We start from the raw sequence: 57671 nt of genomic DNA on the forward strand, positions 1-57671 counted from the left end.
AGCGCCGATTGAAGTCTTGAAGCAGTATATTAAGAATCAAAGCCGCCCTCCGCTTCGCTCTCATGGCGGGGCTTGAATCCCACTCTTTTGGTCAAAATAAAAAATTCATATTAAGCAACTGACCCTTTTTTACTACTTCTGTGAAATCCTATAATAAGCAGGACTTTTGGCAGAGGGATTTGAGGATGGCTCTGACTCAAGGCGGACGGGCAAATAAGTCTGGGAATATTTTAGAAGGAAATGTAGAAGCAATCTTAAATGGGCATAATTATTTCCAAGTCGGGAACTATGTCCCAAAAGAATTTATACTGAATGCTGCTTTATTACCAAAACGTTATGGAAAAGAAGTTTATATTGGGACTGGAATTTATCATACCGATTTGAAGGTTGATTTTTATGTTGTTGGCTCATCGGCTATGCCATCTGGTTTAATTTTTGAGTGTAAATGGCAAGAAAGCCCAGGTTCTGTTGATGAAAAATTTCCTTACTTGAACATGAACATCCAAAACTATTACCCTGCACCAACTATCGTCATTTTAGGCGGGGAAGGTATGCGGGAAGGCGCAAGCAAATGGCTAAAAGCAAGAGTTAATGATAACCATAATTTATTAGCAGTTTACAGCTTAGACAGATTTATTGCTTGGGCAAATAAAAATCTTTAAAAGGATGTAATTAATAGTTCGTCAATCATCCCTCTATTTTTTATATTGGAGTTAATCGAGCGGGCTGCTTTTTACTTGCGATTTAACTGAAAATAATCGTGACTAAATAAAGCCAATATAACCGACAAGCTATATTTTATATTAGCTGGCTAATTTTCCGGCTGCATAGATTACAATTAAGTGGATAAAGCATATCAAAACAAACGTAAGTATATAACAAGGCAGTTTACATTCAGATGTTTGACGGATTTTGGGATAACGTTTTTCGCTACCCCCGGTACTTAATTAGTATCGTCTTAGGACTGTTTCTGAACACCTTTGCGCCGTTAGTGCCATTGTTGAAGCGCCCAGTCACTTTGATCGCTATCTTAGGTTTATTTGTGAGCAGCCTAGTCTTCCTTACTTTCACTTTACGGGCAATGCTCGGTTTAAGTACAATCTAAACTAGCGCTATATCCGGGTTATGCCCCACAGACGGTTGCTCTTGGCGTTACTTCCGCTAAGTACTGTCTACACAACTTGCATCTATTTTTGTCGTACAACCTCTGTCAGGAGGCAAAATTTTTATGGCTACAAATCGCCGGGTTTCCCGCGTTGCTGAATTGATCAAACGGGAAGTTAGCCAAATGCTGCTCAACGGCATTAAGGATGACCGTGTGGGTACAGGAATGGTAAGTGTTACTGATGTTGATGTTTCTGGCGATCTCCAACACGCCAAAATCTACGTCAGTATCTATGGTACAGATGAAGCTAAGGTAGAAACAATGGCAGGCTTAAAGTCAGCCACAGGTTATGTCCGCAGCGAACTTGGGGCGCGGGTAAGGCTACGTCGCACACCAGAAGTCATTTTTCTCGAAGATCGTTCCATAGAACGCGGTAACAAGGTACTGGCACTACTAAGCCAACTCAATCACGATCGTCCGCCAGAAAATCTGCTCCCAGGAGAAGACAGCACCGATCAAAATGATCGGGAATTCTCCGAATAAGTAACTAAAACAACAATGTAACTTCAGAACAATTAATCTCAGCAAATCCGCCAAACAGTTTACAGACGTGACTAGATCGCGTCTGTTTTAATGTAACCATAACCTACTTCAGCGATCGGTAGTTGCATCTATAGCGGTTCTCAGTTGAGTGAGGTACAAAAACCCCACCCCCAACCCCCCTCCCCGCAAGCGAGCAGGGGACTATGATGTACCTTGTATGATTAGTAAACGCTATATATGCTTTTTGTTCGCCTTGGTCAATGCTAAGGAGCAAGGGTTTAAAGACCTCCACCGAATTCTTGTACCTTGCCAGAAGCTAACACAACAGTGGCTTCAAATCAGTGGTAACAGAGCTTTAGCTTTGTCGTTCGCATAGCGTCCCGCAGGGAAGTGTAGGAGTCAAATTTCAACTCGTTTCCTCTAAAGATGTTTTTCAAAAGAAACCTGTGTAATATTAGTGCTGAAAATAACTAAGCAAATGCGACCTTACTTAAGAAATTGTTAACAGATGCCAGAATAAAAGCTTTCGTAGTGTACTTTAGCCGTTATGTTTTGCAACAGTTTATACCCTACTGTCTGACAAATATTCTTGTGTTGTTTACCCTTAGATAAATAGCAGCAGTTCTAGATTCGGTTTTAAGGTGATTATTTGATATGTAAAGGATGCCTGCGGCGGGCTACGCCTACGTAATATGAATTCTTCCCATCCACAAAATATTGCCTAAATACAGTAATGGCAGGACTTTCAGACTTGTTTCATAAAAATCATACAGCCGCCATAGCAGGTTAAGTTAACTACTCGGAATTTTTTTTGTAAAGCGGATTTTTGACAAATGTCAGAATTTGTTGACTTTCTTAACATTTCTTGAGATAATTTCAGGATATGTAGCGTCAAAATAAAAATAGTTCCGTATAGCAAACTACAAAATCCTAGCCACAAGTCTAATTTCTGTAATGTTTGTTCCTAATTATTAACGGGAACACTATCGTAAGTGTTAATTTGTGAGTAAAAAACATGAGTGTGAATACGGTGCCTTCTATCAATTACTACTCTCTCGATCTGATTCAAGACGAAGCACGCCGACTTGTGCAAAAGGGAATGGTTAGCCGACAACAGCCAATATATAGCCTTTGCCAATATATTCCAGCCAGAGAGTGGGTTTGCGTTGAATGTGAATTAGAGAAATGTGACTTTTTGTTACGCGATCGCATTGGCGACCTAATTGGTCGCGAACAGTGGGACAACGACTAAATCCATGTTTGATTTAGGGTTTGGGATTGGGAGTTTATTTTCGATGTGTGGATGTCACAGTCAACTATCCTACGCCCAATCTGGGGGATAATCTCTGATTTTTGATCGGCATTGCCCCATATAGAATCTTGCGTCTTTCATTAACACAAAAGTATTGGAGTCTGAATTTAGACAAATTCTCAAGTTAAAGAAGGCATCAGAAGCATTTTTTCTGTACATCTTCTAGTGCTAAAGCTTGAGTCTGGTGTGTAAATTCGGTGAAGCTCCTACATTGATCTGTCTAATATAAGTGTAGGAACTTCACTTTTGACTCGCAATTCACAGCATCGCCTGCTTCTCAAAGCCAAAACCCGTTTTGAAAAGTTTGCTAAGTCGGGCTAACCGACACCAGTTGCGACAATAAAGGAAATTTTCGCAAAATCCCAAATTTGTATAAGATTATTTGTTAAAAAATCTCGAAAAGCATAGGAAAATTATTGAACTATTATCCAACTTGCTCTAAGTATTGATTAATGTCTTCAATAATACGAGTAAGTTCAGCTTCAGTAGTCAAGCGAATGTTGATGTTGCGGACAGTCAGCAAAACTTTGGCTGCAAAAGGCGTTGGCCAAATATTAGGATTACAGAAAATCTCTAAAAATACTTCACCCGTATAACGATATTCCAGTGGAGGCTGGGGAGTGACTCTACCGCCGCCAGGAGTGGGTTTTGCGGCGACAGCTTTCAGGCGATCCATTAGTTGATCTGTCGCTGTCTTTAATTCTCGTGCTGCTTGAGGTGAAAAACTGAAGGAGACAGAACCTTCAATTAGGTTCAATGTTAGAGGAATTGAAGACATAAGTTTTTTATTAAAGCTTATTGATAAGTACTAATCTTACCGGAAGAAGAGACGAAGCCGCCGAGATCGACGGCGGCGAAGCCCAATTTTTTGAGGATGCACCCCCACTGATATCGTCGCCAGACAGATTTACACGATCGGATTTTTCTTGGTTCTGCTGTATCAGGCTGAAAAGCCACCATCAATCTTCAGGCTTGCACCGGTAATGAAACCAGCTTCTGCACTAGCGAGATAGGAAACCATATCGGCAACTTCTTCGCTTCGTCCATAGCGTTGGAGGGCAATCATACTTTTCATAGTCTCGGCAAAAGGGCCTTCCGCCGGGTTCATGTCGGTGTCTACCGGGCCGGGTTGGATATTGTTCACAGTGATGCCACGAGGGCCGAGATCGCGAGCAAGACCCCGTGTGAAACTGGCGATCGCCCCTTTGGTCAAAGCATAAACAGAGCCGCCAGCAAAAGGCATGATATCACTGTTGACGCTGCCAATCATAACGATCCGTCCGCCTTCATCCATGTGGCGGACAGCCTCCTGAGTTGCCACAAAGACACCCTTAACGTTAACTGCGATCAACCGATCAAAATCATCCATCGAGAATTGGTCAATTGGGGCCAAAGTGGCGACCCCCGCATTGTTCACGAGGATGTCAATACGACCAAAGACTTTGACTGTCTCGGCAACAGCGTTTTTCACCGCTTCAACATCGGCACTATCGGCGCGGATTGCCAAGGCTTTGCCACCTGCTGTTTCAATGGCAAGCACCACCTCGTCGGCTTTTTGTGGCGAGCTAGTGTAGGTGAGGGCGACGGCTGCACCATCGTTTGCGAGACGTTTGGCGATCGCTGCTCCTAGACCGCGTGAGCCGCCTGTTACCAATGCCACCTTACCTGTAAGTTTTTTAGTATTCATAGTTGAAACTTGTCGTCTTAGGAAAATTGACCTTTGGAATTATATTGCTCAAGTTCTTACTCAAACTCATAAGAGTATCAAATGTTCACCCATTCTCTGGCTTGTGAATTTACTTTTAGAAGCAGAAGGTGAAAACTTACCTATAGATTTACTAATTATTTCAAAACCTGTAAGTGTTTTTTGATTTCGCTGCTCAAATCTTGACAATTTGAGCGATGAAGCGTACAGTCCATCATTTTTATAAGGTAGTAAATAAAACTTACTAAGCTCGTAATTTATCCTGAGTCAGTACAGAGTGCTAATGGTCGTCATAATATCTTTGAATACAATTCGGTTTGGACTGGCTGGATGTATGAATAACAAAATTAATTAAAATATTTCTGGAATTAATGATAAAAATATGCTGCTATCTGTAAAGGCATTACTAATAGCTTATAAAGCTTGTAGCTGTTATTAGTTATAAATAATCTCAATAAAACAGTATAAAACATAGATCCTATAGAGAGACTTAATTCTTACTGCGTAAGACTTTGATACATTTCATTTGTGTTTATTGATGTTTTAAGTTTTACATTAGAAGTCATAGAACTTGATGTGATAAATTATCTATGATTTACGATAACCGCGCCGAAGTGCGAAAGGTTTTAATTATTACCTTACTTCTCAACCTGTTCGTATTGGGATTGAAAGCAGTTGTGGGCTACTGGACAGGTTCTTTGAGTTTGCTAGCTGATGCCTTGCATAGTGTGACAGATAGCGCCAACAACGTTTTAGGATTAGTTGCGAGTAGATTTTCTTCTCCACAACCCGATCGCGAGCATCCTTACGGACACGGCAAGTTTGAAGCTGTGGGAGCTTTAGGAATTGCCTCATTTTTAGGAATAGCCTGTTTTGAAATTTTGCAAGGAGCAATCGAGCGAATTCTCAAAGGCGGTGGTGAACCTGTGAGAATATCGCCACCTGAGTTGTGGTTATTACTAATTGTGCTGGGCGTGAATATTTTTGTGGCGTTTTACGAACGTGCTGTAGGTAGACGGGTGGGTAGCTCAATTCTGATCGCTGATGCAACCCATACGATGAGCGACATTTGGGTGACAATTTCTGTAATCGCTGGCTTAATCGGAGTTTGGCTAGGTTATCAATGGATGGATTTAGTGTTAGCTTTTCCTGTCGCCTTGTTGGTATTTTGGAGTGGCTGGTCAGTTTTAAAAGAGAATTTGCCTTGGCTTGTAGATCAAATGGCGATCGCACCAGAAGCAATCCATGCGATCGCAACTTCTGTTCCAGGTGTAATTAACTGTCATGATATTGCTTCTCGCGGTGTTCTTGGTCGTCAAGTGTTCATTGAAATGCATTTAATAGTAGATGCACCAGACGTAGAAACCGCTCACCACATTACCGAAGAAGTAGAAAGCCGATTAGAAGAAAAGTTCCGTCCAGTGAGGATTTTAATTCACGTTGAGCCACCAGCATATAAGTCTGAGCAAATTAGCTTTGAAACTGGAGCAAAGTAGTCTCAGCAATTCTAAATCACGCCCTATTCATTTAATGACCCCAAATGAAATGACTGCATCTTTGCTTTAATTCTTATAAGAAGCAACCAAATCAGCTACGATCGCAACCAATTCTCCTGGATCGACTGGTTTAGGCACATGAGTTTGAAAGCCAGCTTCTAGCGCACGGCTACGATACTCACTATCGCCATAAGCAGTTAAGGCGATCGCAGGGAGTTTTTCCCAAATATCAGGTTTCAACGCCCGGATCTTGCGGATAAAGGTGTAGCCATCTTCACCAGGCATAGCAATATCACAAATCAATATATCTGGCTGCAACTCAGGTAGTACTTTCAATGCTACCGCCGCCGATGGAACTGCCGTAACGGTGGCTCCATCAGCTTCTAACACGGTAGTAATGTAAAAACGGCTATCGTCATCATCATCAACAACGAGGATGTTTAAGCCAGCAAGGGGGAGAGGAGGTTCCATAACATCTCCATAAATGTTTATCAAATGAAAGTTATTTCTAATGAGCTGCTTGCTTTTTCTCTATAACCAGACCATTGGTAATTCTACTGCGATCACGCCTATTTTCCTAGACAATAAATCAATTCGTTTAGCCATCATGCAATTTGCGGCTAATTGTTCGCTGGCATTTATAATTATTGCCTGGATAAAATTCATGAGATGTCTATTGCGTCGTAATTATAAAAGCGCGTGCCGGAGGTAATAAGCTGTTCCACATTTAACTTACATAATTAGGATGGGGAAGATACCATTGGTGTCAACTTAAGCTGGAACCCTTTTCAAATCTCGTTTACAGCCAGAAATCGGGAAATGCTACTCCTAGTGGCTCTGCTGCCAGTGTTGAGGCGGCAGCCCCAACGACGAACATTCCCAGTCTCCGACTGGGAACGAGACAATATCTAAAAGCTTGTTATAGGCTTGCTTTCACGTTAAGTTTACACCAATGGGAAAATGCCCACTCCACAAAGGTTATGTTTTATGTTTAATTCGGTTATGCAAATTAGATGTTTTTCAGATTGCCAATTTCCAAGGCTTGAATGGTATCTTTACTTCCGCCACGCTTCACTAATTTAGGGATTTCTCAGACTTTCTGTATTATCGGCAGTACGATCTGTATTAGCTGCGGTGCGAAATGCCACCAGCAAACCTTCTAACCCAACTCTCATAAATATTAGGTACAACAAGAAAACTAGCGGCGCAAGCAATAAGCTCACAATCCCAGGGAAAAATCCTTGATTAAAACCGCCTAAAATAATGCCCAATACTCCCAAGCCAGCAAAAAACATACCAATACCGTAAAGAATACCAATGATGCTTGGGGTAATAAATTCCGAAAACGAGAAGTCGAAAAGTACCGCGAAAAATCCTCTAGATCTAGCCATACTACACCTATCTCTTAGAATCTTATAATCCTTAAGTTATACTAAATCCGTACCAGAATCATAAATTATTCGTATTTATACTCATCATAAAATTAGTATCATAGCAGTTGCCAGTTCTAAGCTTTCTGTCTCTCGCTATAATTAACATTATTTTTTGTTAATTGTCTGCAAAAAACAGAGAATGCCGACGTTGAAAATGATTCAGGTCGGCATTGCCATTTTGAGATATGTGAATTTAAACTACTGCAAGTATTCCAGAACCACAAAAGAGACTCAAAACTTGATTACTCCCATTCAATGGTTCCAGGCGGCTTAGAGGTGATGTCATAAACCACTCGGTTCACCCCTTTCACCTCATTCACAATTCGCGTGGAAATCACTTCCAGGACATCGTAAGGGACTCTAGCCCAATCAGCAGTCATGCCATCTTCACTAGTAACAATTCGCAACACGATGGGGTAGGCGTAAGTACGTTGATCGCCCATAACACCAACACTACGAATCGGCAGCAATACAGCAAATGCTTGCCAGAAATCATGATACATACCGCGTTGGTTAATTTCTTGCCGCACAATCAAATCAGCATCGCGCAAAATATTTAACCGTTCAGATGTAACTTCCCCCAGAATGCGAATTGCCAAACCAGGCCCAGGAAAAGGTTGTCGTTGGACAATTTCTTCTGGTAAACCAATGGAACGCCCAACTTTGCGGACTTCATCTTTAAATAGTTTCCGCAGTGGTTCCACCAATTTAAATCTTAGGTCTTTGGGCAAACCGCCAACATTGTGATGACTCTTAATTTTCACCGCTACCCGCTCACCAGTTTGGGGATCAGCGTTGGTGTCAGCAGATTCGATCACATCTGGATAAAGAGTTCCTTGAGCTAGATAGTCAAAGTGACCAAGGCGTTTGGATGTTTCTTCAAATACAGCAATAAATTCGTGTCCGATGCGGCGGCGTTTTTCTTCAGGATCTGTAACACCATCAACTTTAGCTAAGAAGCGATCGCGGGCATTCACATACTCTACAGGAATATGAAACTGCTCTTGAAACAGCTTTACTAATCGCTCCGGCTCATACTTTCGCATAAAACCTTGATCGATAAATACGCAAGTTAGTTGCTCACCAATGGCTTTATACAGCAAGAACGCCAGGGTAGAAGAATCAACTCCCCCAGATAGCGCCAACAGCACCCGCTTCTCGCCAACTCTGCTGCGAATTTCTCGAATTGCTTCTTCAACAAAAGCCGCAGTTGTCCAAGTTGGTTCGCAATCGCAGATATGGTAGACAAAATTACGGATTAATGCTATGCCACCAAGAGAATGCACTACCTCTGGATGGAATTGAACACCGTAAAGTTTCTTTTCGTGGTCGGCGATCGCAGCACAGGGTGTATTTTCTGTATGTGCCAACAATTCAAACCCTGATGGCATTTGGGTAACTGAGTCTCCGTGACTCATCCACATCGTAGTACCATCTTCGACGTTAGTAAGCAAATCTGTGGGATCGTCAATGTATAATGATGCTTTGCCGTACTCACCTCGTTCAGCCTTTGCTACTTCCCCACCGAGTTGGTTTACCATTAGCTGCATCCCATAGCAAACACCCAAGATGGGTATTCCCAAATTCCAGATTTCTGGATCGCAATGGGGAGCCTTCTCACCATAAACCGAACTCGGCCCACCGGAGAGGATGATTCCCTTGGGATTAAGTTGGCGCAATTGTTCAGAAGTAGTGCGATAGGATAAAACTTCAGAGTATACTTGAGTCTCGCGGATGCGACGGGCAATCAACTCAGAATATTGAGAGCCGAAGTCTAGAATTACAATCAATTGGCGATCAAGCCGCCCAACACTTTCCAATGTTTGGGGCGCTTGTTCTGTCGGTAGAGTCACCACTGTATTCATGACGGGAGTGTTATGTCTGTTAAGGGTAGATGCTTTGTGGTCTATAGTGATGCTATTATTCAACCTGGGTAGGTTGATAATGGGATAAAAGCCCTAGACAAACGCGAGGTTATGTGCGTTTGTCTAGTCCGGGAGTCGGAGATGGTATTAGAACGATAAACTTACCCTAGAGTGGTTACTTAAAAGATTGTTTATTTGAATTGTTTACGATTATTCATAATAAATTAACATAATTTTTCCATCAACAGAGCAGCAGTTTTACTCTTCACGATAATTTTGCGATCGCGATCAAACATAACCGAGCCACAGATTGTAACTGCTGTGCCCTTTTCGCTATGGCTTTGGATGTATTCTTGCGAACGAATATCGATGGTTTCGGCGATCGCACTGTAAACTTGATTTACCCAATCACTACCAGTTTTCGCATCTAGCGATTTGAGATATGTTAATGCTGCTTCGGCAGTCGCAGCGTTAAACACAGCTTGGATATCTGCTGATTTTAAACCTGCGATCGCACAGTGGGCTGTCAAAATTTCTCGCCGTCCATCAGCTAAGTAGTGATGAGTGTGAAAAATTCCCCCCGCCAGTTTCATCAGTTTCCCGTGATAGCCAAATAATAAGATTTCTTTCACACCTAGCACATCCGCTTCTACCAACATTGGGCCAATCCAGTTAGCAGTTTTGACCAATTGTTCGGGATTAATTCCTAGTTTACGCGCTAAATCTAGACCATTCTCCCCGATACAAAATACTAAAGTCTCAAAACGACTGGCTTTATTTTGTAATTCTGCCCGAAAAACTGCAAGCTGATCTGGTGTACTTAAAGGTTGAGAAATACCAGTTGTGCCTAAAAGCGAAAGTCCTTCAACCACACCAAAGGCAGAATTTGAAGTCCGAACAGCTAGCGATCGCCCTTCAGGTAGAATAATCGTCACCGTGATTTTTTCTCCCGGTGCTAGCATTCGTTGCAAATTCTCTTTTAAAAGCCTTTGAGCATAAGCGTAAATAGCCGGCTTATCATCAGCATTCGCCTGTTTGCCAATACCTTCCCCGCCTTTAATAATTACTGTCTCCTCATCTTCCCCTCCCCACTCCACCAATGCCCAAATCGGTGTATCTTTAGTCAAATCGAGATTATCACCAGGATCGCTACGGGTAATTGCCAAAGCTGTATTGTCAGATAATCCTGCTACCTGTACAATGGGGATTTCGGCGATTTGAGACGGTTCAATCAAATCTACAGAGGCAAAAGTTAGGGGTTTGCGATCGCGTAACCAATGTAAAGCTGCAACAGCAGCAGCACAGGCAAAGACGGGGAGTGTGTATCCAGAACGGGACATTTTTTAAATTTAAAAGTCAAAATAATTCTTCAACTGCGATCGCGCAGCGTCACCAAGCTTCGCTACCTATCAATGTACATGCGCCACTTATCGGGCATACGCTGCTCCAGCAAACTGAGATGAGCGCCAAACCCAACGAATGGACTATCGGACACCACATCGTAAAGCCGTTTGCCCCAGTCTTGAATATCTCTCTCCTCGTAACGAGCAATAAGAATCTGCATGTCGAAAACTAAAATACCAGTGATACCAAGCCAACGATAAAGAGCATAAACGACTGTTGCAATGGCAGGCAACTGAATCGGACGAGCGCCTGCTGCTCCCACCGCAGTTCTGAAATTAATTTCGTATCTGAAGTTTTCAAAATCAAGTTTGCCCTCGTTCTCGAAACCCTCAACTTTACCAAAGGAGAACTCCATGCTCAAGAATCTGTCAAACCAATGGTCAGTGTCACCTAAATACGGAGCCAAAGAGCAACCCAGGCACTCGTTAATATCTTTAGCTGTTTGAGCCAAATCTTGCGGATAGTTGAATAAGTAGCCTATCTTGTAGCTCATATTTCCTATTCTATCTGTTCCACCCAAGCCACGCGCGACGGCATAACTATTGATTATAGGCAATACTTTCTATATGAGTCCCATATTGGGCAACTATACAGAATTTTTCTACATAACACTATAAATAACCAGTCTGTCTTAAATGCGATCGCCTGACCAACACATCGAGTCAATAATCCATGAAATAATGCGATCGCACAAATTTTTGTCTACAAGCAATTTCACACAGATACCACAAATAACTTGTTCTTGCGATCGGCAGCAAAACCAAGACACGCTTTTATGTCTTCGGAAGTTAATTCCGAAAAATCCTCTAGGATTATCACAGATTACTCTTAGTCAGTCGGCTCTAACGAATTATTAGCCTGCTGACTACTGCTTCTTGCTGCTTCTAGCTTTTGGCGAATCGCTGCTTGAACCTTCTCATCAAAATCGGGATCATCGGGGCTTGCAACAATCCTACGCGGACGCTGATTAAGCCTGTCTAAGTATGCTTGAAAAGCAGCGCGATCGCCGCGATGCTTGAGAAAATACTGTTTCAATTCAACATCAGACATTAAATCGTAATTAATTCGGCTCATCAGACAACTCTCCATTGGGTAAAATTTGGAATTCAATCTCTTCGTCATACCCAGCAAGGATGTATACATTACGAGTCCGATTATCAACACAAATGAGGTATATGGGCTGAAGCATGATATACGTCAGTTGATAACTAATACGATACAAACTTGCGACTTGAGCAGCAGTAGGCATTTTAGTTAATTACACCAAAATTACGAATTATGAATTACGAATTACGAATTAGTAATTAGTCAAACACCTACTTCTAATAATAGAGCTTCCATAGCTTCCCAAGAGAGCCCTTGCTGAATATAACGGGGTGCTTCAGGATTATAAGGACTGGCTACTCGGTCAATATTGAAGATAATCGCCCCATCTGGCAAAACTGGTACATCTGCATCAAATGCCGTTGGACGCATCAAAGAACTAGAAAAGCCTTTGAAAATAGCAATTGTATCTTGCTCATCGGCAATTTCCACCGTTACAATTAGGACTTCTTTGGGGCGTTTAGCGGTGTATTGTTCCAGTCGCTTACCAATGGAATTCATTTTTTTAAAAGTATGGGTGTGATTGCATAGCGACAGTTATTGTGGTGAGGCTGAACGTCCCTGCTTGCCCAGCTTAATCAGAACAAAATAGCTTAAGTAAACCACATAAATTACTAAACTAGTTATGCCAAGAAAACCTAAAAATTCAGCTTTGCTATTAGCATGAAAATATTCTTTAAATAACAACGGAACCTCGAACCAGACGCGACAATAGGCAGTCTTCATCATATTGCCAGAAAAAGCACAACCCAAAAATGGGATAAACGCTAGTGTACCCAAAAAACAATAAACAGTTGTAGCCCACCGCCAAGAGGTAAAAATAAATTTCAAAGCGCCACTGGTTTGATACTCAATTTCATCGTTGATATCTACCCAGAACCACAGCGAAACTACGATCAAAATCTGAGCCATCAATCCAGAGATAAAACTAACTGGATACTGGGCAATCATTAAGTAAATCGTGATTGCCACTAGGCTTGATACTCGCCAGTATATAGTCAATAAGCGTTGTATGCCTTCTACTTTTTGCACAAATGCCCAAATCAGAAGAACTAGCGGAATAATTACCAGAAATAATACTGCCAGTCGGTAATCAATCCAGACGAAAGGGCGAAACCAAATATCATAGTCCATAGTTTTTCTCAAACGATAAATAAAACATTTCTAACTAAAAGCAAGTATCCATAACTGACAAAACTGTAAGCTATTAGCTAGCTAGTAGTCTATCTATATTACAAACAGTTTAATCAAAGCACAAAACCTCGCCTCAAGACTGCGCTCTAATCTCTTGGTGGAAGCAAGTGGCTAACCAATTTATACCATTTCACACAATTTATGCTATAAACACGTTTGTAGGGGCATACAGATGTACGCCCCTACAGCCAACTCATTTGTTGCAAAGATTTTTGGAAAAGGTATTACATGGTAAATTTTTTAATTTACTTTCCTAAATCTCTCTATTTGGCAAAAAACAAGCAACTCAAAGATCCTCAACTTAGATTTTGCACCTACTTGTAGTAGCATCAGGGAGTCTATTAAAAACCCACCCAGCAGCTATATACTTGATCCTCGCGGACAAAACCCCAATTTTCTCGGATGTAAAGGTTTGTTTTTTAAGATAAAAATTCTCAAAGTTTAAACCTGATACATCCGTAACTCCAGATATTTCACCAAATTTTTCCCCGTTGGAGAAAATTATGAAAGAGGGAGAGTACGGTTTTAGGCGGAAGTAGCGTAAAAGTGCGAAATTTCAGTAAGTAAATCCTGGTTGCTTGGCGACAAACGAACAGAAAATTAACTTATTTAAATTTCTAGTCGTCATAAACCCGGCATTCAATTGCATCTGGGTTGTCATCACAATACTGTTCTAGAGAATTTTTTGGCTTGCTTTGGCGCTTGTGGGAAGCTTCGGCTTGCAATTCTTCTACTGCATCCCAAGCAGCAGCACACTCTGGTGAACCGCTACCGCTAATGTCACAGACAGTACGCGCTTGTTCTACTTCTTCTTGGATTTGGTCTTGGATGTCGCTCTTTGCTGTTTCTTGGATGTTAGTCATTGATTTAGTCTCGTTGTGTGTTGTTAATACTAGTATAGAAAAATTTCAGAAATGGCAGATTTTAGCTTGATTACTAACCATTCTAACTATTCAGTTTATAAGTTAGTATTTTAGCCTATTGATTTATAACCAATACACTAAACTGCCATGTCTATAGTGCATTCATCTTTATTTTTTAAGATTATGTGGAATTAGTACCATAGATAAACAATCATACAATATATCTAGATGCATCTATTAGGGAATGACAACCCCAGCCTCTTGGGATGGAGGAGGCAAAAGACTAGCACTAATTTTTGTAGGATGCAATTGTTCCCAAAATATAAAGCTCAAAACCTACTAGCCCAAAAAGAGAAAGAAGCTCAAAACTCATGGCAGACCAAATGCAGTGGGCAAACGCCCTATCAACCCGTCATTCTTTAGAAGCCGCCGTTACTGATGTGGTGGAACGAGCTGTCTCATCGTTAACAGCACCTGCGGATCTAGGACTGGTATTCATTTCGTCTGCTTTTACGAGTGAGTATTCCCGATTGTTACCCTTGTTAGCTGAGAAGCTTTCTGTACCAGTGCTTATTGGCTGTAGTGGTGGAGGTGTAATTGGGACGACAGTTGGCGGAGAAACCCAAGAATTGGAAGCCGAACCAGCTATTAGCTTGACTTTAGCACATCTTCCAGGGGTGAAGGTTCAAGTTTTCCATGTTGTTGCTGAAGAATTACCTGACTTAGATAGTTCTCCAGATGCTTGGGTTGATTTGATTGGTGTGCCAGCATCACCGACACCCCAGTTTATTTTGCTGTCTAGTTCTTTCGCCTCTGGAATTAACGATTTGTTGCAGGGGTTGGATTTTGCTTATCCAGGATCGGCGATTGTGGGAGGACAGGCTAGTGGTGGAGGTATGGGTGGCCGTGTTGCCCTTTTTTGTAATGAGACTGATGGCGAGGAATGCCAAAGCCTTTATCGTGAGGGCACTCTTGGGATAGCATTGACTGGCAATATTGTTTTGGAAACAATTGTTGCTCAAGGATGCCGACCGATTGGCAAACCATTGCAAGTTACCAAAGCCGATCGCAACATCATTTTAGAGTTAGATGAGCAAGTGCCTCTAGTGGTGTTGCGAGATTTGATTGCTAGTTTGAGCGAACACGAACGAACTTTAGCACAGCACTCTCTGTTTGTTGGCGTGGCGATGGATGAGTTTAAGCTGGCTTTGCAACAGGGAGACTTTTTAATTCGTGGTATTCTTGGGGTCGATCCAACAGTTGGAGCGATCGCAATTGGCGATCGCGTCCGTCCTGGTCAAAGGCTGCAATTCCACCTGCGCGATGCCCAAGCCTCTGCTGAAGACCTAGAATTACTCCTCCAAAGTTATCAAACCCAACGAGAATCTGAACCCTCTGCCGTCGCTGCTTTAATGTTTGCCTGTCTGGGGCGAGGTGAAGGGCTATATGGTAAACCCAACTTTGATTCGGAACTATTTTGCCGCTACCTTAACGATATTCCGGTAGGCGGCTTTTTCTGTGGTGGTGAAATTGGCCCTGTTGGTGGCAGAACCTTCTTACATGCCTACACTTCCGCATTTGGGATTTGTCGCCAAAATCAGTTATGAGTTATGAATTAGACTCATGACTCCTCACACTCTAGCAATCTTATCTGATTTGTGAAACCCCCGACTTCTTTAAGAAGTTGGGGATTTAACTTTTTACGGATGACATCATGTCCGCTAAATTACCCATAAAAAAGAACCTCATCCCCCAATACGGTTCGGTTAAGGTTTTTTGATGAAAATTCTAGGTCATAAAGACGCGATAAATTGCGTCTCCCGTCTTAGGGACTTCCAAGAAATAAATTACTCAAATAAACGAACCACAGAGACACAGAGAGCACCTGGCGCAACACAGAGAAATGAGGAGAAGCGAGTTTTTTCACCAGTTTTTGGGTATTTTTTTATTTGGAAGTCCCTTAACCGAACATTATTGCCTCATCCCCGACCCCTGGAGGGGAAACAAAGCACAGCTTTGGGGGGGTGGGGTTCTTCGGGTTTAATAAGCAATCAAGCGGACATAATATGATTTATATGTCTTTCTATATTTGTAGATATATATCAAGATAAACGCTCTGAAGACTTATCTATATAGACCAATATATTTCTTGTATAGCCTAGTTTAAATATTAATTTATACCTTGTATTATCTAACAAAAAGCTCGATGATTGATTGAGAAAGGACATAGTTATAGGTTAGCTAATAATAATGTCAATATAACTCATTATTTTTTCTGATTCATCCCAAGAAAATATCTGATATTCCTCTGAAATTTATTCATGTCGGAGTTTAAATAATCCAATGCTACAAGGATGGATTCAAATTGCATTAACGCTACTAATTATAGTAGCAATCACTCCATTTTTTGGGCGCTACATGGCGCGTGTCTACTTAGAAGAAAGGACTTTTCTCGACCCAATTTTGAATCCGGTTGAGCGACTGCTTTACGCCTTGGTTGGCGTTACAAGCAAACAAAATATGACGGGCTGGCAGTATGGGCGGGCAATCATATACAGCAACGTAGTAATGGCGTTGCTGCTTTTCTTTATCATTATGAATCAGGGATGGTTGCCCCTCAATCCCACGGGAATAAATGCCCCAACTTGGGATACAGCACTGCATACTACCATTTCCTTTATTACTAATACCAACCAACAGCATTATTCTGGTGAAACCTACATGAGCTATGCCAGCCAAATGTGGGGACTGGGTTATCACATGTTCACCTCTGCTGGTACTGGTTTGGCGGTAGGAATTGCTTTTATTCGGGGCTTGACTGGTAGATCATTAGGCAACTTCTATGTAGATCTAATTCGCTCAATTACCCGAATTTTGCTGCCTATTTGTATTGTTGGCGGCATTGTGTTGATAGCTGCTGGTGTTCCCGAAACCCTGGCGGGTGTAGCTGTATTCCCTACCTTAGAAGATCCGAATATTAGTCAGGCGATCGCTCGTGGCCCTGTTGCTCACTATGAAATTATCAAGCAATTAGGCGAAAACGGCGGCGGCTTTTTCGCTATTAACTCAGCCCACCCCTTTGAAAATCCCAGCGCATTTACTAATTTAATTCAGATCGTGGCAATGCTTTCGATTCCCACGTCTCTGATCTACACTTATGGTTTGTTTGCCAATAACACCAAACAAGCGTTGTTACTCTACGGTATGGTCGGTGTTATTTTTCTCGGATTTCTGATTGTGACTGCGATTGGAGAATACAACGGTAATCCGGCTGTGAATGCACTGCTGGGTAGTCAGCAACCGAACTTAGAGGGGAAAGAAGTCCGGTTTGGTTGGGCAGAATCGGCATTATTTGCGGTAAGTACAACCGGTACCATGTGCGGCGCAGTCAACAGTTTACACGACTCCTTTATGCCCGCCGGCGGTTTTATCTTTCTCTCTAATATGTTCTTGCAAATTATGTGGGGTGGACAGGGTACAGGAACAGCTTACTTGTTTGCCTACAGTATTTTGGCGGTATTCGTCACAGGTTTGATGGTGGGACGCACGCCAGAATTTTTGGGACGCAAGATTGAAAAGCGGGAAGTCGTACTTGCTAGCTTCTTGATTTTGCTAGTTCACCCGATCGCTATTTTAATTCCGGGGGGAATCGCCTTAGCTTTTCCTGACCAATTGGCAGGGATTAGTAATCCTGGCTTCCACGGTTTTTCTCAGGTGATTTACGAATATGCCTCAGCTGCTGCGAACAACGGTTCTGGCTTTGAAGGTTTAGGCGATTCACAACCTTCACCGTTAGCGATCGCTACAGGGACAAAAACAACGGCAACCGCTTTGTGGTGGAACTTGAGTACCTGCTTCAGTTTACTAGCTGGCCGCTATATCCCAATTTTAGGTTTGCTGTTATTAGCAGATAGTATGTCTCGCAAGCAAGCTGTTCCCTACACCACTGGGACACTGCGAACCGATACTGGACTATTTACAGGCGTTACCGCAGGCGTGATTTTAATCTTGGGCGCACTTACATTCTTCCCAGTGCTGGCATTAGGCCCCATCGCTGAGGCCTTTTTTATCGCCAAAGGTATTGGGTAGAGAGTGGGAAGAGGCGGGAGAGCAGGGAGCAGGGGAAGCAGGGGAGAAAGAACTAATACCCAATCCCCAATCCCCAATCCCCAATCCCCAATCCCCAATCCCCAATTCCCAATTGCCATTCCCAATTACGAATTACGAATTACGAATTAATTTAATGTATGCCAACTACTACTGATTCTCCTTCAACCCGTACTCCATCTGGAACTCGTGACTCGCGCAGGCACACCCCCAAGGCAGATATGCGGGGACTTTACCAGAGAGCAGTTCGGGAGTCATTTATCAAGCTAGATCCTCGAATTACAGTCAAAAACCCAGTGATGTTTGTTGTTTGGGTGGGGACAATTGTCACCTTTTTAGTAACCCTTAACCCAAATCTGTTTGGCACAATCCAGGCAGATACCAATCAACAACGCCTGTTAAATGGGTTGATTACCTTCATTCTCTTTTTCACCCTCGTTTTTGCCAACTTTGCCGAAGCCGTAGCTGAAGGACGCGGTAAAGCACAGGCTGATTCACTGCGATCGACACGATCGGATACGATCGCTAATAAAATCCTCCCTGATGGTTCCATCCAACAAGTCAATTCTACGGAACTGCGGCGGGGCGATTTGGTGAAGGTGAGTGCCAATAATATGATTCCCTCTGACGGGGATGTGATTAAAGGTATCGGCTCAGTGGATGAGTCGGCTATCACTGGGGAATCTGCCCCAGTACTGAAGCAACCAGGTACAGATATTGCTAGTTCAGTCACAGGAGGTACACGCCTCCTCTCAGATGAGTTGACAATTCGGATTAGTGCCGATCCTGGTCAAGGCTTTATCGATCGCATGATTTCTCTGGTAGAAGGCGCACAACGCACCAAGACTCCCAACGAAATTGCTTTGACGGTATTGTTGGCAGTGCTAACGCAGGTGTTCTTAATTGTCGTCTCAACCATTCCTCCTTATGTGAGCTACATCGCCAACTTTATCAGCACAGCCTTTGGCCCGGAAGCCGGAAACAGTTTGCGTACTGGTGGTAGCGTTGCCATTCTCATCTCCCTACTAGTAGCTTTGATTCCCACAACCATCGGTGGTTTACTCAGTGCGATCGGTATTGCAGGGATGGATAGGGTTGCCCAGTTTAACGTCATTGCTACCTCTGGTCGAGCAGTAGAAGCTTGCGGTGACATCAATACCTTGGTGTTAGATAAGACAGGCACTATTACCTTGGGAAATCGGATGGCTGATGAGTTTATTCCTTTAGATAATCACTCATTAGAAGATGTGGCGCGAGTCTCCCTAGCTGCTAGCTTGTTTGACGAAACACCAGAAGGCAAATCAATTGTAGTTTTAGCAGAAAAGTCTCAGGTTGCGGTCGATTTTAATATCGACAAAGCCGAAGGTGTGGAATTTTCGGCGAAAACCCGGATGAGTGGCACAAATCTACCCGATGGCAAACAAATTCGTAAAGGTGCGGTAGATGCCATTAAAGGATTTGTCCGTTCTCGTGGCGGCTACGTTCCTGATGATATAGACGCAGCTTATGAGCGAGTTTCGCGGTTAGGCGGTACACCTTTAGCTGTTTGCCAAGATGACAAAATTTATGGTGTTATCTACCTCAAAGATATTGTGAAACCCGGTCTAAGGGAACGATTTGACCAACTACGGCGGATGGGTGTTCGCACCGTCATGCTTACAGGTGACAACCGAATTACTGCTTCGGTAATTGCTGAAGAAGCTGGAGTGGATGATTTCATTGCCGAAGCGACTCCAGAAGACAAAATTGAGGTGATTCGCTCCGAACAATCTCAAGGTAAACTGGTGGCAATGACCGGGGATGGTACTAATGATGCCCCTGCTTTGGCTCAAGCAAATGTGGGTGTGGCAATGAACTCTGGGACGCAAGCTGCCAAAGAAGCTGCTAACATGGTGGACTTGGACTCTGACCCCACGAAGTTAATTGACCTAGTAACCATAGGTAAACAGTTGCTAATTACTCGTGGAGCCTTGACAACATTCTCCATCGCCAACGATATTGCCAAGTATTTTGCCATTATTCCGACTATCTTTGCGGCGGCTGGCATCGGCACACTGAATATTATGGGATTAAAGAGTGTCCAATCTGCGATCGTCTCGGCGCTTATTTACAACGCCTTAATTATTCCGGCACTAATTCCGCTAGCACTCAAAGGGGTGAAATTCTTACCTTTAACAGCAGATCAACTACTACGCCGCAACATCTTCATCTATGGACTTGGTGGCATCGTTGCTCCCTTTATTGCTATCAAACTGATAGATATTATCTTACCTTTGTCTTAATTTACTATGAAACCTGTTCGTATCCGCCGCACTATCCTTGCATCACAAGTACTTGAAGAAATAACTGATATCTGGTGTCAATGGCGCAGACAAAAACTGCCACTGTATTTGTTCTTGGCGATGTGTTTCAACCTAGTGGTTGCACCTCTGGTCTATGCAGCTACAGGTGAAGAACTTTCCCGCAGTCAATCTTGGGGATTGGGACTATTAGGAATGGTGACGCTAGGGCTTTCTATCTATTTATTTTTTGTAATGTTTGTACCGGAGAAATTCTAATGAGTTTTGCACGTGAAGCTAGCAGAGCAGTTCGTTCTACCTTGGTACTCTGGGTAATTGGTGCGATTATTTATCCTTTTGCGATGATTGCTATTGGGCAGATTGCATTTCCGTTTCAGGCAAATGGAAGTTTACTGAAAAATAGCGCCGGTCAAGTTGTGGGTTCTGCTTTGATTGGTCAACCCTTTACTAGCGATCGCTATTTTAACAGCCGTCCCAGTACCACCAGTTACAGTACAGCCGATCCCAAAAAAGATGATGCGGGAGTTTTGAAAACTGGGGTTTCTGGCGCTAGTAACTTGGCTCCTAGTAATCCTGCATTACTAGAACGCATCAAAGGTAAAGATGATCCAGACCCCAGTAAAAAAATTGAAGGCGATTTGACTCGTCTGAAAACAGCAGGAGTGCAGCCCACTGGCGATTTAGTCTACACCTCTGGTTCCAGCCTTGACCCTCATATTACTCCCGAAGCTGCGATCGCGCAAATTGCACGAGTAGCCAAGACGCGAGGATTTCAACCAAATCAACTGAAAACTTTGATTGCTCAAAACACCGATGGCCGCTTTCTCGGCATCTTTGGTGAACCTGGAGTGAATGTGTTGAAGCTGAATTTAGCTCTGGATCGGATTAATGGAAAATAGTAGAGATGCGAAATTGGGCTTCGCTACGCTAACGCATCTCTACTTTTCGGAATATATTATCTAAGCCTCTGATACCCGATTTCTTTTAGGAGTCGGGTATTTATTTGTTTGCGAATGATTAAGTCGGACTATATCTCTCAATATATGCCTATTTAGCTAATCAGTAAACATACATTTACCTTTTCTAATACATTTCGTATATCTGTAAAATATATCTATAAAAAAATATTTATTGGATTAAATAATGCACAATAATATTAGAGTTAAAAAATATTTTGTGTTAAAAAGCAACAAAACTTTAGAGCCAAGCTTGTTTGGTGTTTTAATCCAAACTAATAGTGTTTATCTTGGCATTCATTTAACTGAAATTAAATTGCCCGATCGATGCGCTGTTCTAGGAATTCTAAGAGATAATCAAGTCTTTTCAGCAACAGAGAACCCTTCTGTTTTCGCTGGAGACTACATTTTAGCAATAGCAACTCATCCGATGATGACTCCCGCTCTCAAAGTAACTCTTAAGAAAATTCATTCTGTTTACTATTCTCTAGGACTTACGCATTGACAGAGAAGCCAAAGTAACAGATATAGTTTTCAAGGCTTCTGGCTAGATTTTTCAATGATATTTTAGCGATCACAGCAAATCTTGAGTGATTAATAAAAGCCTGAAACAACGTATTTACGTTGATACACAAGATAGTTATTTTGTACAGTGCGTAAGTCCTATTCTCTTAACAGTTGCTTACTGGAAGCTCGACCAACAGGCTTTGAACATTTTCGGAGATGTCTAGTACTAAAAACGGCTTTACCTATCGCTATAGTAAAGACCCTAAAGTGTTGAAATGGATTACGGTGTAGCCCCCACTCATATTTTTTGGAGCTTCTAGCCAAAGGCTGAGAAAGCCGAAACAGATATTAATCTCGCAAACAAAGCATCAGCAAGACTTTACGATTCTTCATTCGTAAAGTCTTGCGCTCCACACAGCAGTTTGCTTTTTAAGTGAGGTAATAAACGCAGGACTCAAAATCAGATATAAAGAGTTTTACCTCCTGTCTCCTGCAATATCTGCCTCCAAACCCGTAGTTCATGCAAAAAACTGTTGTATATTTCATGCAATCTGATAAAATTGATTTCCAACAAGTAGAATAACTGCCTGTTATCTTTTTCTTGAACCCACTGATATCGGGTCTTTTTTAGGAAAGGAAAATAAAAAAATGTCTCATTTATTGTGGAAAACTCTGGTACTAAGTCCAGTAGTTTTGGGAGTGACGGTGTTGGTTTCCGCTAGAGTTATGGCTGCTGAAGTAGCAGACTATTCTGAAGATATAAAGGCCAAAGCTGCTCAGACAGAAGCGCCAATGGCTTCTAATGCTTCAATATTTATTCAAACAGAGCAACCAAAAGTTAATCAGCAATTGGTTGCCCAAAAGGCTGATGACAATCAGGTATTAGAAGAGGTTAACCGCTACAGCAGCGAAAGCAAGAATCAGAATTCACTGTCTCAAGTCACATCAGTTTCTCAGTTTTCTGATGTACAGCCGACTGACTGGGCGTTCCAAGCTTTGCAATCCCTGGTGGAACGCTACGGTTGTATTGCTGGATACCCAAATTCCACTTATCGAGGCAACCGAGCATTGACTCGTTATGAATTTGCCGCAGGTTTGAATGCTTGTTTAGATCGGGTTAATGAACTGATTGCCACTGCAACTGCTGACTTGGTGAAAAAAGAGGATTTGGCGACTCTCCAGCGTCTGCAAGAGGAATTCTCGGCAGAACTAGCAACTCTGCGTGGTCGAGTAGATGCCGTAGAAGCACGGACTGCTGAACTTGAAGCACATCAGTTTTCTACTACCACAAAATTGGTGGGTGAAGCAGTTTTTGCCGTCACAGATAACTTTGGCAGCAACGACAACAACAACACTGTTTTCCAAGACAGGGTGCGCTTAGATTTGCAAACCAGCTTTACAGGTAAAGACACCTTGCATACTAGGCTTGCAACTGGTAATGCAGTTGGATTGGCTTTACCAGGTGGCACATTTGAAGGGACTCAAACCTTTAACCTATCCCCTTCTACCAACAACAGTGTTTTTATAGACTGGTTGTCTTATTACTTCCCCCTTGGCAACTCCCAAGTTTACGTAGCTGCTACTGGAGGTATTCATAGCGATTACGTCCCTACCGTAAACCCATACTTTGAGGATTATGATGGCGGTAACGGTGCTTTGTCTACTTTTGCCTCCGAAAGCCCAATCTATCGGATTGGCGGCGGTGCGGGTGCCGGCGTTAACTTAGCCTTTGGTAAAGGTGGCGGTGGCTTTGAACCTTCATTAACCTTTGGCTACTTGGCATCTCAAGCGAATAACCCTGGTATAAATACGGGTTTATTAGAGGGTAATTATGCCGCTTTAGGACAGTTGAACTTAAAAGTAGGCGATCGCTTCACCTTAGCTGCTACCTACGTCCACGGTTATCATAATGGTGGCACTGTTTTATTCGATGCAGGCTCTGCTAGTACAACAACTGGTGTAGTCGGTACTGCACAAGCTAACTTTGTCGGTGCTGGCAATCCATATATCAGTAATTCCTACGGACTTGAGGCTGCTTTCAAACCGAGTGACAAACTGTCGATTAGTGGCTTTGCAGTTTACAGCGACATCACAGGACTTGGTGCTAATGATAATAGTCAAGTTTGGAGTTATGGAGCCGGGTTAGCTCTGCCAGACTTCGGTAAGAAGGGCAACGTTTTAGGACTTTTTGCAGGTGTTGAACCTTATGTTGGAGGTAATGCTGGTGATAAGCCTTACCACTTTGAAGGTTTCTATAAGTATCGCGTAACCGACAATATCTCCATCACCCCTGGGGTAATTTGGTTAACAAATCCTGGTCAAATTGCTGGTAACAACGATGATGCAATCATTGGGACGCTGAGAACTACTTTCACCTTCTAAAGGTTTACAGCAATTTGGCAGTAGGGGGCATAGATGTCACTGGTGTCATATTGAAGCGAAAACCACCTTAAAACTTCGTTTCCAGCCACGGTCTGGAAACGAAGTTTTAAACCAATACAGGCTTAACTGAACCGTATTGAGTTTTAAACTACTGGCACGAGTAAAGGAAGTGGAGCCTCAATTAGATATTAAGTTAAAGGTTGGAACTATGACAATGTTAATAACTGTTGACGTTGTTCTTCTGACCGTTACTAACCATCCCTAAGACATTCATCCGAGAAAATTTGAGATGATCTAAAGTTCGCTGGATCGTTGACGAGTCTGTTTTATCAATCTTTACCACTAGCAATATGCCATCAGTATGTGGTGCTAGCAGGCTGGTATCGGCTAATCCTAACATCGGTGGAGTGTCATAAATCACCAAGTCAAAGGTCTTATGGAAATCTATCATTAGTCGCTTCATCTTTTCAGACGAGAGCAACTTTGTGGGATCGGGTGGTATGGGACCAGAAGTTATTACAGATAATTGATTCATTGAGGGTAGTTGCCGGATTACCTCACTCGTTGGCAGGTTTTTCGAGATTAAATTGCTTAATCCCCATAGGTTATTTAAATTTGATAAGGTGTGAATCTTGGGGTGGCGTAAATCAGCATCTACAAGTAGTACTCTTTGTCCCATACCTGTAGCTACTTGAGCTAAATGAAAGGCAATCGTAGACTTACCATCACCAGGCATGGCTGAACTAATAATTATGGAAGCAATGGGGCGATCGGAACTGAGGAATTGGACATTTGTATAAAGTACCCGCAAAGCTTCTAGAAATTTTGTTGCATAGTTGCTATGCTCTCGATCGGCTAAGACAGCTAACCCAGGAATGCTTTGAAGAATAGGAGTTGGTATTCTAATTATGGGAAATTTTAGCGTGGGGGTGTGGTCTTGATTATTTTCGAGTTGCTTTTCAAATGGAATATTTCCCAACAACGGTAGTTTTACCTTCTCTTTCAGTGTCTGAACGCTATGGTAGGTATTATCAAGCTTTTCCAGTAGTAGGGCAACACCGATTCCTAAAGCTAGACTAGCAATCAATCCTGGGATTAAATAACGTTTGATGCTCGAATCAGAGATAGGAAATTGCGGCTTAGTTGGTGCTTCAAGTAACTGCCAACCAAGTTCTGTCTGAGATATCTGAATTTGGAGATTTTCACGAGTAGAAAGAAAACGATTCAGACTCTCGGTCGCCACGTGTAATTTTCGCTGTAATTCAGTATATTGTCGTGCCAAGATTGGCCATTGTTTGCGCTGTAGTTCAATTTTCCGTTCTACTTTAGCAAGTTGTTGGCTTTGCACTTCTAAAGCTTGAAGTTGAGTCGTTACCTCTGCAATTTTCGTACTTAAAAAGCGTTGCTCTTCGTTTTTTAGCAAGGGTACTAAACTTGCCCGTTTCTCTTTCAATGTTTGCATAGTTGGGTTATTATCTTGCAAACGAGTTGACTCTGTAGCAATTTTAAGGTCTATTTGCTGTACTTGACCCAATAGCTGCTGATACAAAGTAGCATCATTAAGAACCGCCAGTTTGCCATTATTTTGTTGCAGAAAAGAGAGATTGGCGCGAGTTTCAGCCATTTTTCGATCGATTAATTGTCGTTGCTCAGACAAGTTAGTGACTTGACTAACAACTTGTCCAGATTGGGCTTCTGGGTCAACAAAGTCGTACTTTTGCCGGAACGTTTGCAGTTCTTTCTGAATCTGATCGACTCGATTTTGGATAAATGGGAGTTGTTGCTCAACGAACTTAATCCCTTGACGTAAGTCGGTTTGCCGCTTTTGCCGACTGTAATCTATATAATCCTTAGAAATTTGGTTGAGTACAACTTGAATCTGATTTGGATCGTGGCTTCGATAACGAACTTCTATAATCTTGGTTTCTGCAAACCGAGAAATTGTCATGTCTGTGATCAGCGAGTTATAGCTAATATCTGGATACTTAGCTTCCAACTGCTTCACAATCTTTCCCATCAATTCAGGACTTTTGAGAACCTGAATTTGACTTTCGTAATCTAGACCAGACTTGCCTACGTTAGGATCTTTGACAATATCCACTACTTTAGTGTCATCGTTGACAGGTTCGACTAACAGACGAAAATTGCCTTCATATACTGGTAGCTCCCGGTTGAGTATCAAGGTAACAAAAACAACTGTCGTGAGAGTAATAGTTACCCCTGCGATCGTTAGCGCTCGTCGCCGTACAACACTTAGAAATTGGGGAAAACTCCAATCACTCTCTTCCCCTTCAGACATCGGGAATGGTTGAGGCTGATGAATAAATGGCGGTACAGAGCTACTACTATGGTTAGAATTTGGGGATTTAGAAGAATGATTCTCCATCTATTTAATCAGATAATACGTATTAATTAAGCTACAAAAAATGAAGAAATGTGTATACCAGTTTTAGTAATCCTACGTAAGCCAGCAGTTCAATAGTGTTTTCTTATTAGCCCCCAGCCAGAGTGGCAAGCTTCTTAGTGCAACAGGTCATCAATGGGAGGTGGAAATCAAAATTCTGGTAATTTGTGGATATTGATTCACCTATCAGACTAATTCTAACTCTCTATTATACTTAAGTATACTTAGTTGTAAGTCTTAAAGTTATAGACTTTTTTGTTTCTTTAAGATTTTAGCTGATTAAGCAACAATAATAACATCTTTGTTTTAAAGTATACATTTATTTAGTTCCATATCATAGGTTAAGTTAAGTTTAACCTCTAATCGCATCGAAGTATGATTTGGATAAAGCAGGTGAGAAATTTATAATATCAATCTAATAACACTGCAAAAATGACCAACTAGACTTAATAAATGTACAAATTTTCAGACATAAAATTTCATGTACAAAACGAGTGTACAAAACGAGTTTCAGGGATTAAGGACTGACAAATTATACAAGAAGTGTAGTACTGAAAATCAGACAAGATAGGCGATCGCTATGCCAACATCTTCTCTGCGTGACGCTCTGCTAACGATCGGCACTAATCATTGGGGGACTGGAAATACGGATAATTTACATCATCTCAGATTCAAGATTCAGATAATTTAATGCATAAGTCCTAAGTAACTCTTTTATGAAGCTTCTGTTTATGGTATTATCAAAAGATGAATTTTTGATGAAATGTAGGAGTAAATTTCAAACACCCTTTTCTCATGGTATTGTGGTAAGTAGTTACATGTAAATTCAATATTTAATATAGTACTATATTAAATATTATATGTAATAAATACTGCTTAAACAAATTTAAAATTAAGTAAATGAAAACATCCGAAATTCAATGGTCATAGGCTCCCGATTACTTAGCAGACATAAGCTTCTAGTAGCTTTTAGTTTATTTTAGGTAAGTATCAAGGAGAATTTATTATAAGCCTGTAAAAAAGGACTATGTATAGGGTAATTTACATTTATGTAATTACCGTAGGCGTTTAGACTGATTGCTTCTTTTTGTGTTCCCATTTCCCAAAATCTCGCGTATACAAACTTAAGCGAGTATAAAGTATTGACCGCTTTAGTTAGCAGATATGTCTGTAAATATAAGGATTGTTTATATATACAATAAATTAATCCTAATCGCTTTGCCTGGAGCAAATTGAAAAAATTTGTTAATTCAGGAAAATAAATGTGTGTAACTATTAATGGCTTGAGCGGTTCAGTAGTATCTTTAACAAGATTCCTACAACAGGGTATAACATGAGACTTAATGAATGGATTAATCAAAAACTTTTACAATCCATTTCTACTCGATTAGATGTTAAAAATGACTATTCTCTAAAAACTCAGCAATCCATCAAATTGTCTGTAATTACCCAGTTTTTCCCGCCGGACTATGCTCCTACAGGACAGTTGATTGAGGAACTGGTAAAACAGTTAGGGCAGCAAGGAGTGGATATTGAGGTTTTTACGAGTCAGCCAGGATATGCGTTTGACTCTCAAACTACTGCTTTAGCAGTTGAACGTATGGGTGGAATCCGAATTCAGCGATCGCGCACAGCCCAACTTTGGCCGGGGCGAATTCGTGGCAAAGCTGTGAATGGTGTCTTATACACCTTGCGGGCTATACTATATATGCTCCGAGCTTGGCGACGCAGCAATGTATTATTAGTGACTACAGCCCCCCCATTTTTACCAATCATCGGATATCTGGCTTATCTGGTGTTCCGACTTCCCTATGTTTGCATCCTCTACGATCTTTATCCCGATATTGCGATCGCACTGGGAGTAGTCTCCAAGCATAGCTGGCTGGCTCGGTTATGGCGTGCTATTAACAAACAGATTTGGCTAAATGCTAAAGGGATTGTGGTTCTTAGTCCAGCCATGAAACAGCAAGTGCTAGCAAATTGTCCGCAAGTAGCCGATAAGATTTCGGTAATTCACAGTTGGGCGAACCCGGAATTGATTGTGCCAATTGCCAAGCAAGAAAACTGGTTTGCTTTGAAGCATAATCTAGTCAACAAATTTACCGTCCTCTACTCCGGGAATATGGGACGCTGCCATGATATGGCAACTATGCTGCAAGCCGCCCAGCTACTTCTAGATGAGCCAGTTCATTTTGTCTGCATTGGTGGTGGAGCGAAAAAGGATGAATTGATTCAAGAAGTGAATCAATTAGGACTCTTGAATTTTACCTTTCTGCCATATCAAGACAAGCAGGTGCTGCCCTATTCTTTAACGGCTTGCGATCTGTCACTAGTGAGTGTAGATGCATCAACCGAGAGTTTAGTCGTTCCTAGCAAGCTTTACTCAGCTTTAGCATCTGGAAGACCGATAGCGGTGATTTGTTCGCAGTACTCATACCTGAGACAACTAATTGCCGAAGCCAATTGTGGTAGCACCTTTGACAATGGAGACAGTCATGCTCTAGCTCAATTTATTCGCTTACTCAGTCGCGATCGGCAATTAGGAGAGCGTATGGGCAAGGCAGGTCGTCAGTATTTGCGATCGCACTTCACACCTAAGATTATCTCTCAACAATACCTTGATGTTTTGCAACGAGCGGTATTACCTGATGGTGTGATATCTATGTCTCAAAGTCATACAAAATAGTTTTTTGAGAAATAATTAGCACAGATTGGTGTAGGTTACAAAGATTTTTAGCCTCATAACCAATTCTCGAAAATACAGCTACTAATCATTCTCCTTTGCTCCTTCCTCCGGCCTCTGCTACCAGTGGAATGGTATCAGCAGGTTCAGCCCATAGAAAATGGGGTATTTAGAGGAAGTATTTGCCATCATCTCTTGAATTTGGCAGTACTTTCTCGATATTGGAGTACAGGCACAATAGACTGTTTTACCAGGGAGATTTACCTTTTTATTGAAGCTAGATTAAAGCCTTGCTTAAATAAAAACTATTACATATTTTTTAATAAAAATTTAGCTTTTGGAGGGGTCTATTAATGCGTAATTGAGGTGGGAAACGATTTTCACAATGGATCGAGAATAATAGCTAGAAGTTAGGCTGATAGATGATAAGTCGCTTGTGAGTCTTACTTTTTGTCATGCATAAACTTCTACAAACGATGCTGAAAATAGTTTTGTGTTCCGATTATGATGAGTTTGATTAAGATAATATAAAGTCACCAGAATATGTTATGCTTTGAGACAGATTGACAGAGATAAATAATTCCCTTAATAGAAAAGTTAGATAATCCTATTGTCTGATAACAAGGTCAAGCTTGTTGCCAAATTTAAAAAATAAATTCCTGATTTGAGAATATTTATCAATCAGCATAGTGTAATTAAATAGTACTTATGTTTTTAACTTTAGGAGATGGGCTTCGATGGTCTTTTTGATCTCAGTCCCTCCAACGTAACCTTCCGAATTTCACTGTTTATTTACTAGAAGTGGGAGGTCGAATTGCAGAGAAGGTGTGACCGAAATCGGAAACGTTCCAAACGACGGGATATCTACTGTCCAAATCATGGCTGCTATCTTGAAAGCAGGAGTCAAAAATATCAATTGTTTGCCGATCGAGCCGGACAGTTGCAGCAACGGGGCATGAGTCGCCGGAGTGCATTGATGTTGGTAGCTAGCCAAACCACAGTTACCATCGGCGGAGAATGGTTGGAAGCCTTTTGGTGCGATCGCTGCCAGCAAACAATCTGGTATCACGTCTGCAAGTCAAACGAACGCACCTATAAAATTTGCGTAGCGCCACAAGAGCTTTGGCAGCAAGTAACAGGAGTAATTAACCCTGAAGGAAACCCTTCTGTGGGAGAATTTACTCGCAAGCAGGCAAAGATGCTTAACTATCAGAACATCAAAGATTTTCAGTTTGTCAATTAATGCTTAAAAGCAGTGGTCTTGAATCAATATTATGAGTAGTAAAGGAATTACCTCAAAGCCAGAGTTGGTAATTGAAGCTGGACGTAGTGAAGAGCAGTATTGGAAAGACCTGTGGCGCTATCGAGAGCTATTTTATTTTCTGGCTTGGCGTGACATTCTAGTACGCTATAAACAAACAATTATTGGTATGCTCTGGGCATTAATTCGACCATTTTTGACAATGATCGTCTTCAGCGTCATCTTCGGAAACTTGGCGAAATTACCTTCGGAGGGAACAGCACCCTATCCAATACTGGTATTTGCTGGCTTGCTACCCTGGCAGTTTTTTTCCAGCGCCCTCAGTGAGTGTAGCAACAGCCTAATTAGTAATGCCAACTTGATTTCTAAAGTCTATTTTCCGCGCTTAATTGTGCCCGCAAGTTCAGTAATTGTAAGCTTTGTAGACTTTCTAGTTTCTGCGATAATTCTTTTAGGGCTGATGGCTTGGTATAGTTATGTTCCAACTTGGCGGATATTATCTTTACCATTATTTATTAGCATTGCCTTTGCTGCTTCGCTGGGAGTAGGGCTGTGGTTGGCAGCTTTGAATGTGGAATATCGAGATTTTCGTTACATTGTGCCGTTTATTGTCCAGTTTGGCCTATATGTCTCACCCGTCGGTTTTAGTAGCAGCATTGTGCCAGAACAATGGCGTTTGCTTTACTATTTGAACCCGATGGTCGGCGTGATTGATGGCTTTCGCTGGGCAATTTTAGGGGGAGATTCCAAACTTTACTGGACTGGATTCACACTATCTCTAGGACTAGTTGCTCTGTTACTAGTAAGTGGCATTTGGTACTTCCGCAAAATGGAGCGGACATTTGCTGACGTAATTTAGCATGGAACTGTGCAGATGTCTAAGAATATGATTAGTGTTGAAAATTTAAGTAAAAAATATATTATTGCTCACCAGCAAGAGCAAGGTAGTGGCTACAAAGCACTGCGGGATGTAATTGCTGATAGTGTCAAGTCTTTGACCAAGGCATTTATCAAACCTAGTGGCAAAAAAATGCCCAACCCAACGCGGGAGGAATTTTGGGCATTAAAAGATGTTTCCTTTGAGATTCAACAAGGTGAAGCCATTGGCGTGATTGGACGCAATGGAGCCGGGAAATCTACCCTTTTAAAAGTTCTGAGCCGGATTACCGAACCGACAAGGGGACGTATCGGTATTAAGGGGCGGGTAGCAAGCTTATTAGAGGTGGGGACGGGATTTCACCCAGAACTTACGGGAAGAGAGAACATTTATCTCAACGGTTCCGTTTTGGGGATGAGTAGAGTTGAAATTAAAAATAAATTTGATGAAATAGTAGCTTTTGCTGAAGTTGAGAAGTTTTTAGATACGCCAGTAAAACGCTATTCATCAGGAATGTACGTCCGCCTTGCTTTTTCTGTTGCAGCCCATTTAGAACCAGAGATTTTAATTGTCGATGAAGTTTTAGCTGTAGGTGATTCGGCATTTCAGAAGAAGTGCTTGGGGAAAATGGGTGATGTAGCCACCAAAGAAGGACGAACAGTTTTATTCGTCAGTCATAGTATGCAAGCTGTTACCCAGCTTACTAAACGTTGCATCCTACTTTCTAAGGGTAGCATTCAGTTTGATGGTCATACTGGCAAAGCAGTGCAATTATATCTGGCTGGCCAGAAAGATGAGTCTGCATCACCAGCATATTACCAAGCTCCAGTTAATAAAACTGGCAATCATGTAGCTTGGGTAAAGGCACACACTTCTGAAGAAGAAGGAATTCATTGTTGGGGAAAACCGATTACTTTTGAGTTTGCTCTACATGTAACTGAACCCCATGAAAGTCTGCGTTTTTCCTTTCAGATAGTAAATTTTTTACAACAACCTATTTGTATCTTCTGGTTTTTTGAGTCTGATGCTCCGTTTTGTCGAGAGCCAGGAATATTTATCCTCAGATGTGAAATTCCCAAATTTAGACTATACATGGGTTCTTACACCTTAACTACATGGTTTTCTAACCGTCGTAGCGATACTCTGCTAGAAAGTCTTAAAGAGATTTGCCCATTTGAAGTAACTATGCATACTTTTGAGCGTCCAGAGTATCAATGGCAAGCTGATGAGTGTCTTTATTTAGAAGATGCTATTTGGCAAACCGTGGAAAAGCATTAATTTGAAGGCAGATTAAGTAATGGCAGTAAATGATGATGTCAAGCTAGGCAAAAACGTAAAGATTTTTCATCCTCATCTTGTAAATCTATACGGTTGCGTTATTGGTGATGATACAAAAGTTGGTACATTTGTGGAGATTCAGAAAGATGTCACGATAGGAAGTCGCTGTAAAATTTCATCCCACAGTTTTCTCTGTGAAGGTGTTGTGTTAGAAGATGAAGTCTTTGTTGGTCATGGAGTCATGTTTACTAATGACCTTTATCCTCGTGCAACCAATGAAGATGGCAGTTTAAAAACTGACGATGATTGGTATACAGTCAAGACTTTAGTGAAGCGCTGTGCCTCTATTGGTAGCAATGCTACTATCCTACCAGGGATAACTATTGGTGAAAAAGCCATCATCGGTTCTGGAGCAACAGTAACTCACGATGTTCCCGATTATGCAATTGTAGTTGGAGTCCCCGCTCGTGTCATCGGGGATGTACGCGATCGCCAAAATGTAGAAATATCAGCTAACAGTTTGTGAGAGCCTTGGTTCTGTATTTATTGAAAACTGAAGCCTTGCAAAGATAAAGTTTTTAAACAAAAAAGCAATTAATTTGCAATTCACCCAGAAACTATTGCCACCTTTTAGTGGCAGTAGTTAATAATCCATAAAAAATAAATTTTAATTAATTAAAAGCAATGGCAAATATCATTAATATCGGTGTTATCGGCTATGGTTATTGGGGCCCGAATCTGGTAAGAAATTTTGTAGAGATGCCAGGAGTTCAGGTTAGAACAGTCAGTGATTTTAACCCAGAACTATTGACAAAAGTGCAATCTAGGTATCCGACAATTCAAGTAACTAAAGATTGTCGAGACATATTTACAGATCCCCAGATTGACGCTGTAGCGATCGCCACACCAGTTTCAACTCACTTTGAATTAGCTTTAGCTGCATTGCAAGCTGGTAAACATGTCCTGGTAGAGAAGCCAATGACAACTACCTCCGAGCAAGCAATGCGGCTGATTGAAGAAGCAGAAAAACGTAACCTAGTCTTAATGGTCGATCACACCTTTGTGTATACAGGTGCTGTCCGCAAAATGCACGACTTGATCGCCACTAATTCCTTGGGTGATATTTACTACTATGATTCTGTCCGCGTCAACCTGGGACTTTTTCAGCATGATGTTAATGTCATCTGGGATTTGGCAGTCCACGACCTCTCAATCATGAACTACTTATTGCCATCCCAGCCTTATGCTGTCTCCGCTACAGGTATCAGTCACGTTCCTGGAGAACCAGAAAATATCGCCTACTTGACCTTATTCTTTGAAAAGAATCTCATTGCTCACATCAATGTCAACTGGTTAGCACCAGTAAAAATCCGCCGCACATTGATTGGTGGTAGTCAACGGATGATTGTTTACGATGACTTAGAACCAAGTGAAAAAGTCAAGATTTACGACAAGGGTATTACAGTCAATGGCAACTCCGAAAGCGTGTACCAAATGATGATTGGTTATCGTACAGGGGATATGTACTCACCCAAGTTAGATATGACAGAGGCATTGAAAACAGAGGGATTGCACTTCATTCATTGTATTGAACAAGGCGATCGCCCAATTACTGATGGAGAAGCAGGACTGCGGGTAGTCAGAATTCTCGAAGCTGCATCCCAGTCTCTCAAGCAGCAAGGCCGATTAATTGAACTGAATGTGGCAGAGGTAGCAGCGTGATTCCATTTGTAGACCTAAAAACTCAATACCTGAGTATTAAAGACGAAATTGATACTGCCGTTTTGAAAGTACTTGCAAGTACGCAATTCGTTTTGGGCAATGAAGTTAAAGCCTTTGAAGAAGAGTTTGCCAGTTACTGCAACGCAGATTATGGCATTGCTGTCAATACAGGTACTAGCGCCCTCCATCTAGCATTACTAGCAGCTGGCATTGGTGCTGGTGACGAAGTGATTACCGTGCCTTTCACCTTCGTTGCGACCACAGCAGCAATTTGCTACACCGGAGCTACCCCTGTTTTTGTAGATATCGATCCTATTTCCTACACAATAGATGTTACCCAAATTGAAAAAGCAATAACCGAACGCACCAAAGCAATTCTACCCGTGCATTTGTACGGTCAACCAGCAGACATGGAGCCAATTTTAGATATTGCTCGTCGTCATGGTTTAGCCGTAATAGAAGATGCCGCCCAAGCTCATGGGGCTGAGTACAAGGGGCAACGGGTAGGTAGTATCGGTGACATTGGTTGTTTTAGCTTTTACCCTGGTAAGAATTTAGGGGCTTACGGTGAGGGAGGTATGGCAGTCACCAATAATCCTGAATATGCCCAGACTATGGGAATGCTGCGCGACTGGGGTCAAGAACGCAGGTATCACCATGTATTGAAGGGTTACAACTATCGCATGGATGGCATCCAGGGAGCGATTTTACGGGTGAAGTTACGCTACATCGAAGCCTGGACAGAAGCCAGAAGAACCCACGCAGCACACTATGACCAACTTTTGGCAGAATCTGGTGTAAGTATACCTGCTGTGATGCCTTATAGCCGTCACGTCTACCATGTCTACGCCGTGCGATCGCTTCAGCGAGATGCCCTACAACAAAGTCTGCAAGAGCAGGAAATTCAGACAGGTATTCATTACCCAATTCCCGTTCATCTCCAGGCAGCATACTCTGACTTGGGTTATAAAACTGGAGATTTTCCGCACTCAGAAGCAGCATCTAGCCAAGTTTTATCCCTGCCTATGTATGCAGAACTCAGCACAGAGTCACAAACTCAGGTTGCCAAAGCCGTAATTAGCTTAACATAACCGATAAATTTGATGTCCGATCCAGGTAAAATTAAGATAGTCACAGCTATCCACGGCTTACAACCAGAAAAGCTAGACCCTGACTTTGAAATTCAACTAGCAGAATATTTAAATACTCAATATGAACAAAAATCATTAATCGAATTATACGCCCGCTTTGCTACAAGTGACGGCGACTTTGACGGGCTAATGCGGCGAGCTATTTGGCGGGCGGTAGCACGCAGATTCGGACATAACATTCGAATTGGTAATGGTGTAGGTTTTAAGCATCTCGAAACCTTTGAAATTGGGAACCAGGTATTTATTGGCTCCCAAAGCTATATTCAGGGAAGATTCGATGGTACTTGCATCATTGGAAACCACGTTTGGATTGGCCCACAGAGTTACTTTGATGCCCGTGATTTAATTATTGAAGATTATGTGGGATGGGGCCCAGGTGCAAAAGTGCTGGGTTCATCACACACTGGATTGCCGGTTGATGTCCCCATCATCCAAACAGACTTAGAAATTAAATCAGTAAAAGTGGAAACAGGTGCCGATATTGGCATGAATGCGGCAATCCTACCTGGGGTAACAATTGGCCGAGGCAGCATTGTTGGCGCTGGTGCAGTTGTCACCAAAGATGTACCACCTTATGCGATCGTCGCTGGTGTCCCTGCTAAGTTTTTACGCTGGCGGGAAGGGTATGAACCATCAAAGGAAGAATATGCAAAATAAACGAATTTTAATTACAGGTGGTGCAGGTTTAGTTGGTTCCCATATTGCCGATTTGTTGGTAAATGAAGGAGTCTCAGAGATTATTGTTCTAGATAACTTCACCCGTGGACAACTGAAAAACCTGGCTTGGGCAAAAGAACATGGCCCTTTGGTAATTGTAGAAGGCGACATCCGAGATCAAAAACTCTTGGGTGAAGTCATGCAAGGTGTAGATATAGTCTTTCATCAAGCAGCAATTCGCATTACCCAATGTGCCGAAGAACCGCGTTTGGCATTAGAAGTTTTGGCAGATGGCACTTTCAACGTTTTGGAAGCAGCAGTGAAAGCTGGGGTAAAAAAGGTAGTCGCTGCCTCATCAGCCTCCATCTACGGCATGGCGGAGGAGTTTCCAACAACTGAATCTCATCACCCCTACAACAACCGCACTCTCTATGGTACAGCAAAGGTTTTTAATGAAGGGTTATTACGCAGTTTCTATGATATGTATGGGCTGGACTATGTAGCATTACGCTATTTCAACGTCTACGGCCCGCGCATGGATATTTACGGTGTATATACTGAAGTATTGATTCGTTGGATGGAGCGTATTGCTACAGGTCAGCCACCACTGATTTTTGGTGATGGCAAACAGACAATGGACTTTGTATATATCGAAGACATTGCCAGAGCGAATATTTTGGCCGCCAAAGCCGATGTAACTGACGATGTATTTAATATTGCCAGCAATGTTGAAAGCAGCCTGAACGACCTAGCTTATAGTTTGGCTAAAGTGATGGGGTCAGATTTACAGCCAGAATATGGCCCAGAACGTAAAGTCAACCCCGTGGCCCGCCGATTAGCAGATGTGAGCAAAGCCAAACAATTGCTAGGTTTTGAGGCGGAGGTATCTCTAGAAGAGGGATTGCGTCGGCTAGTGAGTTGGTGGCGCGAACAGAAATTGGCAAAGGAAGCAAGCAATGTCTGAGAAAACGCAGTCTATCCCAATCGCTAAACCTTGGATGGGTGAAGCTGAGGCGGAAGCAGCTAGCCGAGCGATTATGTCTGGGTGGGTAACACAAGGGCCAGAAGTCGTCGCTTTTGAACAAGAATTTGCCGCTTACGTAGGAGGAGACTACGCCTGTGCTGTCTCCAATTGCACCACAGCATTGCATTTAGCGCTATTAGCTGTAGGCGTGCAACCTGGGGATGAAGTAATTACCGTTAGCCATTCTTATATTGCCACTGCCAACAGTATTCGCTACTGCGGTGCAATACCAGTGTTTGTGGATATTGAACCACAGACATACAACATCAATCCGATGTTAATTGAGGATGTGATTAGCGATCGCACTCGTGCTATCCTGATTGTCCACCAGATCGGGATGCCTTGCGACCTCAAAGCCATCCTGGATATTGCTCACCGCTACGATTTGCCAGTAATTGAAGATGCAGCTTGTGCGATCGGTAGTGAAATTCTCTGGAATGGACATTGGGAGAAAATTGGCAAGCCGCATGGAGACATCGCTTGTTTTTCCTTCCATCCCCGCAAAGTCATAACCACCGGTGACGGTGGGATGCTGACCACAAATAATCCCCAATGGGACAAACAGTTTCGCCTCTGGCGACAACATGGAATGAGCGTCCCCGATACTGTCCGCCACGGTGCGAAACAGGTAATATTTGAGTCATACCCAATGCTGGGCTACAACTACCGCATGACTGATATTCAAGCAGCAGTAGGGCGGGAACAACTCAAACGTCTACCAGAAATTATTGAGCGGCGGCGTTATTTAGCGCAGCAATATCAGGAAAAGCTGGCAGATGTGCCGGGATTAAAGTTACCAACTCAGCCAAATTGGGCAAAGAGTAACTGGCAGAGTTTTTGTGTCCGGCTAACAGAGAAATACGACCAAGTAAAAGTAATGCAGGAAATGCTAGATGCTGGCATTTCCACACGACGCGGAATTATGTGCGCTCACCGTGAAAGTGCTTATCAAAAAGAAGCTTGGTCGTGTGGAGTTGAGCCAAAAGCTTGCGAGTGTGAAATTGGAAAGTGCGATCGGCTTTCTGAGAGCGAGCAAGCACAAGATCGTACTATCTTGCTACCCCTGTTTCATCAGATGACTCAACAGGAACAGGATTATGTCGTAAAGGTTTTAAAAATGGCTTGTCAGATTTAAAGAAAAATTCTCTCTATGAAAATTGCTTCCAGCAGTCCCTCTGCTTTACACAAGAAACTGATACCAATTTGAATAATTTTTGTGACACATTCATTCTTCGTACAGAACATTGCTGTGCGCCTAGCTATCTGTGACATTCTTTTTTCAAATTGGTATGAGAACCTCTTGTCGCAACGTCTTTACCATCGGTAATCATTAAACTTCATAGGAAATAGCTATGACTATCCTTTTTACCAATCAAGTCCCAAGCATTTCAAACTACACCGATAGCGTTCCCTACGAATTAGGGATGAAATTCCACAGCAATACAGGCGGACAAATTAACGCCATTCGCTTCTGGAAAGCCCCTAGCGAAACAGGAACGCATATTGGCAAAATATGGAATGCAACAGGAACGCTTTTGGCAAGCGTCACTTTTTCTAACGAGACGGCTTCTGGCTGGCAGAGTCAGGCTCTGGCCACACCACTTAACATTCAAGCTAATACGACTTATGTGGTCTCTGTCAACGTAAACAGCTATTACGTAGCTACCTATGATGATCTGGGCAACTCCATCGTCAATGGGAATCTTAGCTCAGTAGCAGACGGTAGCAATGGGGTGTTTAATGGGACTCCAGAAGCCTTCCCAAACGGTTCTTACCGGAATACTAACTATTTTCGTGACATCGACTTTGTAGCTGTTTCCTTGCCTACGATTACAAAGACTAGCGGCGACAATCAGACTGGTGCAGCCGGAACTGCATTGCCCAATCCTTTGGTTCTTCAGATCAAAGACGGTGCTGGCAATCCTCAGTCAGGGGTCACGGTGAACTTTGCCGTTACTAGTGGTGGGGGTTCAGTCTCGCCCACAAGTGCAGTAACGAATACTAGCGGTCAGGCTAGTACCATATTAACTTTGGGAGCTGTCCTTGGCTCAACCCTACCAATAACAAATGCTGTAAGCGCTACGGCTGCCGGAGTAGGTAGTGTTAACTTTTCAGCCACTGCTAGCCCCACAGGAAACACCCAAGTTATCCTGACAACTCAAGTGCCAAGCGTTCCAAATGCCACTGATAACGCTTCCTATGAATTAGGTTTGAAATTCCGCAGCACTAAAGGGGGACAAATTTCCGCCATTCGCTTCTGGAAAGCTGCTAGTGAAACAGGAACTCACATTGGCAAAATATGGAATGCAACGGGAACGCTCTTGACAAGCGTCAATTTTTCTAACGAGACAGCTTCTGGTTGGCAGGAGCAGCTTCTAGCAACGCCAGTAAATATTCAAGCTAATACGACTTATGTGGTCTCTGTCAATGCAAACACCTATTACGTAACTACTTATGATGAACTGGTCAGTTCCATAGTTAATGGCGATCTTAGCTCAGTAGCAGATGGCAACAATGGGGTGTATAACACAAACCCGAATTCTTTCCCAACCAGTTCTTATCGGAATAGTAACTACTATCGCGACATTGCCTTTGTCGTCGGCAGTAACTTAGTTAAAGTTAGCGGAGACAATCAGATTGGTGCAACTGGAGCAGCTCTGCCCAACCCCCTAGTAGTGCAAGTCGTAAACGCTCAAAATAATCCTCAGTCAGGGGTCACGGTGAGTTTTGCCGTTACGAATGGCGGAGGATCTGTGTCGCCCACTAGTGTAATAACTAACGCTAGTGGTCAAGCAAGTACAATCTTGATATTGGGATCAGTACCCACTGCCCCTGGAGGGGTGGTAGTTACAGCGACGGTCGCAGGCATCGGTAGTATAGCCTTCTCGGCTTCAGCGACTCCGGCAAACCCTAATCCAATCTATTTGGAAAACCTAAATTCTGGCACAACTAACTGGAAGCTTGATAACATTGGTAGTGGTGAAATCGCTGGCTATGCCTCGGCGACCAGTGTCAATAAAGGGGAATCTCTGGACATTAAGGTTTCTCTTGGACAAGCTGGACAATATACCATCGATGTGTACCGCTTGGGCTACTACGGTGGCACAGGAGGAAGGCTAATAGCAACTAGCGGCCCACTCAATGGCACTACCCAAGCCGCCTGTACCAAAGACCCCGATACTGGACTGCTCGAGTGTAACTGGACAACTTCCTACGTCTTGCAGGTAAGCAATAACTGGACTAGTGGTATTTACGTTGCTAAACTGACTGACCAAGCAACTGGCAAAGTAGCGCATGTGTGGTTTGTCGTCCGCAATGATAGCAGCAATGCTGACATCCTGTTCTCAAGCGCTGTTTCTACTGTTTTAGCCTATAGCTCGACGGGTGGTCAAAGTTTGTACACCATGTACAGCATTGGTGGACAGAGAGCTTTTAAGGTTTCCTACGATGCACCGTTTTCCCAAGCAAGCGATCAACAGTCCACCCAGCCTGACAAACCTCTGCAATGGGAATACAATATGGTGCGCTGGTTAGAATCTCAAGCTTACAACGTTACCTACACCGACAGTATGCAGATTCACACCAACGCACAAAGTTTGCTCAATCACAAAGCATTCTTGTCTGTGGGTCACGATGAGTACTGGTCTAAAGAAATGCGCGATCATGTCGAGGCTGCACGCAATACAGGAATTAATTTGGGATTTTTCTCTGCCAATACTTGTTATTGGCGAGTGAGGTTTGAAAATTCTACCCTCGCTGCTGGGCAAGTAAAGCCCAACCGAGTGATGGCGTGCTACAAACAAGATTGGTCATTAGATCCAGTTGCCCAGCAGCAGGGTTCATCAGCAGCTACTAATAAATTCCGCAGCATCCAAAACCAACGGCCGGAAAACGCCTTGTTGGGAGTCATGTACGGTAGCGACTATAGTAATGTCTACGGTGGTGCTAATTTTGTCGTCAGCAATAGTAGCGATTCTTATTATGCGAATACGGGACTTCAGAATGGGGATCAGCTAACTTTATTAGTGGGCTACGAATGGGATTTTGTCGTTAATAATGGGTCTTCTCCTGCCGGTCTCATCACCTTATCCCAGTCACCAGTCGAACCTTCCAGCTTATTGCCAAACTTCGACGAACCGCCTGGAGAAGAAGCTCTCCCTGCCAACCAAGATTTTACTAAATCCTATTCAGCCCGCTACACAGCTAGTAGTGGGGCTAAAGTCTTTGCCTCCGGCAGCATTCAGTGGGCGTGGGGGTTAGATAGCGACGGTATTAACCCAGCTAGGGAAGATATTCGCGTCAAGCAAATGACTGTCAACATTTTAGCAGATATGGGAGCTAAACCCCAGGCACCAAATGCTAACCTCATTGTTCCTTAAATTATCATACAAGGAGTAAAAAATGACACCACTACAACGTCGCCAATTTGGCAAGCTGGTAGCTGCCAGTTTGACTTCTACTGTTGTTGCCGACATCTCTAGTAAGGCGTTTGCTCAAAAGACCGTATCAAGCAACGAGTCTCTTTATGGAGTAAACGTCCTTAGTACATCCAATACTCGAAACCGAGAAAACCAAACTCCACCAGTGGAACTGAACACTGCCACTCTGCCGATAGGAAAAGTTATCTCTGCTAATCTGCTAGATCAAAAAGTTCTTTCTAAAGTTAATCTGCCAGTTCTGTCCGTTGAGAATCTATCGCCTGTAATAAAAAAACCTCGAGCCTTCTTTTTAGCTGACTCTGATCGGATTACAAAAGCGATAGTACTTGGCGATAAGACTATTGTAATTTCTACAGTTTCTCACACAAGAAATGGTCAGTTCAATCATCTCATCTATTCTGTTGGAAGTGTTATTAATCGTCAATTCAGAGCAAAAAAAGTACTAGACTTCAAGAGTTCCAATCAAACTATTGAAAGTTTACTAAGTCTTCCCAATAATAAACTTCTATGCATAGTGGGAACTGAAGGTGTCCCGCCTTTTACCTTTAGAACGCTCGATTTCACAACTGGTAAAATTCTTTCTGGAGATGATCTATCTCTACCCTCACTGCTGCCCAACCATCGATTTGCTAACCTATGCCAAGATGCCAAGGGAAATATTTTCGCAACCGAGATCGGTTCAGAAGGTATCCCCATTTTAATCTCCATGAACTTGCAGGAGAAAGCCATAATTACTGGCAAGGTAAAAATGAAAAGACTGACTCGACTAACCGTTGAGGGAAAGCCTCTTATCAACGATGTTAAAGATTTGGGCTTTTCTGCTTCTGGCCAACTGTATGCGCTGGCTACTGATAGTAGTAGAAAAAACAATGTTCTATATACAGTAGACGTGAAAACTGGCAAGATGGAACCAGTAAAGAACTTTGCTGTCGAAAAGTTTGTGTTCTCTCTCTAGTACTACAAAGACACAAGACGCGATCGCATGAATCAAAACCGTTATGCGATCGCCCTTGAGGATTTTTTTGTCTTGTTATGTTAAAGAAATTAAACCCTCAATTACCAGCTTATACCTATCACTAATGAGCGGATAATTGAGGATTTAAAAACTCTTTATAATACTTGATATTAATGTTAGCAAAGATTTAGTAAAGGAACTTTATGGAGAATATTGTCAAGCCAAAACTTGTATTTTTTCAATGGAAAAATACAAGTTTATCTCAGTTTATAATTCTGCACAAACAACAGCATGTCAAGTGTCTATCAGAATTTTTTAACGTTATTGTAGTTAACGAAGATTGTGACTATCAGCAGATTTGTGATAATTATCAACCAGAATTGACACTTTTTGAAAGTGGTACCAACTATAAAGGTTGTCAAAAACTCAAAATTAGCAACACTAATGCTTATCCAAAAATACCTAAACTGGGCTTACATAATGGAGATTCATGGTGTGAAGCGCGTGCAGGGTTTCTTTCTGATATGGAAAATTGGGGTATAGAAACTTTCTTTTCTATTGCTATTACTGCTGCTGAACACACACCAGAGATTTCTGATAACTTATTTGTCTGGCCAAATTTTATTGATGTTGAGACATATAGAGATTATGGACAATCAAAAATTATCCCAGTAATGTTTAGTGGCTACATACACAATATGTACCCTTGGCGGCAACGAATTTTTGAAACTATTTCTAAAAATTATCCTTCACTCATTTGCCCTCATCTAGGATATAGTCAGAAGTTATCGTCACGCATGATGTATGGTCAACTTTACGCCCGTACTATCAATGCTTCTTATTTTGTACCAACATGTGGAACAGTAGAGAAAGAACTTGTTCGCAAACATTTAGAAATACCAGCATCTAAATCTTGTCTGATTACAGAAAAAACTGCATCTGTTGAAGCTAGCGGATTTATTGATATGCAAAATTGCTTATTCGCTGATGTTAATGACGTATTAGATAAAATTGATTATCTATTAAATAATCTAGAAAAACTTGAAGAAATTACTAACGCTGGTTATCATCTTGTTCATTCTAGACACACTTTAAAACAACGAGATCAAATATTTCAATGGTTTAATCTTTATAAAAATCTCCAACCAAATCAAAAAATTATTCAAACCAGCCCTTTTGAACCATTGATGATTGTAGATAAATCATCTGGAATTAAAAACTCACATATCATTAGTAATGGATTAATTACAGAACTGATCCACCAAGGAGATGAAAAGCTCCGGCATCATCAATACAAAGAAGCAGAGACTTTATATCTCAAATGCGTCAATTATATAAGTTGGATGCCTGAGCCGAAATTGCGTCTAGCAATATGTAACCTTTACAAAGGGGATGCCAATATGGCACTTTATTGGATTACTCAACCAATCAAATATACACTTGAGGAATACCAAGCCTCAGATCCCGATCCGGTAGAGTGGGCTTATTTCATCATTTCTGTACTTTGTCATGGAGAATTAGATGATGCTATTAAGATTGCTCATCAATTTATATCTCTTTCTCACCCTATTTTAGCTCGTACTCGTAAAATTATTTCCGTATTAGAAAATCAAGATACATTGCATGATATAGCTCAATCTCAGTCTAATTATCGTTATAGTGTTCACCAATTACCCGATCAAAGCTTTTATGATTGGGTTAATCATATATGTATTATGCTTCGCTCATGTAACCAGTTAGAATTAGAAAAAAAATTAAAATCTTTCTTAGGCTCAGAACTACAACTGTCGGATAAAATGAAAGTTTATCATAACTATGATGTACATACTAAATATTATTTTAAGCGATTTCAAAATGATTTAACAAAATCTCTAAGAGCGAAAATAAAAGGATTTTTTGCTCAGAAGTTACATTATTTAGAAACTAAGTTTGGCTATTTCCTGCCTTATAAATTATCAAAAATAAAATACAATGAACTTTTTTGCACTATTAGAGTAATAGCAGAAAATGATCGTGTGAAGTCAGCTTTATTGCTTGGAGCGTCTAACGGAAAAGTAGGAACTGAATCTTTGTTAGCAGGGATACAAAAAAATCCAAATAGACCAACAGTATTTTGCATGAATATTTTAACAACTAGATTTATGCAACTACAAAAACGCTACGATCATAATAATCATATTAGAACGTGTCAGATCACGTCTAACATTAAGGAAATAAGTCACAAAATAAAAACTATTAAGCAGGAAAATAATGGTTTTGATTTGGTATTAATTGATGGCTCAGAATTTAGTTTTAATATTGATTTAGAAGAATTAATAGATTCCAAATACATTATTCTAGAAAATATTAATACATTCTGCAATTATCAATTATACCAGAAGTTAATGTTGAATAAAGAATATGGGTTAGTATTTCATAATATTGCTTTTAGAAATGGATATGCCTTATTTGAAAAAGGTAATAATCACAATCATTATTTATTGGTAGAAAAAAACAACATTAATATATAAGTAAGTGGGCGTAAATAATTGTCGTGAGGGTAAGACAATAGGCAAAAGACAATAAATATAAGGATTTTAGCCTAGTTAATTTATTTACATAATTAATTGGATTTGATTGTACCAAATTACTTAGTGAAATAGGTTAAGCCTTTTGTTACCTGAGTGGTTTAAATTAAATTACTACTCACGTTTCCGCTCTTTTTTCCCATTCTAGTCACTGCAATTATTTTATTCATTCAAATTGATGAAAATTGCCTTTGTTTCTACTAATGGATTTGCCCCTTGGGGAGGAAGTGAAGAACTCTGGTCTCAAACTGCTATACGCATGAGCCAGGAAGGATTTACTGTGGGTGTAAGCATTAAAGGATGGACAAATGAAGCAAAACAAGTATTAGAGATAGAAGCTTCTGGTTGTATAGTTGTACGCCGATGGTACAACAAAAGCCGTATCCAAAGACTGGTATCTAGACTATACAACTCTGATAGTGAGTTTGGATTTCTCGATCAATTTAGACCTGAACTAGTCATCATATCTCAAGGTGATAACACTGACGGACTAAATTGTATGGAAGCCTGCTTAGAGAGAAGTATTCCTTTCGTTGTGATTACTCAAGTTGCGACAGAGAGTATGTGGCCATGTGATGAAGTAGTCATAAGATTAGCGAAAGCTTATACAAAAGCAGAACACTGTTTTTTCGTATCACATGCTAACTTGAAGCTCACACAAAAGCAGTTAGCAGTCAAACTTGAGAATGCAAAAGTTATTAGAAACCCCTTTAAAGTTTCTTATGAGACAAAACTTAGTTGGCCAGCAGAAAACCAAAATTTTAAGTTAGCTTGCGTAGCTCGTTTAGACCCTTTAGCTAAAGGGCAAGACTTGCTATTTGAACTTTTAAAAACAAACAAGTGGAAAACTAGACCTCTTGAAATATCCCTTTTTGGTAATGGCTCCAATTCACAGTCTTTACGTGAATTAAAAATACTTTGGAATTTAGAAAACGTGCATTTTTATGGTTTAGTTAATAATATTGAGTCTATTTGGGAAACGCATCATGCTCTGATATTACCCTCACGTTTTGAGGGTTTACCTCTTGCGGTAGTTGAAGCTATGTTATGTGCGCGTCCCTGCATTGTAACGGATGTAGCTGGTAATAGTGAAGTTATTCAGGATGGAGTTAGTGGATTTATAGCAGCAGCTCCTAAATTAGAGTTTCTAGATGAGGCTTTAGAACGGGCTTGGCAAAAAAGAGATTCTTGGTACGAAATAGGACAAACTGCTGCAATTAAAATTAGAGACTTAATACCAAGAGATCCGATTGGGGTGTTTGTAGATGAATTAAAAATATTAGTAAAATGATGAAAGTATTACAAATTAGTTTGAGCGATCATCTAAATGCGGGTGGTGGCTCAATTGCTATGTATCGTCTTTACAATAGCTTAAAGAATCAAGGTGTTGATGGGAAAATTATGACGGCACAAAAAAGCCTTGAATCTAATGATTCAAAACTAATTAATACAACATCTAAACTAGAGTCATTACTGAGGAAAGTTAGTTCAAAGTTCGGGTTAAATGATATCCATAAAATTAGCTCCTATAATTTAACTAAAGATCCATTTTATTTATGGGCTGATATAATTAACCTCCATGTTATACATAGTGGTTTCTTTAACTATTTAGCAATTCCTGCCCTTACTCAAAGTAAACCAGCAGTTTTCACACTGCATGATATGTGGACATTTACAGGTCATTGCATTTACAGTTATGACTGTAACCGATGGAAGATTGGTTGTGGAAAATGTCCCTATCCAGAAAGCTATCCATCTATAAAAATGGACAATACTGCATTGGAATGGAAGTTAAAAAAATGGACTTATAGCCACTCAAATTTAACTATTGTCACTCCCAGTCGATGGCTTACAAATTTAGCCCAGCAGAGTATACTAAATTGTTTTCCTATTCACCATATTCCTTACGGAATTGATACAGAAGCATATCAACCTCTTGATGCCGAAAAATGTCGTTCTGTTCTGGGAATACCAACTAATAAAAAAGTACTCATGTTTGGAGCCCAATCAGTTAGCGATCGCAGAAAAGGTAGCGATCTATTACTTCAGTCTTTGTCTAAGCTACCGGCCTCTCTTAAAAGTGAAACAGTCGTGTTAATTTTAGGTAATAATGGTGATGTAATAGCAAAAGAAGCAGGAATAGATAGTTTATATTTAGGCTACGTCACTAGCGATCGTTTAAAATCAGTGGCTTATTCTGCTGCTGATTTGTTTATTTTTCCTACACGAGCTGATAATCTCCCTCTAGTTTTACAAGAAAGTATGGCTTGTGGTACACCGATGATATCTTTCAATGTTGGTGGAATTCCAGATTTAGTACGACCTGATATTACCGGTTATCTCGCTGAACCTGAAAAAACTGACAGCTTTTCCGAAGGGATTATTAATTTATTAGAAGATAATAATTTGAGGAGTGAAATGAAGAAAAATTGTCGAGAAATAGCTGTTCAAGAATATGCATTAGATATCCAAGCTAGAAAGTATATAGATATTTATCAATCTCGAATTAGCGCATAAAACTTTAAGGTTACAAATTGCAGCTTTTATATTAAATCTTATGATAAATCCACAAACTTACTTAAATAACCTCAATTTAAAAATATTAGGTGGCGGAGCTGTTGTAACAGAGTACTACTTACCAGCCCTTGACCTTTTAGGTTTAATCTCTAACACTATTGTTACAGACGCTTCTACAAAAACTCTAAGTAAGCTTAAACAACTTTCTCCTAATATTCAATGTGAAGAAGTAGACTTCCGCAATTACCTAAATAATATCTATAGCCAGGGAGAATTTGATGCGGTAGTTATTGCCTTACCAAACCAATTCCATGTTGAAGCTGTTGAACTAGCTTTGATGAAAGGCTTTCATGTTCTCTGCGAGAAACCATTAGCAATGGATGCAGCAAGTTGTTTGAAGTTACATGAACTTGCAGAGAAAGCTGGAAAAGTTTTGGCAGTTGGAATGGTGAGACGACTACTTCCTTCAGTGACAGCCTTGAGGAATGCTCTAAAAAATCAACTCATTGGTTCACTTCAAAGTATTGAAATTGAATGTGGTGGGGCTTATGGATGGCTATCTGAGAGTGGTGCTTTTTTCCGAAAAGAAAATGGCGGTGTCCTCGCAGATATGGGAGTTCATTATCTAGATTTAATTGAAGATTTAGTTGGTTCTTTACAACCAATCGGTTACTATGATGATTGCTTTGGTGGAGTAGAAGCTAATTGTGAATTTCAACTGCTAGCTCAGGATTCTATTCCTGTCAAACTAATACTTTCTCGTACCCACGATTTGAAAAACACAGCTATTTTCAAAGGAGAATTAGGAGAACTCAGTCTAGAACTTAATACCTTTGATACATGCTTTTGGCGCTCCTCTCAATCTGATAAACTTGCAGGCAAGTTATATCCCCATAAATCCTTTGAATCTGGTGATTGGTTGCCAACATTTAATTCTTGCTTTGCAGAACAATTTGTAGAATTTGCCTCAGCAATACATGAGCAAAAAACACCAAGAGTGACAGCAAAACAAGCTGCTAATACTATAGGAATGATTGAGTGGGCTTATACTCAACGTAATTTATTGGTTTCTCCAGCATATTCCCAACAAGCAATTTATCTTCCACCATCAAAAGTAGTCATTACGGGTGGTACAGGTTTTATTGGAGAACATTTAATTGCTAGATTAGTAAACTTAGGATTCTCTGATATTGTTGTTCCTGTTCGCAACTATAAAACTTGTGCCGGTGCAGCTAGATTCCCCATTCAAATGCCGGGAATTGATTTATTAGATTACGAGCAAGTAAAAGCCAGTGTTGCTGGTGCAAAATTTGTATTTCATCTTGCCTATGGACGTGATGGAGGTAATGCTGCACAGGTGACGATTGAAGGCACGAAAAATGTAGTCAATGCAGCAATCGAATCTGGAGTGGAGTGTTTAATTATTCTCAGCACTATGTATGTTTTTGGACATCCTGAGACTAATCAATTAGTTGATGAATCCTGGCCTTATAAGCCTGCTGGCGGTGAGTATGGCATTAGTAAAGCAAAAATGGAACTTTGGTGTCTTGCACGAGCTAAGTCTAGTCCCAATACTAGGATTGTCGTTCTTAACCCATCTTGTGTTTACGGGCCTAGTGGGAAAACCTATACAAAATTACCTATAGATTTGGCTCGCATAGGTAATTTTTGTTGGATTGAAGAAGGAAAGGGAATTGCTAACTACACTTACATAGAAAACTTGATTGATGCAATTCTTTTAGCAGCAAATTGTGAAGCTGCACATGGTGAAAGATTCATTATCAATGATGGTTTTTGTTCTTGGCATGAATTCATTACACCACTGATTGGTAAATTTGCTCATAACTTGCCTTCATACAGCCGTAGCCAGTTAATTAATAAATCCGATCAAACTCCAGCAGGAATGAAAGATTTAGTTCGCCATTTAATCCAAGATTTAGAACTAATTGATATTATCAATAGGATGCCTATACTTGGTAGCATTAAGCGACAAGCATTCAAATTAGTGCCGAAGGTGCATAATAATTTATTACAAGAACAAGCTCAAACCACTTCACCTATAATGCTTGTAAAACCACCATATTTTCAACATCCACCAGTTTGGCTAGCAGATTTATTTTCTTCAACTATCACTCGGTTTTCATCGGAAAAAGCATCTAAAACTTTGGGTTGGAAACCTTTGGTTACTTTAAGTGATGGACAGGAAAAAACAGCATCTTTTTTAAGAAGTATAGGCTATACGGAACTGTTATGATTTTTTCTTCAGTTCAATCTAATCTAAGGTTTGCTTTTAACCATAAAAAAAATAGCTTAGGCTTTTTACGTTTCTTATTTGCTGTTTTAGTCGTTCTACAACATAGCTATATCCTTGGTAATTTCGGCAATGAGCCTTTACTATCTCTAAGTAAAGGACAGCTAAGTTCCGGTTCATTAGCTGTACATGCTTTCTTTATCATTAGTGGATTTTTGATAACTCGTAGTTATATTTCAAATCCCAATATTTTGCGTTATTCATGGCATCGGATCTTACGTATCTTTCCTGGTTTTTGGGTCTGCTTATTGGTTACTTCTTTTGTTATAACTCCCATTGTATATATAAATGTACATGGAAGTATAAGTGGCTATTTCTTAACATCAGATAGTCCATTTAGTTATGTTTTTAGGAATCTATTGTTATCAATTAAGCAACCAGATATAGCTGGGCTGATGGCATCCCATCCAGAAAAATCATTGAATGGTTCTCTATGGACTTTAGAATGGGAATTTTTTCTTTATATCGCTATAGCTATTTTAGGTTCTTTATCCATCCTCACAAAGTTTCGATGGATTGTTTTAGCTATCTTCCTAGTGCTATTATTAACTTACTTGTTAGACTCATGCCACTGCCGAATAATTTTATTATATTGGACTAGTAACAGAGTACCACCATTGTTAGTCTTGTTCTTTTCGGGTGCAGTTTTCTGGCTTTACAGGGAAAAGGTTTATTGGAATTCGATAATTTTCGTTAGTTTCGTGTTGATTACTTTAATGGCAATATATCTTAACTTATATGCCTGGGTAGAGCCATTAACTTTACCATACATTATCTTATGGCTATCTATAAATTTGCCTTTGAGCAATTTCGATAAACATAGTGATTATTCTTATGGAATTTATATCTACTCATTTCCCATACAACAACTTCTTGTTCAATTGAATTTAGACGAGTTTGGTGTTGGTTTTTACTTTATGCTTTCATTATTACTGACAATGCCATTAGCTATTCTTAGCTGGCATTTGTTTGAAAAGCCTGCTTTGCAGTTCAAAAATAAAAATATTAATTCTATTAAGTACTTTGTAAGCAAAATAAAAAAATAGCTTTTTATTGACAATGATAATTTAACAAACAATTGGTGTTAGGACTTAGATGAAAGTCATCCAAACTCTCGGATACTATTTTCCTGAATCTTCTGGAGGTACAGAGGTTTATGTAGATGGATTAGTAAATCAATTAAACTCCCAAGGTATAACAAGTATTGTTGCTGCTCCTCAAAAGGGAACTCAGGAAATAACCTATGAACATGATGGTATTAGCATCTATCGTTATCCTGTTTTTCCCGATCTGACCCTTGAGCAAATCCGTGATGTTACACCGCATGGTGGGTTTGAATATTTTGCTCAGTGGCTCGAACAACAAAAAGCTGATATCTACCATCAACACTCTTGGGCGACTGGTTGCAGCATACATCACATGCGACAGGCGAAACAGCTAGGGATGCCAACAGTATTAACCGCCCATGTCCCTGGATATATCTGTTTGCGTGGCACAATGCTATTAAATGGGCAACAAGTCTGTGACGGAAGGATTGAGCAGGTACGATGTGGTAACTGCTGGGCTATGGCGCGAGGCATACCAGCAAGCCTAGCACCTCTATTGTCTAGAATACCCCTACCCTTAAGTGCGATCGCCTCTTCCTCATTATCTAATAACCGTCTAGCTACCGCTCTAGCTACACCAACTTTAGTTGCTACACATCAAAATCGTTTACTAGAGATGGTAGGTTTGGCCGATCGCATAATAGCTGTCTGTCAATGGCTCTATGATGCATTGCTGCTGAATGGTGTAGCTAAAGAAAAACTCATTTTGTGCAGACAGGGAGTAGATTCAACTAATCTCAAAATTAAACCAAGTTTACAGGATAAGTTAAATACAAAGAAACCTTTGAAAATTGGTTTTTTAGGACGTTGGGATAGGATCAAGGGTATTCATATACTAGTAGAAGCAGTCTGTCGCTTGCCATCTGACTTACAAGTAGAATTAGTTATTCATGGGTTGGTGCAAGGAGAAGAAGCAAAAGCTTATCAACAAGAGGTTTTTGCTCAAGCTGCTGGCGATCGCCGCATTCAGTTTGCCGATCCTGTTGCCCGTGATTTAATCGCCGAAACCCTCGCAAGTTTTGATGTATTAGCAGTTCCTTCCCAATGGTTAGAAACAGGCCCTTTAGTAGTTTTGGAGGCTTATGCAGTGAAAACTCCTATATTAGGTTCTAATATAGGGGGTATTTCTGAATTAGTCAGACATAATATTGATGGTTTGTTAGTTCCCTATCAAGATGTAAAAGCATGGACAGAAGCAATTTCAATACTTGCCCAAAACAAAAACTTGCTATGTAGTTTACAGCAAGGGATTAAATCAGTCAGAACAATGACAGAAGTTGGATTAGATATGAATTCATTGTATCAAGATTTATTGAGAAAATGAATTAATATCAAAACTTATATTAATTGGTTAGGTTATATTTTTTATGGTTAGGGTTTCAGTTGTCATTCCCTGTTACAATGCATATTCTTCTGTTGAAAAAACTATTATAAGTGCATTAGATCAAGTCACTCAACAAGATGAAGTTATTGTCATTGATGACGGTTCTACTGATGATTCTGCCGATATTATTCTTTCATTCGGCAACAAAATTAGAGTTTATTTCGGATCAAATCAGGGCGCGAGTGCAGCACGTAACCGAGGAACAGACATAGCACAAGGTAAATTCATTCAATACCTTGATGCTGATGATTTATTACGAGCTGATGCTTTAGAAAAACGAGTCAATGCTTTAGAAGCCAGTGGTGCTGATGTTGCTTACTCAGATTGGCAAAAGTTGGAGGAAAATGAAACAGGTGAGTTTTTGCCAGGTAACGTCATTGCCAGAAAAATTGAAGACGTTCACCCCGATCCCCAAATTGCCTTGTTCACTAATTTCTGGGCACCACCAGCGGCTCTTCTCTATCGCCGGGAGATTGTAGATGCAATAGGGGGTTGGAATGAGTCATTACCAATTATTCAAGATGCACGTTTTCTCTTGGATGCAGCCTTAGTAGGTGGCAAATTTGTCTATGTCCCAGGGGTAGGAGCCGATTACCGCGTTCATAAAAACAAAAGTTTATCTAGTCGCGATCCTGTAGGTTTTGTAAAAGACTGTTTTCATAATAACTGCCAAATCGAAGAGTTTTGGCGGCATCATGGCGGACTTACTCCAGAACGTTCTTCTGCCTTAGTTAATGGTTATGATTACACTTCTCGTACCCTGTTTATGACAGAAGAAAAACTTTTTCGAGAAAATCTGCACCGTCTTTATCAACTACAACCAGGCTTCAGTCTCAGTTTTCCAAAATTAGTAGGGATGATGTCCACTATCTTAGGTCAACAGATGACACGCTCTGTAATGAAACTTTTAGGAAAATCTCACGTTTCTTAATCCAGAATACTACCTTCAAAACCAAATGAATAAATTAGCTTTTTTCAGTCAGATTGTTAACAAACAACTTAGTGGTCAAAGTCGTCATTGTCCTCATTGTGAAAGTGAAAGAACAATTCTCATCCAGCGAAAAAAAGTTCTTTTAGAACTGCGCCAATGTCAAGAATGTTTTTTGATGTACCGCTATCCAAAAGACGAAATAGCAGACAACATTGATTTTTATCAATCTGAATATCAAGAAGGAATGACCACTGATATGCCAGATGAAGTAGAACTAAAAAAATTGTTGGAATCAGAATTTCGAGGCAGTCAGATTGATTTATCTAATAACATACAAATTGTTAAACAGTATATAAATCATGGCTCTTTACTAGACTATGGCTGCTCTTGGGGGTATGGAGTAAATCAATTTAATCAAGCTGGCTACGATGCTATTGGCTTTGAAATATCAAAATCTAGAGCTGAATATGGACGCGAGAATTTATCAGTAGAAATTCTGGATGAATTGATTGACCTGGAAAAATTTCCAGCCCATTCCTTTGATGTTATTCACACCAGTCACGTTTTAGAACATCTGCCAGAATTAACTCAAGCTTTTTCGCTATTCCAAAGATTAATTAAACCTACTGGATTTTTAACGATCTTTGTTCCTAACGCCGGTGGTCAATCCGCACGCAATCTTGGCGTAGGTTGGGGCCCGATGATTGGAGAAAAACATACTTTAGCACTGGATGCTAGATTTTTTGCTAACAATTTACCTAAGTATGGATTTATCCCTGTTTTTAACAGTCCGCCCTATGATACTGCTCCTGTAGCTTATGAATCAGAAGAGCAAGCAAGTATGGCATTTCCGGGAGATGAATTACTAGTAATTGCTCGTCCTGTCAATAGCTAATTTGCCTATCTTCTATGAAAGTCTTAATCTCTTGCGGTACTAAATTTCATTCAGATCATCTTGCTTATCAGTTGCAGAACAGGAATAGCTTGTACAAGCTAATCACTTCCCATCCATCATTTGCTTATAAGAGAGTGCCGGTAAATCGAGGAAAAATAATATTTTTACCTCCAATATTCACCGTATCCCTGATTCTGGATAAGCTGTTAGGTAAATTTTATTTTTTTAAATCGCCTTTTGAATGGCTGCTGGCTGTAGTTTACGATTGGATGGCTAGTTTGCGTGTAGGAAACCCAGATGTTTCTATATCTTGGGCTTGGGCCAGCCTACAAACCATTAGAGCAGTCAAAACAAAAGGTGGTATTGCCATTCTTGAAGAGTGTGGTTCGTGTAACAAACATCAAGAACAACTATTGTCTGAAGAATATGAACGATTAAATTTAGATTATGAGTCCAAAACATTCAACAAGATAATTACTAGAGAATTACAAGAATGTCATGAGGCAGATTATATATTATGCCCTTCTAAATATGTCGCAGACTCTTTGAATAAATGCGGAATATCAAATCATAAGTTAATAGTCATTCCTTATGGTGTAGAGCTTAATTTATTCAATCGCCAACCAAAAAAAGATGAGATTTTCCGAGTTTTATTTGTAGGAAGTGTCGGAGTTCGTAAAGGGCTAATTTACTTATTTCAAGCTTTAAAGGATTTAAAATTAGATAATTTTGAATGTTTAATTATCGGTTCAGTGGAATCAGCCTTTCAAGATATTTTCGCAGAATATCAGCAATACTTTACTCATATACCAAGAGTAGAACACTCCCAACTCAAAGAGTATTATTCTAATTCCTCAGTATTTGTTTTACCTAGCTTAGATGAGGGAATGGCTTACGTACAGTTAGAAGCTATGGCTTGTGGCTTACCTGTAATTTGTACTCCCAATTCTGGAGGAGATTCTGTAATCAGAGAGGGAGAAGAAGGTTTTATCATCCCCATTAGGGATTCTCAAGCGATTCAAGAAAAAATAGAATATCTCTATAAAAATCCCCAAGAATTGAGCAGAATCGGCGGTAACGCACTCAAAAGAGCTAAGGAATTTACCTGGGATAACTATGGTACTCACCTGGAAACGGCGTTAAAAGAACTGTTAGCAAAAAAGGTATGAGTCGCAAACGGGTTTGTTTGGTCAGTCCGGGTCATGTATCCTGCAATCCTAGATTATTGAAAGAAGCAAATGCTTTACATGATGCGGGTTTTCATGTACGAGTAGTTGCTGGGAATTATTCAGCCGAAGCCCGTCTTTTAGATGAAAGTATTTTGCCCCAAGCGCCCTGGTCATGGACACAAGTCACTCTAGGAGCCAAACCAACCTATTTGATGCGTAGACTCTGGCAAGAATTGGCTCGGAGAGTAGCAACGACAGGTTGGATTCCCCATTTGTCTGTAGCTATTTGGGCACATAGTCTTATGAGTGCCAAGCTTGCCAAAGCAGCCGCGGCTGAATCTGCTGACCTTTACATTGCCCATTGTTTGGCTGCACTTCCAGCAGCGGCTTTTGCCGCTCAAAAACATCATGCCAAACTAGGGTTCGATGCCGAAGACTTTCATATTGGCGAATTAACTGACATTCCAGCCAACCAGACAGAGATTCGGGTGCGCGATCGCATTGAACGTATTTTATTACCTCGTTGTCAACACTTAACTGCTGCTTCACCAGGAATTGCCACCGCCTACGCTAAACGTTACGGGGTAAACATGGAACCGATTTTGAATGTATTTCCTCTAGCAGAAGCACCAGCGACCACAGAGCGACAACAGGGCGATCGCGTTGGTTCAGAACCTTCCCTGTACTGGTTTTCCCAAACTATAGGCCCTGGTAGAGGATTAGAATCAATCCTCCAGGCAATGGGGCAGATGCAAACCTCTGTGCGTTTGCACTTACGAGGTATTCCTATTCCTGGTTATTCAGAACAGCTGATGCAATTAGCCCAAGAGGTGGGAGTAGGCGATCGCCTCCACTTACTTCCCTCTGCACCCCCCGATCAAATGGCTCGGTTAGCAGCTTGTCATGATATTGGGTTATCCCTGGAGCTAATTCAGCCCCTAAATCGAGCGATTTGTCTAACCAATAAAATTTTTGTTTATCTTTTAGCAGGATTGCCGATATTAATGAGCCTTACCCCTGCTCAACAAGAATTTGCCAAACAATTAGGAGAGGTTGCTTTATTAGTAAATATTAATGACTCAGCAGCAGTAGCAGTAGCTTTAGATAGTCTATTATCTAATCCAGCTAAACTGGAATTTGTTCGTAATCAAGCTAGAAAATTAGGTAAAGGAATTTATAACTGGGATCTAGAACAGCAGCATTTTGTCAAACTTGTAGAGGAAGTTTTACAACGAATAAATCACTATTAGTCAAGATATTTAGATTTACTGCAACACTTATTCACGGAGAGCAAATGGTTCTAGATAGATAGCTTTGGCTGAAAATACGGCTACCAAAAGCTGCACTCCTCCATTTGTATGGAAGTCTATAAGCCTAAATATTGCCATAATACATAACACTTTCTTGAGTGATTACACTACTGCAAAAACACTTAAGCCTACATCATTTTTTAACTTAAAATTATGTTTCTACGCAAAAAGATCCGGCAATATTTATCACGTAAATTACAAGCACCAGAAATTACTAATGCCTTGGAGAGGCTTGCTAAACTAGGTTTTAAGCCCACTCAGATTTTTGATATTGGAGCTTATCAAGGTGATTTTACTAACTTATGTATTAAATATTTCCCTAAATCAAGAGTTGCCTGTTTTGAAGTTTTGGAACATAGAGTTCAGCAGTTGAGACAACTAGCATCTCAAAATTCTGTCATCCAGGTATTTCCAGTGTTATTAGGAGCAGAATCACAAGAAAAAGTGCAATTTAATGAAGCTGAAACAGCTTCCTCTATTTTAATTGAGCAAGTTCAACAAAACTTTATGGTAAAGTCATATCCTATGACAACTGTAGATACCATTGTTTACGAACACTTCAACAGTTATGCTCCTGATTTGCTCAAACTAGATGTTCAAGGTTATGAACTAGAAGTCCTAAAAGGAGCAGAAAAATCACTTACTCAAACGCAAGTAATTTTAGCAGAAGTAAACTTACTAGATATCCATAAAAATGTTCCTCTATTAGCGGAAGTCGTGGGCTGGCTAAATGAACGTGATTGGGTTACTTATG

At 40.9% G+C, this 57671-nt stretch carries 51 protein-coding genes (1 of these 51 running past the window's edge); 35 read left to right on the top strand and 16 right to left on the bottom strand.

The window, feature by feature from the left end:
- Positions 1-185: 185 nt before the first annotated feature.
- From V7K55_RS10890 to V7K55_RS10905, 4 genes are all read left to right on the top strand, one after another.
- Positions 186-662: a PD-(D/E)XK nuclease superfamily protein gene (locus V7K55_RS10890; protein WP_094332732.1), complete on the top strand. Its 477-nt coding sequence runs from the start codon at positions 186-188 to the stop codon at positions 660-662.
- Between the two features lie 236 nt (positions 663-898).
- Entirely contained in the window at positions 899-1105 is a 207-nt protein-coding gene (locus tag V7K55_RS10895) for a DUF751 family protein (protein ID WP_334831048.1), read from the top strand.
- 123 nt (positions 1106-1228) lie between these two features.
- Positions 1229-1648: a 30S ribosome-binding factor RbfA gene (gene rbfA, locus V7K55_RS10900; protein WP_094332735.1), complete on the top strand. Its 420-nt coding sequence runs from the start codon at positions 1229-1231 to the stop codon at positions 1646-1648.
- Between the two features lie 1015 nt (positions 1649-2663).
- Positions 2664-2900 carry a DUF4327 family protein gene (locus tag V7K55_RS10905; protein WP_094332736.1) on the top strand — a complete coding sequence of 79 codons (237 nt, stop codon included), beginning with the start codon at positions 2664-2666 and terminating at the stop codon, positions 2898-2900.
- Positions 2901-3384: 484 nt separating this feature from the next.
- Here the strand turns inward: V7K55_RS10905 and V7K55_RS10910 are convergent, their stop codons facing one another.
- From V7K55_RS10910 to V7K55_RS10920, 3 genes are read right to left on the bottom strand one after another with little or no spacing between them, the layout of a single operon-like run.
- On the bottom strand, positions 3385-3738 hold the full coding sequence (locus tag V7K55_RS10910; RefSeq protein WP_334831050.1) for a hypothetical protein: 354 nt from the start codon (positions 3736-3738) through the stop codon (positions 3385-3387).
- Positions 3739-3755: 17 nt separating this feature from the next.
- Positions 3756-3920, bottom strand: a complete 165-nt coding sequence (locus tag V7K55_RS10915; RefSeq protein ID WP_334831052.1) for a hypothetical protein — start codon at positions 3918-3920, stop codon at positions 3756-3758.
- Positions 3901-4647 carry a 3-oxoacyl-ACP reductase family protein gene (locus V7K55_RS10920; protein WP_334831054.1) on the bottom strand — a complete coding sequence of 249 codons (747 nt, stop codon included), beginning with the start codon at positions 4645-4647 and terminating at the stop codon, positions 3901-3903. The genes V7K55_RS10915 and V7K55_RS10920 overlap by 20 nt, the downstream gene beginning before the upstream one ends.
- A 608-nt stretch (positions 4648-5255) precedes the next feature.
- Between V7K55_RS10920 and V7K55_RS10925 the strand changes: the two genes are divergently transcribed.
- Complete coding sequence (locus V7K55_RS10925; RefSeq protein ID WP_334831056.1) at positions 5256-6161, top strand: cation diffusion facilitator family transporter; 906 nt, start codon at positions 5256-5258, stop codon at positions 6159-6161.
- Between the two features lie 66 nt (positions 6162-6227).
- On the opposite strand, the gene V7K55_RS10930 is transcribed toward V7K55_RS10925, so the two are convergent.
- The 12 genes from V7K55_RS10930 to V7K55_RS10985 all read right to left on the bottom strand — a co-directional run bounded on the left by V7K55_RS10930 (position 6228) and on the right by V7K55_RS10985 (position 14024).
- Positions 6228-6632, bottom strand: coding sequence for a response regulator (locus tag V7K55_RS10930; protein WP_094342420.1), 405 nt, complete (start codon positions 6630-6632; stop codon positions 6228-6230).
- 60 nt (positions 6633-6692) lie between these two features.
- A complete protein-coding gene (locus V7K55_RS10935; RefSeq protein ID WP_334831059.1) occupies positions 6693-6827 on the bottom strand; it encodes a hypothetical protein in 135 nt (44 codons plus the stop codon).
- A gap of 413 nt (positions 6828-7240) precedes the next feature.
- A complete protein-coding gene (locus tag V7K55_RS10940; protein ID WP_334831061.1) occupies positions 7241-7552 on the bottom strand; it encodes a DUF4282 domain-containing protein in 312 nt (103 codons plus the stop codon).
- 284 nt (positions 7553-7836) lie between these two features.
- A complete protein-coding gene (gene guaA, locus V7K55_RS10945) occupies positions 7837-9459 on the bottom strand; it encodes a glutamine-hydrolyzing GMP synthase (protein ID WP_334831241.1) in 1623 nt (540 codons plus the stop codon).
- Positions 9460-9683: 224 nt separating this feature from the next.
- A complete protein-coding gene (cbiD, locus tag V7K55_RS10950; protein ID WP_334831063.1) occupies positions 9684-10799 on the bottom strand; it encodes a cobalt-precorrin-5B (C(1))-methyltransferase CbiD in 1116 nt (371 codons plus the stop codon).
- Positions 10800-10861: 62 nt separating this feature from the next.
- The gene (locus V7K55_RS10955) at positions 10862-11356 is read right to left on the bottom strand and encodes a hypothetical protein (RefSeq protein WP_334831065.1); all 495 of its coding nucleotides are present in this window, start codon (positions 11354-11356) and stop codon (positions 10862-10864) included.
- 138 nt (positions 11357-11494) lie between these two features.
- Positions 11495-11632: a hypothetical protein gene (locus tag V7K55_RS10960; RefSeq protein WP_334831067.1), complete on the bottom strand. Its 138-nt coding sequence runs from the start codon at positions 11630-11632 to the stop codon at positions 11495-11497.
- A gap of 59 nt (positions 11633-11691) precedes the next feature.
- Positions 11692-11937 (bottom strand): DUF6887 family protein, encoded by a 246-nt coding sequence (locus V7K55_RS10965; RefSeq protein ID WP_334831069.1) that lies wholly within the window; start codon positions 11935-11937, stop codon positions 11692-11694.
- Positions 11924-12112, bottom strand: a complete 189-nt coding sequence (locus V7K55_RS10970; RefSeq protein ID WP_099099501.1) for a DUF6888 family protein — start codon at positions 12110-12112, stop codon at positions 11924-11926. The genes V7K55_RS10965 and V7K55_RS10970 overlap by 14 nt, the downstream gene beginning before the upstream one ends.
- Before the next feature lie 59 nt (positions 12113-12171).
- Positions 12172-12468 (bottom strand): DUF7734 family protein, encoded by a 297-nt coding sequence (locus V7K55_RS10975; protein ID WP_334831071.1) that lies wholly within the window; start codon positions 12466-12468, stop codon positions 12172-12174.
- A 36-nt stretch (positions 12469-12504) separates the two neighbouring features.
- Complete coding sequence (locus V7K55_RS10980) at positions 12505-13101, bottom strand: DUF3177 family protein (protein ID WP_334831073.1); 597 nt, start codon at positions 13099-13101, stop codon at positions 12505-12507.
- 677 nt (positions 13102-13778) lie between these two features.
- Positions 13779-14024: a Calvin cycle protein CP12 gene (locus tag V7K55_RS10985; RefSeq protein WP_334831075.1), complete on the bottom strand. Its 246-nt coding sequence runs from the start codon at positions 14022-14024 to the stop codon at positions 13779-13781.
- Between the two features lie 371 nt (positions 14025-14395).
- On the opposite strand from V7K55_RS10985, the gene V7K55_RS10990 reads away from it, so the two are divergent.
- From V7K55_RS10990 to V7K55_RS11020, 7 genes are all read left to right on the top strand, one after another.
- Positions 14396-15631 (top strand): FIST signal transduction protein, encoded by a 1236-nt coding sequence (locus V7K55_RS10990; RefSeq protein ID WP_334831077.1) that lies wholly within the window; start codon positions 14396-14398, stop codon positions 15629-15631.
- 736 nt (positions 15632-16367) lie between these two features.
- Complete coding sequence (gene kdpA / locus V7K55_RS10995; protein ID WP_334831079.1) at positions 16368-18113, top strand: potassium-transporting ATPase subunit KdpA; 1746 nt, start codon at positions 16368-16370, stop codon at positions 18111-18113.
- A gap of 158 nt (positions 18114-18271) precedes the next feature.
- Entirely contained in the window at positions 18272-20413 is a 2142-nt protein-coding gene (gene kdpB, locus V7K55_RS11000) for a potassium-transporting ATPase subunit KdpB (protein WP_334831081.1), read from the top strand.
- Between the two features lie 6 nt (positions 20414-20419).
- A complete protein-coding gene (locus V7K55_RS11005; RefSeq protein ID WP_334831083.1) occupies positions 20420-20689 on the top strand; it encodes a potassium-transporting ATPase subunit F in 270 nt (89 codons plus the stop codon).
- Positions 20689-21330 carry a K(+)-transporting ATPase subunit C gene (gene kdpC / locus V7K55_RS11010; RefSeq protein ID WP_334831086.1) on the top strand — a complete coding sequence of 214 codons (642 nt, stop codon included), beginning with the start codon at positions 20689-20691 and terminating at the stop codon, positions 21328-21330. Before V7K55_RS11005 ends, kdpC begins: the two co-directional genes overlap by 1 nt.
- A 244-nt stretch (positions 21331-21574) precedes the next feature.
- Positions 21575-21892, top strand: coding sequence for a TrkA C-terminal domain-containing protein (locus V7K55_RS11015; RefSeq protein WP_334831088.1), 318 nt, complete (start codon positions 21575-21577; stop codon positions 21890-21892).
- A gap of 650 nt (positions 21893-22542) precedes the next feature.
- Entirely contained in the window at positions 22543-24276 is a 1734-nt protein-coding gene (locus tag V7K55_RS11020; RefSeq protein ID WP_334831090.1) for an iron uptake porin, read from the top strand.
- A gap of 217 nt (positions 24277-24493) precedes the next feature.
- Here V7K55_RS11020 and V7K55_RS11025 read toward each other — a convergent pair whose 3' ends face one another.
- Entirely contained in the window at positions 24494-26662 is a 2169-nt protein-coding gene (locus V7K55_RS11025) for a GumC family protein (protein ID WP_334831093.1), read from the bottom strand.
- 1351 nt (positions 26663-28013) lie between these two features.
- Between V7K55_RS11025 and V7K55_RS11030 the strand changes: the two genes are divergently transcribed.
- The 23 genes from V7K55_RS11030 to V7K55_RS11140 form a co-directional block, all read left to right on the top strand.
- Complete coding sequence (locus tag V7K55_RS11030) at positions 28014-29366, top strand: glycosyltransferase family 4 protein (protein WP_334831096.1); 1353 nt, start codon at positions 28014-28016, stop codon at positions 29364-29366.
- 811 nt (positions 29367-30177) lie between these two features.
- Positions 30178-30606, top strand: coding sequence for a hypothetical protein (locus V7K55_RS11035; protein ID WP_334831098.1), 429 nt, complete (start codon positions 30178-30180; stop codon positions 30604-30606).
- A 31-nt stretch (positions 30607-30637) separates the two neighbouring features.
- Positions 30638-31483: an ABC transporter permease gene (locus V7K55_RS11040; protein WP_334831100.1), complete on the top strand. Its 846-nt coding sequence runs from the start codon at positions 30638-30640 to the stop codon at positions 31481-31483.
- Between the two features lie 15 nt (positions 31484-31498).
- Positions 31499-32779, top strand: coding sequence for an ABC transporter ATP-binding protein (locus V7K55_RS11045; RefSeq protein WP_334831102.1), 1281 nt, complete (start codon positions 31499-31501; stop codon positions 32777-32779).
- 19 nt (positions 32780-32798) lie between these two features.
- A complete protein-coding gene (locus V7K55_RS11050; RefSeq protein ID WP_334831104.1) occupies positions 32799-33305 on the top strand; it encodes an acyltransferase in 507 nt (168 codons plus the stop codon).
- Between the two features lie 158 nt (positions 33306-33463).
- Positions 33464-34501, top strand: a complete 1038-nt coding sequence (locus V7K55_RS11055; RefSeq protein ID WP_334831107.1) for a Gfo/Idh/MocA family protein — start codon at positions 33464-33466, stop codon at positions 34499-34501.
- Positions 34498-35592, top strand: coding sequence for a DegT/DnrJ/EryC1/StrS family aminotransferase (locus V7K55_RS11060; RefSeq protein ID WP_334831109.1), 1095 nt, complete (start codon positions 34498-34500; stop codon positions 35590-35592). The genes V7K55_RS11055 and V7K55_RS11060 overlap by 4 nt, the downstream gene beginning before the upstream one ends.
- Positions 35593-35604: 12 nt before the next feature.
- Positions 35605-36309 carry an acyltransferase gene (locus tag V7K55_RS11065; RefSeq protein ID WP_334831243.1) on the top strand — a complete coding sequence of 235 codons (705 nt, stop codon included), beginning with the start codon at positions 35605-35607 and terminating at the stop codon, positions 36307-36309.
- Complete coding sequence (locus tag V7K55_RS11070) at positions 36299-37273, top strand: NAD-dependent epimerase/dehydratase family protein (RefSeq protein WP_334831112.1); 975 nt, start codon at positions 36299-36301, stop codon at positions 37271-37273. Before V7K55_RS11065 ends, V7K55_RS11070 begins: the two co-directional genes overlap by 11 nt.
- Entirely contained in the window at positions 37266-38468 is a 1203-nt protein-coding gene (locus V7K55_RS11075; protein ID WP_334831115.1) for a DegT/DnrJ/EryC1/StrS family aminotransferase, read from the top strand. The genes V7K55_RS11070 and V7K55_RS11075 overlap by 8 nt, the downstream gene beginning before the upstream one ends.
- 217 nt (positions 38469-38685) lie before the next feature.
- The gene (locus V7K55_RS11080; protein ID WP_334831117.1) at positions 38686-41712 is read left to right on the top strand and encodes a N,N-dimethylformamidase beta subunit family domain-containing protein; all 3027 of its coding nucleotides are present in this window, start codon (positions 38686-38688) and stop codon (positions 41710-41712) included.
- Positions 41713-41734: 22 nt separating this feature from the next.
- Complete coding sequence (locus V7K55_RS11085) at positions 41735-42727, top strand: hypothetical protein (protein ID WP_334831119.1); 993 nt, start codon at positions 41735-41737, stop codon at positions 42725-42727.
- Between the two features lie 203 nt (positions 42728-42930).
- Complete coding sequence (locus V7K55_RS11090) at positions 42931-45237, top strand: glycosyltransferase (RefSeq protein ID WP_334831121.1); 2307 nt, start codon at positions 42931-42933, stop codon at positions 45235-45237.
- Between the two features lie 235 nt (positions 45238-45472).
- Complete coding sequence (locus tag V7K55_RS11095) at positions 45473-46585, top strand: glycosyltransferase family 4 protein (RefSeq protein ID WP_334831123.1); 1113 nt, start codon at positions 45473-45475, stop codon at positions 46583-46585.
- On the top strand, positions 46582-47811 hold the full coding sequence (locus tag V7K55_RS11100) for a glycosyltransferase family 4 protein (protein WP_442949084.1): 1230 nt from the start codon (positions 46582-46584) through the stop codon (positions 47809-47811). Before V7K55_RS11095 ends, V7K55_RS11100 begins: the two co-directional genes overlap by 4 nt.
- 40 nt (positions 47812-47851) lie before the next feature.
- Complete coding sequence (locus V7K55_RS11105; protein WP_334831125.1) at positions 47852-50065, top strand: NAD-dependent epimerase/dehydratase family protein; 2214 nt, start codon at positions 47852-47854, stop codon at positions 50063-50065.
- Positions 50062-51168, top strand: coding sequence for an acyltransferase family protein (locus V7K55_RS11110; protein WP_334831126.1), 1107 nt, complete (start codon positions 50062-50064; stop codon positions 51166-51168). The genes V7K55_RS11105 and V7K55_RS11110 overlap by 4 nt, the downstream gene beginning before the upstream one ends.
- A 49-nt stretch (positions 51169-51217) precedes the next feature.
- On the top strand, positions 51218-52552 hold the full coding sequence (locus V7K55_RS11115; RefSeq protein WP_334831127.1) for a glycosyltransferase: 1335 nt from the start codon (positions 51218-51220) through the stop codon (positions 52550-52552).
- Between the two features lie 43 nt (positions 52553-52595).
- Entirely contained in the window at positions 52596-53543 is a 948-nt protein-coding gene (locus tag V7K55_RS11120; protein ID WP_334831129.1) for a glycosyltransferase family 2 protein, read from the top strand.
- A gap of 25 nt (positions 53544-53568) precedes the next feature.
- Positions 53569-54438 carry a class I SAM-dependent methyltransferase gene (locus V7K55_RS11125; RefSeq protein WP_334831131.1) on the top strand — a complete coding sequence of 290 codons (870 nt, stop codon included), beginning with the start codon at positions 53569-53571 and terminating at the stop codon, positions 54436-54438.
- A gap of 89 nt (positions 54439-54527) precedes the next feature.
- Positions 54528-55607: a glycosyltransferase family 4 protein gene (locus V7K55_RS11130; protein ID WP_334831133.1), complete on the top strand. Its 1080-nt coding sequence runs from the start codon at positions 54528-54530 to the stop codon at positions 55605-55607.
- A complete protein-coding gene (locus tag V7K55_RS11135; protein WP_334831135.1) occupies positions 55604-56857 on the top strand; it encodes a glycosyltransferase in 1254 nt (417 codons plus the stop codon). The genes V7K55_RS11130 and V7K55_RS11135 overlap by 4 nt, the downstream gene beginning before the upstream one ends.
- Positions 56858-57070: 213 nt before the next feature.
- Positions 57071-57671: the 5' portion of an FkbM family methyltransferase gene (locus V7K55_RS11140; RefSeq protein ID WP_334831137.1), read on the top strand. It continues 110 nt past the right edge of the window; the window shows 601 of its 711 coding nt (coding positions 1-601); its start codon is at positions 57071-57073; its stop codon lies beyond the right edge, outside the window.

The sequence above is a fragment of the Nostoc sp. genome (assembly GCF_036919895.1).
GTDB lineage: Bacteria > Cyanobacteriota > Cyanobacteriia > Cyanobacteriales > Nostocaceae > Nostoc.

Bases quoted from the DNA above. Each gene is read 5' to 3' on its own strand.
- V7K55_RS11030 (WP_334831096.1), top strand. From the start codon at position 28,014: ATGAGACTTAATGAATGGATTAATCAAAAACTTTTACAATCCATTTCT.
- V7K55_RS11090 (WP_334831121.1), top strand. From the start codon at position 42,931: ATGGAGAATATTGTCAAGCCAAAACTTGTATTTTTTCAATGGAAAAAT.
- V7K55_RS11115 (WP_334831127.1), top strand. From the start codon at position 51,218: ATGAAAGTCATCCAAACTCTCGGATACTATTTTCCTGAATCTTCTGGA.
- V7K55_RS10965 (WP_334831069.1), bottom strand. From the start codon at position 11,937: ATGAGCCGAATTAATTACGATTTAATGTCTGATGTTGAATTGAAACAG.
- V7K55_RS10910 (WP_334831050.1), bottom strand. From the start codon at position 3,738: ATGTCTTCAATTCCTCTAACATTGAACCTAATTGAAGGTTCTGTCTCC.
- V7K55_RS11015 (WP_334831088.1), top strand. From the start codon at position 21,575: ATGCACAATAATATTAGAGTTAAAAAATATTTTGTGTTAAAAAGCAAC.
- V7K55_RS10905 (WP_094332736.1), top strand. From the start codon at position 2,664: ATGAGTGTGAATACGGTGCCTTCTATCAATTACTACTCTCTCGATCTG.
- V7K55_RS10940 (WP_334831061.1), bottom strand. From the start codon at position 7,552: ATGGCTAGATCTAGAGGATTTTTCGCGGTACTTTTCGACTTCTCGTTT.
- V7K55_RS10970 (WP_099099501.1), bottom strand. From the start codon at position 12,112: ATGCCTACTGCTGCTCAAGTCGCAAGTTTGTATCGTATTAGTTATCAA.
- V7K55_RS11095 (WP_334831123.1), top strand. From the start codon at position 45,473: ATGAAAATTGCCTTTGTTTCTACTAATGGATTTGCCCCTTGGGGAGGA.
- V7K55_RS11105 (WP_334831125.1), top strand. From the start codon at position 47,852: ATGATAAATCCACAAACTTACTTAAATAACCTCAATTTAAAAATATTA.
- rbfA (WP_094332735.1), top strand. From the start codon at position 1,229: ATGGCTACAAATCGCCGGGTTTCCCGCGTTGCTGAATTGATCAAACGG.
- V7K55_RS11050 (WP_334831104.1), top strand. From the start codon at position 32,799: ATGGCAGTAAATGATGATGTCAAGCTAGGCAAAAACGTAAAGATTTTT.
- V7K55_RS11005 (WP_334831083.1), top strand. From the start codon at position 20,420: ATGAAACCTGTTCGTATCCGCCGCACTATCCTTGCATCACAAGTACTT.
- V7K55_RS11085 (WP_334831119.1), top strand. From the start codon at position 41,735: ATGACACCACTACAACGTCGCCAATTTGGCAAGCTGGTAGCTGCCAGT.
- V7K55_RS10980 (WP_334831073.1), bottom strand. From the start codon at position 13,101: ATGGACTATGATATTTGGTTTCGCCCTTTCGTCTGGATTGATTACCGA.
- V7K55_RS10955 (WP_334831065.1), bottom strand. From the start codon at position 11,356: ATGAGCTACAAGATAGGCTACTTATTCAACTATCCGCAAGATTTGGCT.
- V7K55_RS11025 (WP_334831093.1), bottom strand. From the start codon at position 26,662: ATGGAGAATCATTCTTCTAAATCCCCAAATTCTAACCATAGTAGTAGC.
- V7K55_RS10990 (WP_334831077.1), top strand. From the start codon at position 14,396: ATGGCAGACCAAATGCAGTGGGCAAACGCCCTATCAACCCGTCATTCT.
- V7K55_RS10930 (WP_094342420.1), bottom strand. From the start codon at position 6,632: ATGGAACCTCCTCTCCCCCTTGCTGGCTTAAACATCCTCGTTGTTGAT.
- V7K55_RS10975 (WP_334831071.1), bottom strand. From the start codon at position 12,468: ATGAATTCCATTGGTAAGCGACTGGAACAATACACCGCTAAACGCCCC.
- kdpC (WP_334831086.1), top strand. From the start codon at position 20,689: ATGAGTTTTGCACGTGAAGCTAGCAGAGCAGTTCGTTCTACCTTGGTA.
- cbiD (WP_334831063.1), bottom strand. From the start codon at position 10,799: ATGTCCCGTTCTGGATACACACTCCCCGTCTTTGCCTGTGCTGCTGCT.
- V7K55_RS10935 (WP_334831059.1), bottom strand. From the start codon at position 6,827: ATGAATTTTATCCAGGCAATAATTATAAATGCCAGCGAACAATTAGCC.
- V7K55_RS10920 (WP_334831054.1), bottom strand. From the start codon at position 4,647: ATGAATACTAAAAAACTTACAGGTAAGGTGGCATTGGTAACAGGCGGC.
- kdpB (WP_334831081.1), top strand. From the start codon at position 18,272: ATGCCAACTACTACTGATTCTCCTTCAACCCGTACTCCATCTGGAACT.
- V7K55_RS10925 (WP_334831056.1), top strand. From the start codon at position 5,256: ATGATTTACGATAACCGCGCCGAAGTGCGAAAGGTTTTAATTATTACC.
- V7K55_RS11045 (WP_334831102.1), top strand. From the start codon at position 31,499: ATGTCTAAGAATATGATTAGTGTTGAAAATTTAAGTAAAAAATATATT.
- V7K55_RS11070 (WP_334831112.1), top strand. From the start codon at position 36,299: ATGCAAAATAAACGAATTTTAATTACAGGTGGTGCAGGTTTAGTTGGT.
- V7K55_RS10895 (WP_334831048.1), top strand. From the start codon at position 899: ATGTTTGACGGATTTTGGGATAACGTTTTTCGCTACCCCCGGTACTTA.
- guaA (WP_334831241.1), bottom strand. From the start codon at position 9,459: ATGAATACAGTGGTGACTCTACCGACAGAACAAGCGCCCCAAACATTG.
- V7K55_RS11135 (WP_334831135.1), top strand. From the start codon at position 55,604: ATGAGTCGCAAACGGGTTTGTTTGGTCAGTCCGGGTCATGTATCCTGC.
- V7K55_RS11125 (WP_334831131.1), top strand. From the start codon at position 53,569: ATGAATAAATTAGCTTTTTTCAGTCAGATTGTTAACAAACAACTTAGT.
- V7K55_RS11065 (WP_334831243.1), top strand. From the start codon at position 35,605: ATGTCCGATCCAGGTAAAATTAAGATAGTCACAGCTATCCACGGCTTA.
- V7K55_RS10985 (WP_334831075.1), bottom strand. From the start codon at position 14,024: ATGACTAACATCCAAGAAACAGCAAAGAGCGACATCCAAGACCAAATC.
- V7K55_RS11040 (WP_334831100.1), top strand. From the start codon at position 30,638: ATGAGTAGTAAAGGAATTACCTCAAAGCCAGAGTTGGTAATTGAAGCT.
- V7K55_RS11055 (WP_334831107.1), top strand. From the start codon at position 33,464: ATGGCAAATATCATTAATATCGGTGTTATCGGCTATGGTTATTGGGGC.
- V7K55_RS11100 (WP_442949084.1), top strand. From the start codon at position 46,582: ATGATGAAAGTATTACAAATTAGTTTGAGCGATCATCTAAATGCGGGT.
- V7K55_RS11120 (WP_334831129.1), top strand. From the start codon at position 52,596: ATGGTTAGGGTTTCAGTTGTCATTCCCTGTTACAATGCATATTCTTCT.
- V7K55_RS10890 (WP_094332732.1), top strand. From the start codon at position 186: ATGGCTCTGACTCAAGGCGGACGGGCAAATAAGTCTGGGAATATTTTA.
- V7K55_RS11110 (WP_334831126.1), top strand. From the start codon at position 50,062: ATGATTTTTTCTTCAGTTCAATCTAATCTAAGGTTTGCTTTTAACCAT.
- V7K55_RS11080 (WP_334831117.1), top strand. From the start codon at position 38,686: ATGACTATCCTTTTTACCAATCAAGTCCCAAGCATTTCAAACTACACC.
- V7K55_RS11020 (WP_334831090.1), top strand. From the start codon at position 22,543: ATGTCTCATTTATTGTGGAAAACTCTGGTACTAAGTCCAGTAGTTTTG.
- V7K55_RS11075 (WP_334831115.1), top strand. From the start codon at position 37,266: ATGTCTGAGAAAACGCAGTCTATCCCAATCGCTAAACCTTGGATGGGT.
- kdpA (WP_334831079.1), top strand. From the start codon at position 16,368: ATGCTACAAGGATGGATTCAAATTGCATTAACGCTACTAATTATAGTA.
- V7K55_RS10915 (WP_334831052.1), bottom strand. From the start codon at position 3,920: ATGGTGGCTTTTCAGCCTGATACAGCAGAACCAAGAAAAATCCGATCG.